This is a genomic window from Streptomyces sp. NPDC056883 (assembly GCF_042788835.1).
Classification (GTDB): domain Bacteria; phylum Actinomycetota; class Actinomycetes; order Streptomycetales; family Streptomycetaceae; genus Streptomyces; species Streptomyces stoeckheimensis.
Genome location: NZ_JBHUBS010000012.1, coordinates 188,083 through 244,702, shown reverse-complemented (window position 1 = coordinate 244,702; position 56,620 = coordinate 188,083). Strand labels below are relative to the sequence as shown.

Here is a 56,620-nt window from a genome sequence, read left to right as displayed (position 1 = left end):
CCCCGCCATGGGCAACAACTGCGCCACCACGTCCGGCTCCGACGGCGGACACGACTACGAGCGCTACCTCAGCCCGCAGCAAGCGGAGCAGGTCCGCCGGTACGTAGACCAGCACGACCGGGACGACCGGCGCGAGGACCGCGAGGACCGGCACGAGCAGGGCGGCTACGGCGACCGCGAGCCCGAGCAGCAGGGCGGCTACGGCGACCGCGGACCCGAGCACCAGGGCGGCCACGAGGACCACGGCCCCGGGCCGCAGGGCGGCTACGGGGACTCCGGCGGATCCGGCGGATCCGGCGAGGAGGAGTGTGACGACCACCCCGCCCCGGAGAAGCCCGAGCCTCGGCCGCAGCATCCGCCGAAGCAGCACGTCGAGCACCCCCCGGCCCCGCAGCACGCGCCCCCCGCGCCGAAGCCGCTGCCCGCGCCCGAGGCGGAGCACCCGGCTCCCGCGCCGGCTCCCGCGCCCGCTCCCGCTCCCGTAGAGCAGGCACCCGCGCCGCAGCCCGAGCCCGTACCGGCGCCCGTACCGGCACCGGCACCCGCACCGGTCGAGGAGGCCCCGCAGCCGCTTCCGGCGCCGGCCCCCGGGCCCGCTCCCGTAGTGGAGGAGGCTCCGCACACGCTCCCCGCCCCGGCGCCCGTCGTGGAGGAAGCTCCCGCGCCGATGCCCCCGCACGGCAGCCAGGTCGTGGAGCACCCGGCGCCGGTAGTGCCCCCGGCCGACCAGCCGCCCGCGGCCCCGGCCGGTGACCTGCCCGTCCCGCTCCCCCCGGCGCCGCTGCCCGCCCCGGCACCCGCCCCGGTTCCCGCGCCGACCCCGGCACCCGCACCCGCACCCGAGGCCGTTCCCGTCGCGGCGGTCCCCTCGGGCCCCGCGCGGCAGGAACTGGCCGCGACCGGCGCCGGCCAGCCCGGCGCCGCGGCGGCGCTGGCCTCGGCCCTGATCCTGGGCGGCGCGATTCTGTACCGCAGGTCCCGTAACGCCGCCTGACGGCAATAACGGTAATCGGAATAAATATCGGCCGGAGAGTCCCTTGTCGGATTCTCCGGCCGTTGCCATGTTCGGTTCCGCGTTTCCGCGGCGCCGGGGAATCGTTAACCAGGTCGAAAGTGGCGCGACGGTCGCCACTGGGCACCCCTAGAAAAGGATTCTGACAATGAAGCTCTCGAAGGTCGCCGCAGTCGTCGCGGGCTCCGTCGCCGCCCTCGGCGCCGCCTCCCCCGCCTTCGCCGCCACCGAGGCGCCGGCCGTCCCCATGAGCCTGACGAGCGGGCTGACGGCCGTCACCGACTCGGTGAACCCGGTATCGGCCGCGCTGCCCCAGACCGTGGGCAACGGACTGGCCGAGCAGGGCGAGAGCGTCCAGAAGGTCGTGACCACCGTCCAGAAGGTCAACGAGGTCAAGAACGATGCTCCGGCCGAGGTCATGCACCTCGCCAACGGGGCCACCCAGGCCTCCCCGCTGCTCGGCGGAGTGAAGCTCAACGGCGGCGGCCCCAAGCACTGACGGGCCCGGCCCGTTCTTCCGCCGACATGACTGTGGGCGCCCCCGGCCTCGCCGGTGGCGCCCACAGTCACGTGTTGCGTTGCGTCGAACGTCAGTCGTTGACGCAGACGTTGCCGAACGCCGGGTTCAGCGCGCCGATCACGTTCACGGAGTTGCCGCAGACGTTGACCGGGACGTGGACCGGGACCTGTCCCAGGTTGCCCGAGAGGACACCGGGGGAACCCACGGCCGCGCCCTCGGCCTTGGAGTCGGCCATTGCGGAGCCGGCGGCACCGGCCGCAGCGAGACCAGCGGTGGCCAGGACCAGGGCGGCCTTCTTGGCAGTGTTCATGGGAAGTGCACCTTCTCTTCGATGTTCTGCCCCGATTCCGGGGCTCACATCGAGCGAAACGGTCCACCATCCCAGACGACACGGTTCCGCACGCGATCAGACCTGTTCAGCCCAATAGTCGTAACCGCGTGCGGGTCCGTGTACGGGATCCGGGTCTCGTCCCGGCCCCGTCCCCGTTCCTAGGGAAGGAACTGGGCGAACGACGGGATCTGCGGGACGAGACCCGTCGGAGTCCCGGGCACCGACGGCACGGCGGGCACCGAACTCGCGGGCGGGGCCGCGGGATCGGAGACCGGGAGCGCCGGGACGTCGGGGATCGGGACGTCCGGGATCGGGATGTCGGGGATCTCCGGAATCGCAGGGAGCTGCAGGTCGGGGAGCCCCGGGATCGCAGGGATCGCCGGCAGGGCCGGGAGGGCGGGGATCTGCGGCAGCGCCGGGAGCGCGGGCAGTTTGATCTCGGGGATCTTGATCCCCGGGAGCAGGGTGCCCAGGCTCTTGGTCAGGTCCGCCAGGATCTTGGAGACCGCGGCGAGGGCGTCTTCGACGGGACCCGCCGCCGCCACCCTCTCGTTGATCTCCTCCTGGGCTGCCGCCACCCGGTTCGCGGCGGCACCGGCACCTTCTGCGGCGCCCGCGGGAGCTGCCGCGCCGGTGAGTATGACGACCGCCAGGGCCGACGGGACGAGGACGCGGATGCGGGAGGCCTTGGTGCGGTGCATGGGTGTTCCTTCTGGTGGTCGCTCAGAAGCGGACCCGAGCGATCCGCTTCCTTACCCACCGTGCGAAGGGGTTCCACGGAGCGCAACAGGAGCGCGAGGCACCGTACGCCGCTGCGGGGTGCGTACGGGCTTCGCGCACGCGTCCGGGGGCGGCTCACCCCGCCCGGGGAAAACCTGCACGCAGACAGGCCGTACGAGTGAAGCAGCAGAACCAACCCTCTCGCGGGGCAGTTGATCAGGGCGCTCCACTAGCGGGCACTCGTGCGACAAAAGGATCAAGATGCTCAAGAAGATCATGACTGCTGCCGCGGTCACCGCCGCCGCCGTCGGCGCGGGCGCTGCTGCTGCCGCCCCCGCCATGGCGATCGGCAACGACAACGGGATCAACACCGTCAACGGGAACGGCGCCGTGCAGGCGTACGGCAACCAGAAGACCCACGGTGACATGAGCCCGCAGCTCGGAGTCGTCCAGGGCACCCTGAACAAGCCCTGCATCGGTCTGCCCGCCAAGGTCAACGCCCAGTCGCTGATCGCCGCGCTCAACATCGGCGTCCAGGACATCAACGTCCTGTCCAACCCGCAGAACCAGCAGTGCACCGAGAACTCCACCCAGGCCAAGGGCGACGAGCCGCTCTCGCACATCCTGGACAACATCCCGGTCCTCTCGGGCAACCTCTCCGCCAACAGCTGATCTCCGCTCCCGACCTACGGTCCGGGACCCGTGGTCCACAGACACGGCGCCCGTGGAGCGACGCGTTCGAAGTTGCGGTGTGAAGTCGTGAAGTGACGAGGGCCCCGGCAGCGTCCAGCTGCCGGGGCCCTCGCATGTCGTCCGGCGGCCTCAGCCGGTCCAGAAGTCCCACCACCGGGTCAGGATCAGCATCCCGATCACGCCGGTGTGCAGGACGGGCGGGGCCCAGCCGAAATCGGCGAAGAAGGTCCGTACGGGCGCGGGCGCGGGGAGGATCCCCGTCCGGACGGTGTGCGCGGTGACCGCCCAGAACATCACCAGGGTGGCCGCCCAGGTCAGGCAGCACCACAGGCAGAGCGCGTTGATCTCGTAGAGCGACTGGACCATGAGCCAGGAGCAGAATCCGACGCCGAAGAGCATTCCGGCGTTGAGGCCGAGCCAGAACCAGCCGCGGTGGCGGGCCCCGGCCAGCAGGCCGGCGCCGACGCACACGACCGCCCCGTAGGTGACCAGTCCCAGCATCGGGTTCGGGAAGCCGAAGGCCGCCGCCTGCTCGCTCTTCATCACGCTGCCGCAGGAGACCACCGGATTGAGACTGCACGCGGGCTTGAAGTTCGGGTTCTCCAGCAGCAGGAACTTGTCCAGGGTGATGACCCAGGCGGCCAGCACTCCGGCGGCCCCGGTGATCAGCAGTACCCAGGCCAGCGCGCGGGGAGCTGCGATCGGTTCTGCGTCCTTGCGGTTCTGGGGGCGGCCCTGCTGGCGGGGGACGCCCACGGTATTTGTTGCCATACGGTCATGCTCCCGCCCTTGTGCCCGTTATCCGGCCCAACCATGCTCGTCGACATGGAGGTTGACCTGAAGGGGTGGCTGGAACCCCTGACGCTTCCCGGACGTTTTACCGAACCCCGGACGTGATGTCAGACCCAGGGGCTACGTTGAGCTTCCGCGAAGTGACAAGCTGCGACGGCCTGGAGACCCACCTTGAGCGATCCGCACGAGACAACCGAGGCGCACCTCGAGCGACTCCTGGGCCGCGCCCTCAACTCCTTCGACCTGCCTGACGAATTGGTCGAGCGGCTGGGCACCGCGCTCGCCCACAGGTCCTCGCTCCACACCACCCGGCGCAGCCCGGCGGAGGGACCGTGGCGGGAGATACACCGGCACGCCTACCTGCTGTCCGACGGCGACTCCGTGGTCCTGTGGGAGCTGGCGCACCGTCAGGACTCCGACCTCTCGATACGGTACGAGGTCTTCGCGAGCAAGGCGGAGACCTGCCTCGCGGCGGCCCGGCTCTTCGGCGAGGTCCCCTCGCAGGTGGCGCGGGAGCTCGTGGAGGTGACGGTCGAGCAGGAGCCGGAGAGCGACATCGCCGTGCTGAGCGCGCTGTTCACCAATCCGACCCCGGCCCAGCGGCACCGCGAGTACGCGGTGGAGGAGTCCGCGGACCACGCCCGCCGGGTGCTGCGCCGTGCGGAGAACCCGGACCGTCCGGGCGAGCGGGTGGCCCTGCTCCTGCGGTCGGCCTACGCGCACCAGATCACCCAGGTGTTCGGCACCCGGCAGTGCCTGGCGGACGGGCGGGACGCCGGCTTCAGCCTGTACCAGCACTCCTTCGTCCTGCTGGACGGCAGCGAGTTCAGCCTGTGGGAGGTCGAGCACACGGTGACGCCGGACGGGCGGCACATGTGCGAGGTCTACGAGACCGAAACGGCCGCGCGCGGAGCCATGGAGCTCCGCGCGCGGGTGAGGTGACCGGGGCGGGTCGGGTCAGGCGGCGACGGTGATCTTCGCCGTCTCCGGCAGGGGCGCCGCTTCGGCGGCCCCCGCCTGCTGCCCCGGGGTCTCGTCCTGCTTGCGCATCCCCTTGAGGAGGATGACCAGGCCGGCGCTGGTGGCCGTACCTGCGGCGATGGCGATCAGGTAGAGCAGCGGGTTGCCGATCAGCGGGATCACGAAGATGCCGCCGTGCGGGGCCCGCAGGGTGCACTCGAAGGCCATCGAGAGCGCTCCGGTGACCGCGCCGCCCACCATGGAGGCCGGGATCACGCGCAGCGGGTCGGCCGCGGCGAACGGGATGGCCCCCTCGCTGATGAAGGAAGCCCCGAGGAACCAGGCGGCCTTGCCGTTCTCGCGCTCGGTCTTGGAGAAGAGCCGGCCGCGGACCGTGGTGGCCAGCGCCATCGCCAGCGGCGGCACCATGCCGGCGGCCATCACGGCGGCCATGACCTTGAGGCTGCCCTCGTTGGGGGTGGCGAGGCCACCGATGGCGAAGGCGTAGGCCACCTTGTTGAGCGGGCCGCCGAGGTCGAAGCACATCATCAGGCCGAGGATGACGCCGAGGATGATCGCGTTGGCACCGGAGAGGCCCGACAGCCAGTCGGTGAGGGCCTGCTGGAGCGAGGCCACGGGCTTGCCGACGACCAGGAACATCAGGAACGCGGTGACGGCGGAGCCGATGAGCGGCAGGACCACCACCGGCATGATCCCGCGCAGGGCGGTGGGGATCTTCAGCCGCTGGACGGCGAGTACGGTGCCGCCCGCGATGAGGCCGGCGATCAGGCCGCCGAGGAAGCCTGCGTTGATGGTCAGGGCCACGGCGCCGCCGACGAAACCGGGGACGAGACCCGGGCGGTCGGCCATGCCGTAGGCGATGTAGCCGGCGAGGACCGGGACGAGGAAGCCGAAGGCGAGGCCGCCGGTCTGGAAGAGGAGCGCGGCCCAGCTGGCGGCCTCGGTCCAGACGAAGTGCTCGGCCACCGAGGGGGCGGTGTTGATCTCGTACCCGCCGATGGCGAAGGCGAGGGCGATGAGGAGGCCGCCCGCGGCGACGAAGGGGACCATGTAACTGACGCCGGACATCAGCCAGGTGCGGAGCTTCGCGCCGTAGCCGTCCTGCTCTTCGCCGGCCGCTTCGACCGGGGTCGGGGTGGTGGAGATCTCGCCTCGGGCGGCCTTGTCGCGGGCCTCCTGGAGGAGTTCCGCGGGGCGGTTGATGCCGGCCTTGACGCCCACGTCGACGGTGGGCTTGCCGGCGAAGCGGGCCCGTTCCCTGACCGGGACGTCGTGGGCGAAGACGGCCGCGTCGGCGGCGGCGATGGTTTCGGGGGTGAGCTTGGTGAAGCCGGCGGAGCCCTGGGTTTCGACCGTGAGCTCTATGCCGGCCTCGGCGGCGGCCTGTTGGAGGGACTCCGCCGCCATGTAGGTGTGGGCGATACCCGTGGGACAGGAGGTGACGGCCACCACGCGGAACGGCCGCCCTGCGGGGCTCTCCCCGCCCCGCCCCTTCTCGAAACCGGGGGCTCCGCCCCCGGACCCCCGCTCCTCAAACGCCGGAGGGGCTGGGGTGACCGGAGGGGCTGGGGTGGTAGGGGGTGGAGTGGTAGCCGGAGGGGCGGTGTTTTCAGCCTCGCCGGCGTTCCCCGGCGCAGGGGCGGTAACGGCAGCCGTCGGCTCTCCGGCGATCAGGGTCGCGGCTTCGGCCGGGGTCGTGGCCGCGCGGAGGGCTGCGACGAAGTCCGGGCGCATCAGGCGGCGGGCCAGGGTGGAGAGGATCGTCAGGTGGGCGTCGTCGGCGCCGGCGGGGGCGGCTATCAGGAAGATCAGGTCCGCCGGGCCGTCCGGCGCGCCGAAGTCGATGCCGGAGGGGGACCGGCCGAAGGCCAGGGTGGGGGTCGTGACGTGGGCGGACCGGCAGTGGGGGATGCCTATGCCGCCTTCCAGGCCGGTCGGCATCTGGGCCTCGCGCGCCGCCACGTCGGCCAGGAAGCCGTCCAGGTCGGTGACCCGGCCCAGCGCCACCATCCGTTCGGCGAGGGCACGTGCCGCCCCCTCCTTGGACTCGGCGGACAGGTCGAGGTCGACCAGGTCGGCCCCCAGGGGGGACAGCATCATCTCGCTCATCGCTCGTCGCTCTTTTCGGACAGAGGGAGGTCCAGGGGCAGGTCCTGGGTGAGGTGGACCGCGTCGGGGCGCAGGTCGGAAGGGGCCGGCATGGCGCTGCCCGGCAGCTGGACCGCGGCGGCGCCGTGGGCCAGGGCGGAGGCCAGGGCCGCAGGGCCCGTACCCCCCGCGATCAGGAAGCCGGCGAGGGACGCGTCGCCCGCGCCGACGTTGCTGCGGACCGAGGAGACGGCCGCCGTGCCGTAGAAGGTGCCCTCCTCGGAGACCAGGAGCTGGCCGTCCGCGCCGAGGGAGGCCAGGACCGCGCCCGCGCCCAGCGAGCGCAGCTCCTCCGCGGCCTTGAGCACGTCGCCGAGGGTGGCCAGGGGCCGCCCGACCGCCGCCGCGAGCTCCGAGGCGTTCGGCTTGATCACGTCCGGGCGGGCCGGCAGCGCCGCGAGCAGCGCCGGGCCGGAGGTGTCCAGCGCGATGCGGGCGCCCGCGGCGTGGGCCCGGGTCACGATGTCGGCGTACCACTCGGGGCTCAGGCCGCGCGGGAGGCTGCCGCAGCAGGCGATCCAGGCGGCGCCGCCCGAGCAGGTGCGGACCGTTTCCAGGAGGAGCGCCGATTCCTCGGCGGTCAGCGCCGGGCCGGCGGCGTTGATCTTGGTGAGCGTGCCGTCCGGTTCGGCGAGGGAGATGTTGGAGCGGGTCTGTCCGGCGATGGAGACGGCCGTGACGTCCACGCCCTGGGCGCCGAGGAGTTCGGCGATCATCGTGCCCGGTGCGCCGCCGAGCGGCAGGACCGCCGTCGTACGGACACCTGCGGCGGCCACCGCGCGGGAGACGTTCACGCCCTTGCCCCCGGGGTCGACCCGGTCGGTGGTGGCGCGCAGTACCTCACCGCGGTCCAGCGAGGGGACTTCGTAGGTCCGGTCGAGGGAGGGGTTCGGGGTGACGGTGAGGATCATACGAGCACAACTTCCGTACCGGCGGCCTCGATCGCCGCCTTGTGGGCGGGGCTGAGCCCCTGGTCCGTGATGAGGAGGTCTACGTCGGCGAAGGTGCCGAAGCGCGCGAAGTGCTCCTGGCCCGCCTTCGCGGAGTCGGCGAGGAGGACGACGCGGCGGGCCGCCGCCATCGCGGCCCGCTTGACGGCGGCCTCGGCGAGATCGGGGGTGGTCAGGCCGCCCTCGGCCGTGAAGCCGTTCGTCGCGAGGAAGAGGACGTCCGCGCGGATCTCGGCGTACGCCCTCAGGGCCCACGCGTCGACCGCGGCGCGGGTGCGGTGGCGGACCCGGCCTCCGACGAGGTGGAGGTCGATGCCGGTGTGGTCGGCAAGCCGGGCGGCGACGGGCAGCGCGTGGGTGACCACGGTGAGCGCGGTGTCGACCGGAATGGCCGCCGCGAGGCGGGCCACCGTGCTGCCCGCGTCGAGCACGATGCTGCCGCCGTCGGGGAGTTCGGCGAGCGCGGCGGCCGCGATGCGGTCCTTCTCGTCGGCCGCGGTGGCCTCGCGCTCGGTGAGGTCCGGCTCGAAGTCGAGGCGGCCGGCCGGTATGGCACCGCCGTGCACCCGGCGCACGAGCCCGGCCCGGTCCAGGGCCTTGAGGTCGCGGCGCACGGTCTCGGCCGTGACCTGGAACTGGTCGGCCAGGGACAGGACGTCGACCCGGCCCGCCTCGCGGGCGAGGCGGAGGATCTCCTGCTGGCGCTCCGGTGCGTACATGTGGTTTCAGATCCGTTCGATGCCCGACTCTGTGGTTTCTCTCGTAGAGTACGCCCGTTTGCGCCCGAAAACAAAAGAAACGGGCATGTCCGCCAACAGATGCGGACATGCCCGTGGGTGAGGCGAGGCCTCGGTACTAGCCGGCGAACTCCGTGCCGCCCTCGCGCTCGGCCATGGGGACGGCCTTGCGCGGCAGCATGAACATCACGGAGAAGATCACGACCAGGACGGCCACGACCCACCACATGGCGTTGTGGAACGCGTCGACGTAGGGCCGCCCGAAGGCCAGGTCGTCCTCGATGAACCCGAAGTAGACGACGGAGGTCAGGCCGAGGCCCAGCGCGTTGCCCATCTGGCCGGTGGTGTTGATCAGCCCGGACGCCGAGCCGGCGTGCTCGCGCGGCACTTCGGAGAGCACGGTGTCGGTCAGCGGCGCGATGATCAGGCCCATGCCGATGCCCATGACGATCAGCGGGGCGGCCATCTGCCAGGAGGCGATGGTCATGCCGTAGCGGTCCGACTCCCAGATGTAGAGGAGCACGCCCGCGGCCATGACCAGCGCGCCGGCCTGGAGCACCTTGCGGCCGAAGCGCGGGACGAGCTTCTGTACGGACATGCCCGCGGCGGCCGAGACGGCGAGCGAGAACGGGATGCCGGTGGAGCCGGCCTTCAGGGCGCTCCAGCCGAGGCCCATCTGCATGTAGAGCGTCCAGACCAGGAAGAAGATGCCGGTCGCGATGCCGAAGGTCAGCTGGACGGCGATGCCGCCCGCGAAGCTCTTGACCTTGAAGAGGGAGAGCTCGACGAGCGGGGAGCCGTCCTTCTGGATCTTGTACTTCTCGTAGGCGATGAAGACGCCGAACACCGCGGGCGAGGCGATCATGCAGACGAAGCCCCACACGGGCCAGTCGTTCTCACGGCCGTGGGTGAGCGGGAAGATCAGCATGACCAGGGCGAGGGTGGCGAGCACCACGCCCACCAGGTCCAGGCGCAGCGCCTTGGGGGCCTTGGACTCGGAGATGAACTTGCGGCCCAGGATCACGCCGGCGATGCCGACGGGCAGGTTGATCAGGAAGATCGGGCGCCATTCGAGACCGGCGATGTTCCACTCGGTGAGCAGCGCGCCGAGCATCGGGCCCGAGACGGCGCCGAGGCCGATGATCGCGCCGAACAGGCCGAAGACCTTGCCGCGCTCGTGCGGCGGGAAGGTGACGTGGATGATCGCGAGCACCTGCGGGACCATCATGGCCGCCATGCCGCCCTGGAGGATGCGGGAGGCGACGAGCACGTCGGGGTTCGGGGCGAGGCCGCAGAGCAGCGAAGCCGCGGTGAAGCCGGATATGCCGATGAGGAAGAGGCGCTTGCGGCCGTAGATGTCACCGAGACGGCCGCCGGTGATCAGGCCGGCGGCGAAGGCGAGTGCGTAACCGGCGGTGATCCACTGGATGGCGCTGGTGGAGGCGCCGAGGTCATCGCGCATCCGGGGTATCGCGATGTTGACGATCGTGACGTCGACCAGGTCCATGAAGGCGGCGGTCATCACGATGGCGAGCGCGATCCAGCGGCGGCGGTCGGCGGGGGCATCGGGCCCGCCGGGCTCGCTGTTGGCGGCGGCGTCGCCGGCCTTGCTGATCGAGGTGGTCTCGGCGGGAGGGTCGGTCCGCTCTTCTTGTACGGGCCCGTTCTTTCCTTCGGGCGATGACTGGGTCGTCTCGGTGCTCATGAGGAGAAACCTAGACGGCATGTAGGTCAGTTGGTGTCCTATTTGGCTGGCACCTTTGAACCATGACCGATACCCCGGCCCGCCTCCTCTCCCTGCTCTCCTTGCTCCAGACCCCGCGCGAGTGGCCCGGGAGCGAGCTGGCCGAGCGGCTGCGGGTGAGTGCCCGCACGATCCGGCGGGACATCGACCGCTTGCGGGAGCTGGGGTACCCGGTGGAGGCCACGCTGGGCGCGGAGGGCGGCTACCGGCTGGTGGCGGGGGCGGCGATGCCGCCGCTCGTCCTGGACGACGAGGAGGCCGTCGCGATCGCGGTGGGGCTGCGGGCGGGGGCCGGGCACGCGATCGAGGGCGTGGAGGAGGCCTCCGTACGGGCCCTCGCGAAGCTGGAGCAGGTCCTGCCGGGGCGGCTGCGGCGGCGCGTGGGCGCGCTGCAGTCGGCGACGGTCGCGGTGGCGCGGGGCGACGGGGCGCGCGTGGATCCGCGGACGCTGACGGCGATCGCCTCGGCGGTGGCGGGTCCGGAGCGGCTGCGGTTCGCGTACCTGGCCGGGGACGGGGTGGCCTCGCGGCGGCTGGTGGAGCCGTACCGGCTGGTCAGCACCGGGAGCCGGTGGTACCTCGTGGCCTACGACATGGAGCGCGGGGACTGGCGGACCTTCCGGGTGGACCGGGTGAGCGAGCCGTGCGCGACGGGGGTCCGGTTCGCGAAGCGGGAGCTGCCGATGGATGCGGTGGAGTTCGTGCGGCGGGGGTTGCGGGGCGGGGGGACCTACCTGGTGGACGTCACCTTCACGGGTGCGGGCCGTGGGGATGCCCTGCCGGGGTGGCTGCGGGAGCAGGTGGTGGTGGCGGAGCCGGGTTCCGGGGCGGTGGAGTCGGGTGGGGTGCGGGTGCGGTTCGAGTCTGCGGACTCGCCGGAGTGGCTGGTGGCGCGGTTGGGGCTGGTGGGGGTGCCGTTCACCGTGCACGGGCCGGAGGCTCTGGTGGAGGCGGCTCGGGCGCTGGGGGCGCGGCTGACCGGGGCGGCGGGGGCGCAGCCTTAGCCGGGCCGGGGCCGGGCCCTGCGGGGCTGTCCCCTACCCGCCCTTCCACCGTTCCCCGGGCTGCGCCCGGACCCCGAAAGACCCGGGGCTCCGCCCCGGACCCCGCTCCTCAAACGCCGGAGGGGCTGGGGTGTGCGCCGGAGGGGCTGAAAAAAGGGGGGAGCCCCCGGCGCCTGGGGGGGATAGGCACCGGGGGCTCGTTCTGGGGGGCTGCGTCGTGGGGCCGGTCAGGCCACCGCGTCGAAGCCGGTGTCGCGGGCCATCTTCTTCAGTTCGAGCAGCGCGTGCTTCTCGATCTGGCGGATCCGCTCGCGGGTCAGGCCGTGCTGCTTGCCCACTTCCGTCAGCGTACGCTCTCGACCGTCGTCGATGCCGTAACGCATCTTGATGATCGACGCGGTTCGCTGGTCCAGCTTGCCCAGCAGGTCCTCCAGCTCCTCACTGCGGAGGAGGGAGAGGACGGACTGCTCGGGGGAGATCGCCGAGGTGTCTTCGAGCAGGTCGCCGAACTGCGTGTCGCCGTCCTCGTCCACGCCCATGTTCAGGCTGACCGGGTCGCGCGCCCAGTCCAGGACGTCGCCGACGCGCTTCTCCGTCGTGTCCAGCTCGGCGGCGATCTCCGCGTGCTCCGGGTCGCGGCCGTTCTCGCGGTTGAACTCGCGCTGGACCCGACGGATCCGGCCGAGCTCCTCCACCAGGTGGACGGGCAGGCGGATGGTGCGGGACTGGTCGGCGATGGAACGGGTGATCGCCTGGCGGATCCACCACGTGGCGTACGTGGAGAACTTGAAGCCCTTGGCGTAGTCGAACTTCTCCACGGCGCGGACCAGGCCGGCGTTGCCCTCCTGGATGAGGTCGAGGAGCGGCAGCCCGCTGCGCGGGTAGCGGCGGGCCACGGCGACGACCAGGCGGAGGTTGGAGCGGATGAAGACTTCCTTGGCACGCTCGCCCTCGGCGGCCAGGAGCTCGAGCTCCTCCTGGGAGGGCGTCTTGCCCTTGCGCTCTATCGCGCCGTCGAGGATCTGCTGGGCGTACACGCCCGCCTCGATGATCTGCGAGAGCTCGACTTCCTTGGCCGCATCCAGCAGCGGGGTGCGTGCGATCTCGTCCAGGTACATGCCGACCAGGTCGCGGTCTGCGATCTCCCCGCCCACAGCGCGAGCGCTGCTCGTGGACTGACGACGGGCGACGGCGCGGGTTGCCATGCGTGCTCCCTTGCGATGAGTTCGGTCGCGGTGGTGCGGTGGTCCGGCTGCACTGGTGCGGCCGCCCGGACACTCTCCCGAGTGCCCGCTTCCGAAGGAAACAACGACTGGAATCGGGACAGAATTCCCACGTTGCTCCCTGTTTTTCGAGATCTTGCAGTATCCTGCCCCGCCGCCCCCCGATCCGATCGGATCGGCGATGCCGCCGGGCCTGAAGATCCGCAGGTCAGGGCGGGGATTGCGGTCGGCCCCAGCGGCCTGACGGGCCACCCGAGGGAGGTGACGATGAGACCACCGTCACACTTGACACGGCCGCCTTCGCCCCTGTCGCAGCACTGCCTCCGGCTGCACTCCCACCCCAGGAGACGAGCCCCGGCGGCTTCTGGTTGCCTCGTCCGGCGATGACCTCCCCGTCCGAGTGAACGATCGGCATATTCCTGCAGCATGGGCGGCCGCGGTCCGGGCATCAGAGAGTCGCTTGTGCCGTCCGGCTCGCGACGCCCACACTCAGAGGAGGTGCTGCACATGACCGCTCTCGCCCACGAGACGCTGGAGGCCGTAATGCCGAAGGTCGCGACTCCCCCGTCGGACCTTGACGACGTCCTGTGGCAGGCATGGAAAGCCATGGAACTCCCCGAGGGCTACCACGCCGAGATCGTCGAGGGGTTCATCGAGGTGTCACCCACGGGTCGCTACTCACGCGGCCGTACCGTCAATCGCCTGAGGGATCAGCTCGTCGTCTTCCTCGCCGGCGGCGAGTTCGCCGCTTGCCAGGACATGAACGTCGTCCACAAACGCAAGGTGTGGATCCCCGACCTGTTCGTCGTACTGGAGGACGCCGAGGAACACGTCACCGAGGACGGCCTCGGGGTCGACGCCACCGCTGTGGCACTGATCGTCGAAGTTGTCTCCCCTGGAAGCGACAACATCACGCGCGACCGCACGCGCAAGCGGCGCGATTACGCCCGGGCAGCCGTTCCCGTGTACGTCCTGATCGACGACTTCGACGACGGTGGCACCGTCACCGTACTGACCTCCCCCAACCCCGGCAAAGCCGTCTACGAGGACGAGTCGCGGACGGCATACGGGACCCCGGTCGCGATCGCGGCCGGCCCCGCCAAGGGGTTCACCATCGGGGAGGACGTCACAGGTCCTGCCCGGGGCGGCGGGTAGCGACCTGGGGGCAGGCGTGGCAGGCCGGTGGGCCCGACTGGGTCCACCACTTGCAGGCCGGGCGGAGATGGCAGGCGGGAAGCGCGGCCGGCTCCGGCGGGGGCGAGGTCAGGCGGGTGACCAGGGTGCAGGTGTCGGCCTCGCGGTTGAGGCAGTGCGGGACGCAGTGGGAGGCCAGGCGGAGCAGGCGGCGCGGTTCCACCCCGTCGGCGAGCTCGGCCAGGGTTCCGGCCGCCGGGCGGGGTGCGGGGAGGTAGACCGGCGGGCCGTCGAGGCCGTCGCGGACCGCGAGGACCAGCGACTCCGGCGCGTACGCCGAGCCGCTGGGGCACCAGAGCTGCTCGCGGTCAGCCAAATTGCAGGGAACGCTTCGACAGGCCCATCCAGAAGCCCGAGACCGGGGTGGAGGCGGTGGCGAGCTCCGCCTCGGCGGCGCCCAGGGTGACGAAGAGCGGGGCGAAGTGTTCCGTACGGGGGTGGGCCAGGCGGCCGGCCGGGGACTTGGCTTCGAAGTCGAGCAGGGCGTCGATGTCGGAGGCGGCCAGCGCCTCGTGGCCCCAGGCGTCGAACTCGGCGGACCACGACGGGACGCCGGGGCCGGTGTGGCGCAGGGCCGCCAGGTTGTGGGTGAAGAAGCCGCTGCCGACGATGAGGACGCCCTCGTCGCGCAGGGGGGCCAGCTTGCGGCCGATCTCCATCAGGCGGCGCGGGTCGAGGGTCGGCATGGATATCTGGAGCACCGGTATGTCGGCCTCCGGGAACATCTCCACCAGCGGGACGTACGCGCCGTGGTCCAGGCCGCGGTCGGGGATGTCCTGGACGGGGGTGCCGGGCGCCTTGAGGAGTTTGCGGACCGACGCGGCCAGTTCGGGGGCGCCCGGGGCGTCGTAGCGGACCTGGTAGTAGTGCTCGGGGAAGCCCCAGAAGTCGTAGACGAGCGGGACCGTCTCGGTGGCCCCGAGGGCGAGCGGGGCCTCTTCCCAGTGGGCGGAGACCATCAGGATCGCGCGGGGGCGGGGCAGGTCCGCGGACCAGGCGGCCAGTTCGCCGGGCCAGACCGGGTCGTCCGCGAGGGGCGGGGCTCCGTGGCTCAGGTAGAGCGCCGGCATCCGGGCCGGTTGGGGGGTCAGGGCTTCGGGCGTCGGCATCAGGGGCTCCAGGAATCGTCACGGCGGGCCGCCATACACAGACTAACCCCGCGTCGTTCAAATTTGAACAACGCGGGGTCATCAGTCATTCCCAGCACCAGTCATTCCAACACCTGCCCCGGAGAGCGGGGCCCGAGCGGGTCAGTGGGCGATCACCGGGATCTTCATGTCGGCCTCCTCGCCCTCGGCGACCGGGTCGCCCGCGCCCGGCTTGCCGGTGGTGATGAGGGTCAGGGCGATGAGCGAGCTGGCGACCAGGATGCCGACCGCCCACCAGATCGCGGAGGAGTAGCCCTCCACCATGGCCTGGGCCTGGATCAGCTTCGCCGCCGGGCCGCCCGCCGCGGCCTCGGCCGCGTGGTCGGTCAGGTACGCGGTCGTCGCGGAGGCGGCGATCGTGTTCAGCAGGGCGGTGCCGATCGCGCCGCCCACCTGCTGCGAGGTGTTGACCATCGCGGAGGCGACACCGGCGTCGGCCGGGTTCACCCCGTACGTGGCCAGGGACATGGCGGGCATGAACGCCGTACCCATGCCGAGACCCAGCAGCAGCTGCGCCGGCAGGATCAGCGCCGGGTAGGAGGAGCCCACCTCGAGCTGCGTCAGCAGCAGCATGCCGGTGGCGGCGACCATGAAGCCGGGGCCCATCAGCAGGCGCGGCGGGACCCGCGTCATGAGGCGGGCGCCGATCTGCGTGGAACCGGTGATCATGCCCACGATCATCGGGAGGAAGGCGAAGCCGGTCGTGACGGGCGAGAAGCCCTTGACGACCTGCAGGTAGTAGGTGAGGAAGAGGAACAGGCCGAACATCGAGATGACGGCGAGGCCCAGGGAGAGGTACACGCCGCCGCGGTTGCGCTCCAGCAGGACGCGCAGCGGGAGCAGCGGGTGGGCCGTACGGGACTCGACGTAGACGAACGCGGCGAGCAGCACGGCGGAGGCGATGAACATGCCCACGGTGAGGCCGTCCGACCAGCCGGCCGACTCGGCGCGGGTGAATCCGTAGACGAGGGCGACGAGGCCGGTCGTGGACAGCACGACGCCGGGGATGTCGAGCGGCGCGCGGTTACGGCCGCCGGCCGGCTCGCGGATGATCATCCAGGCGCCGACGGCGGCGACGATCGCGAACGGGATGTTGACGAAGAAGGTCCAGCGCCAGTTCAGGTACTCGGTGAGGACGCCGCCGAGGATCAGGCCCACGGCGCCACCGCCACCGGCGATCGCACCGTAGATGCCGAAGGCCTTGGCGCGCTCCTTGGCGTCGGTGAACATGACGGCCAGCAGCGAGAGCGCGGCGGGCGCGAGCAGTGCGCCGAAGGCACCCTGGAGGGCACGGGCGCCCAGCATCATGGCCTCACCCTGTGCGGCGCCGCCCAGCGCGGAGGCCAGGGCGAAGCCGATGAGGCCGACGATGAAGGCGTTCTTGCGGCCCCACTTGTCGGCGATGCGGCCTCCGAAGAGGAGCAGTCCGCCGAAGGCCAGCGCGTACGCGGTGATGACCCACTGGCGGTTGCCGTCCGAGATGCCGAGGTCGGTCTGGGCGGACGGGAGGGCGATGTTCACGATGGTGGCGTCGAGGACGACCATCAGCTGCGCCAGTGCGATGAAGACCAGGGCCTTCCAGCGACTGGGGTCGGCGCCGGTCAGCTGCGGGTTCGCGGCTGTTTTTGACATGGGGGTACCCACTTCATGGTGCGAGATGACTGAAAAGTGATGATTAGGGCGGTCCTGCGACGCTAAAGGGCGCGACCCGGGGGCGTCACATGGTTTTCCGCCTCAGGTCCGCCAGCGTGATCGCCGAGCCGGGCAGTTCGGAGCGCGCCGGCGCCCTCAACCCGTCGAGGAACAGCTGCAGATGACGGTGGACGAACACGTTCGCGTCGAAGCAGCCGGTGCCCGGGAGGGGGCGGCTGAGCTGGGACAGCGCGATCATCAGGTCGCCGACGCCGATGTCCGCGCGCACCAGCCCGGAGGTGCGGCCGGCGGCCAGCAGGGCCTCGATCGTCTCCTCCAAGGCCTCGCGGGAAGCGACCAGTTCGGGGTGGTCGTGGTCGAAGTCACTGGCGAGCACGGGGCACAGGGCGCCGATCCGCTCGTCCGCCGCAGCGTGCGTGAACCGGCACAGGGCGGCGAAGGCGTCCGGCTCCTCCGCGAGCGAGTCGACGGCCAGGGCGGTCACCCGGTCCAGACCGAAGAGCACGACGTGGTGGATCAGGGCCGGGCGGTCGGGGAAGTGCCGGTAGAGCGTGGCGTTGCCCACGCCGGCCCGGCGGGCGATCTCGTCGAGGGGGGCGGCGGGGCCGAACTCCACGAGCACGTCGCGGGCGGCGGCCAGGATGCGCTCCCGGTTGCGGACGGCGTCGGCGCGCGGGCGCGGGACCGCGTCCGTGCCGGTACGGGCGCGCTTGCCGGCGACCTTGCCGGCCGCCCTGACCGCCGCCTTGACCTTGCCCGCAGCCGCTCCCACGACCGCGCACGCGCCCGTGCCCGCGGCCGGAGCCGTGAGGTCGAGGTCGGCCTCCGGGTCCGGCACGGGCAGGGCCGCCGGATCGGTGGTGGCGGGGCTCTTCATGGACGGCTCCCTGACAGGGTCACGCGTACTTCCGGACGGGTTGCCCGCTCCTCGAAACGGGGAGCAGCTCCCCGGTTCGTGGGGACTCTGGTTCAAACGGGGAGAGGGTCCCCGCTTATTTCACTCTCCCGTGTGACCTGGGTCACACCACCCCGGGCCTTTTGATCTCGTTTGGCCTCTTCCGGCGCGCGAGCCCGCTCCAGCCGTCGGAGGGTGGGCCCACAGAGCGCAGTCCGGACCCGGCCGGCTGCCGCGGACCCGAAGGCCGATCTCCATGTCGCAGACGCGCCACCGGATACGCAAGCCAAGCCGCACCAGCGTCTTCATCGGCATCACCGCGCTGGCACTCGGCATCACGGCGACGGCGAGCGCGGGCATATCCGGCCGCAGCCATTCGGCGGCCGGGCCGGTGGGCGCCACCAGCGCCGAGGCGCTGCTCGCACCCTGCCGGATCTCCGGCGCGATGGGCGTGCAGATGTCCGAGGGACTGCCGACCGCGCCGGGGTACTCGCGCTCGACCGGCGAGGTCCGGGCGCTGAACCTGATGATCGACTTCCCCGACGCCAAGGGCGAGGGCACGGCGGCCGACCGGCTGGCGGAGTTCTTCCCGCAGACGTCCGACTGGTTCCGCACCAGCTCCTACGGGCGGCTGACCTATCGTGCCGAGGCGCCGATAAAGAACTGGCTGCGGATGCCGATGCCGTTCGCGGCGTACGGGATCGAGCGGGGTTCCGCGTACGAGCCCGGCTACCGCCAGCTCGTCGAGCACATCATCAAGACCTCCGACGCCGAGGTCGATTTCTCCCGGTATGACCTGATAAACATCCTCGTCACCCCGAACGCCGGCCCCTCCGCCCTCGACACCGTCCTCTCCGTCACCTTCTCCGGCAACGGCGAGGCCCCGATGGCGGACGGCGTCCCGCTCGCCAACACGTCCTTCGTCTACAGCCGCCAGGACGACGGCTCCGGCACCTACCGGGAGACCGGCTACCGGGTGCTCCCCCACGAGAACGGGCACGTCTTCGGCCTGCCCGACCTCTACACCGCCGACGGCGGCGGCACGGTGGGGCACTGGGACATCATGAGCGAGGACTGGGGCGCCAACAACGACCTGCTGGGCTGGCACAAGTGGAAGCTGGGCTGGCTCGACAGCAACCAGATCAGCTGCGCCGGGAAGTCCGGGGTCAGCGACCACGTGCTGAGCCCGCTGGCCGTGGAGGGCGGCACCAAGCTGGCCTTCATCCCCGTCTCGGAGAGCGCCGGGTACGCCGTGGAGGTGCGCACCCGCGCCGGGAACGACGAGGCCGTCTGCAAGCCGGGCGTGCTCATCTACAAGGTGGACTCCGAGGTGGACACCGGCCGCGGGCCCGTCACCGTCTCCGACAGCTCCGGCGCGAGCGGGGGCTGCACCCGGCGCTCCAACGTGCACGCGGAGCTCTCGGACGCACCGTTCCGCCCGGGCGAGACCTTCACCGACGAGAAGTCGGGCATCAGCGTCTCGGTCGTGGGCGAACTGCGCAACGGCAGCTACCAGGTCCGGGTCACCCGGCCTTGAGCTCCACAGGTGGAACGGGACGGGCCGGACGCCCGGGACGGGCCGAGCGGCAGAAGGAAGTGCCGACCGTCGGCCCGCCAGGTCCCGACCTACGGCCCCCCGCCGGGCCGGATCCGTACCCGCATGGTTGGAAACCTGACCGTGTGACGACGTAGTAAGGAGACGCGTGAAGGCCTTCGCGCTGCGCCGTGCCGGCGAGCCGCCCGCCGTACTGGAACGGCCCGTCCCCCACCCCGGGGCGGGCGAGGTCCTCGTACGCACCACGGCCGCGCTCATCTGCGCCTGGGACGGGCACACCGCCGCCGGGGCGCCCACCGGGCTCGGCCACGAGGCCGTCGGCGTCGTGGAGGACGTCGGCCCCGGGGTCTGTCCGTCCTACGTCGGCCGGCGCGTCGGCGTCGAGGGCCACGGGCGGCTCGCCGAGTTCTTCCGCGCCCCGGCGGCCGGGGCCGGGCTGATCGCGCTCCCCGACACCGTCTCCGACCACCAGGCCCTCTACGCGGCGGGCGCGCTCCCCACCGGCTTCGCCGCCGCCCAGGAGTCCGGGCCTCCGCCGGGCGGCAGCGTCGTCGTCTTCGGCCAGGGCGCGGTCGGGCTCAGCGCGACCATCGCGGCGGGCCGGCTGCGCGGGGCCCGCGTCATCGCCGTGGAGCCGGAGATGAAGCGCCAGCGCCTCGCCCTGCGGTTCGGGGCCGACGTGGTGATCGACCCGGCCTACGAGGACACCACCGAGCGGATCATGGAGCTGACCGGCGGCGCCGGCGCCGACCGCGCGATCATGGCGACGGCCGAGCCCGCCGCCGCGAGGGCTGCCCGCGGGGGGCTCTCGGAGAGCGGGAAGATCACGTACGCCCGCTGCCGGCCGCCGCAGAGCAGCGGGGCGCGGCTCGCGCACGCACTGCACCTGATCGCGGACGGGCTGGTGGACCCGACGGTGATCACCACCCACGAATTCCCGTTCGACCGGGTCGGGGAGGCCTTCGGGCGGCTCGCCGCGAAGGAGCCGGGCATGATCAAGCCGGTCATCCTCTTCCCGCGCCCGAGCCCCTCCCCCGCCGGCGACCACAAGGAGATCCGCGCATGACCAGCACCCCCGAAGAGCGCCTCGCCGCCGCCGGCCTGAAGCTCCCTCCGACGCCCTCGCCGGTCGCCGTCTACGTGCCCGCCGTGCAGAGCGGGCACTACGTGTACACCTCCGGCCAGCTCCCGATGGTCGACGGCGCGCTCCCCCTCACCGGGAAGGTCGGCGCCGAGGTCACCCCGGAACAGGCCAAGGAGCTGGCGCAGCAGTGCGCGCTGAACGCGCTGGCCGCCGTCGCCTCCGTCGCCGGGGACCTCTCGGCGGTGAAGCGCGTGGTCAAGGTGGTCGGCTTCGTCGCCAGCGACCCGCACTTCACGGGACAGCCCGGCGTGCTCAACGGAGCGAGCGAGCTGCTGGGCACCGCCTTCGGCGACGCGGGCATCCACGCCCGCAGCGCGGTCGGCGTGAGCGTGCTGCCGCTGGACGCACCCGTCGAGGTGGAACTCCTCGTCGAACTGCACGTCCCGATGGGCCTCTAGGGCCGGCGGGTTCCCCGCAGTCACCGATCCCACGAACCGGGGCGCGCGAACTCACCCCGATTTCCGTGGAATTACCCCAACGTAAAGGCCTGACCTGGGGTTCAGCGGAAAACCGTCGCGATCGGGAACCTGGCGCCGCATGGCAAAGTGGGGTCATGAGGCTGCGTGATCTGCTGTCGTCCGAAGAGGCCCAGGCGCCTGCGGACCCGTGTCTGCTGCGCCTGCTGCGGCTGCCCGGCGGCGAGCGGGACCTCGACCGGCCCGTCCTCGGAACGGTGACCATCGACCTGCCCGACCCCGGGCGCTTCGTGTCCCCGGGGGACCTGGTGCTGTCCGGACTGGCCTGGCACCGGCAGGACGCGGGGGCGGGGCGGGATGCGGGGCAGGATGCGGGGGCCGGGCCGGACGCAGGGGCCGGCCAGGATGAAGTGGCCGACCGGGATGCAGGGGCCGGCCGGTCCGACGCGTTCGTCCGCGTGCTCGTGGAGGCGGGCGCCGTCGCGCTGGGCGCGGGCGAGGCGCAGTTCGGCCACGTCCCCGACGATCTGGTGGAGGCCTGCGCCCGGTACGGGCTGCCGCTGCTCGCGGTCGGCGTGGAGGTGCCGTTCACCTCGGTCACCGAGTACGTGGCGCGCGGCCGCACCGAGGAGCGGATCGGCGGCCTAGCCGCGCTCGTCGACAGGCACCGGCGCTTCAGCACCCAACGGCAGGCCGGGGCGGGGGCCGAAGCCCTCCTCGAACTGCTGCTGGCCGAGCTGGACCTGCACGCACACATCCTGTCGCCGACCGGCCGGCAGATCGCGGGCGCGCAGCCCCCGCTGCCGGAGAAGACGGCCTCGGCGCTGGCCGGGCGGTTCCTGGCAGCGGAACGGGCGGGCGAGCGGGCCCCGCACCGCACGGTCGCGCGCGGAACGGCCTTCTCCCTGTTCCCGGTCCGCTCCGGGACCGGGGACGGGGACTCCGCTCCCGGCGCGGCGCTGACCGACTGGCTGATCGCCGTCGAGGCCGACAGCGCCGACTGGAACGACGAACGCCTCGACCTGCTGGACCGGCTCGCGCGGCTGGTCTCGGTGGAGCGCGGCGGCCGCGACACCGATCGCACGATGCGGCGGCGCGCAGCCGAACGGCTGCTGGCGCTGGTCGGCTCGGCCGCCGCCGTCGGGGAGGGCGGGCAGGCTCTCTTCGAGGAAGAGGAGGCGGCGGCCCGGCTCACGGCGGGGGACGCCGGGGCCACCGGGGAGGCCGGGGACGCCGGCTCGGAAGGCCGACTGCTCTGGCAGGCCGTATCGGCCCGGCTGGACTCGAAGGGGGCGCACGGGTTCCCCGTAGCGGCGTCCGTGCGCGACCTGTTGGAGGAGGTCCTGCTGCATCCGCGCTGCCTGGGGCCGGACGCCGGTCCGCGGATGGCCGTCACCGCGGCCGGCGACGGAGCCGAGGCCGTCGCCTTCGTGCTCGTCGGGGCGGACGCACGGCTGACCCCCGAGGCGGTCGTCCGGGTCGCCGGCGGTTCGCTGCCGCGCGGGCTGCGGGCCGGGGAGCGGCTGGCCTTCGGCGTCAGCGACCCGGTGGGCGGGGTCGCGGAACTGCGGCACGCGCTCGCGCAGGCCCGTAACGCCCGTCAGGTCTCGGCCCCTTCGGAACAGGTCGCCGCCCGTGGGGCGGACGATCTCGCCGCGCACGTCATGGCGCTGCTGCCGCTGATCCCGGCCGAGGTCCGGCGGGAGTTCAGCCGCCGGCTGCTGGCCCCGCTGACGGACTACGACCGGCGCTACCGCTCCGACCTGGTTCCCACGCTGCGGTCCTTCCTGGAACACGACGGCTCCTGGGCGCGGTGCGGGGAGGCGCTGCACCTGCACGTGAACTCGCTGCGCTACCGGATCAGCCGCATCGAGGCGCTGACGGGGCGCAACCTGAGCCGGCTCGAGGACAAGATGGACTTCGCCGCGGCCCTGCAGATGCGCTGAGCCGCACGGGTAGCCTCTCGGCCACAGGAAGATCATCGGCACGCACCGAGGGGGATCCGCGCATGACCACGACCCGCCACATCGAGTTCGAGCGACTGCACAACTTCCGTGACCTGGGCGGCTATCGCACGCAGGACGGCTCCACCGTCGTATGGGGCGCCCTCTATCGGGCGGACTCGCTCGGCAAGCTCGCGGGCGCCGACTGGGACCGGTTCCTGGACCTCGGCGTGCGCACGGTCATCGACCTGCGCTACCCCTGGGAGATCGAGGCGAAGGGCCGGATTCCGGAGCCCGAGCGGTTCACGTACGCCAACCACAGCATCGAGCACCGGCCGTACGACCAGGCCGAGATCGACCCGGACACCGACCCCTGGCGGTTCCTCGCGGACCGGTTCGCCGAGGTCGCCGAGGACGGGGTGGCGGAGATCCGCGCCGCGATCGAGCTGCTCGCCGAGGGCCCGGGCCCCGCGGTCTTCCACTGCACCTCGGGCAAGGACCGCACCGGCCTGATCGCCGCGCTCGTCCTGACCCTCCTCGGCGTGGACGAGGAGCAGATCCTCGCGGACTTCGCCCTGACCGAGCTGGCCACCGCCCGTCTGACGGCCGACTGGCACACCGCCCACCCGGGCCGCACCATGCGCTGGCCCTCGTACGGCCGCGCACCCGCCGAGATCCTCCGCCTGACCCTGTCCGACCTCACCACCCGCCACGGCTCGGTCCACGCCTACCTGACGGACGAGGTCGGCATCACCCCGACCACAACGGCACGCCTGCGGACCCGCTTCCTGACGCCCTGAGGCCGGGCACACACCGTCAGCCCTCCCGGCCGCTCCCCCGAGAACTGACCCGCGGAGCCCCGCTCTGATCCGCTACCCTGTCCCTGGGCTGCCCTTGTGGCAGCCCAGGACCTTGCCGAGGCGAGCCCGACTCTCACGCAGAGCAGTCAGCCACGTCGCACGCAAGGCCCGCCTTCGTAGCTCAGGGGATAGAGCACCGCTCTCCTAAAGCGGGTGTCGCAGGTTCGAATCCTGCCGAGGGCACAAGGGAAAACGGCCCGGAGCGATCACGCTCCGGGCCGTTTGACTGCACCGGCTGACGGCAATCGGGTCACGTACTCAGGCGCTGGCGCCTCAGCATCCGGGCCATGGGGCTGATCGCTTCCCGCTTCGTGTCGTCCACAACGTGCGCGTACTGGGCCCACGTTGCCCGCCGCACGTCAGCGACTACATCGCCTACCCGGGCCCCGGACACCGCCCTTCCGGCGAGCAGGTCGCCGAACGAGGCTTGGCTCGCTGCGCCGCGCTTGGACGATCGCCTCAATCCCAGGTTGCAGGACCAGTTGCACAGCCGTTGAATGGGAAGAGGTGGATCCTATTTACGCGCCTAAGTCAAGGCGTGTTCGGCATGATCTTCACGGGCGATCCCATTCTTGGTGTCAGCATGTCCGCCCGGCTGAGATATCAGCCTGCCGAAGACGGGTATCGGATATGGAATTCTTCCCGATAGTGACGCTCGTCATTGCAACGTTTCTCCTGCTCATCGGAATTGTTGGGCATGGAGCAAGCATGGGGTCGTCCCAATTCCACATCACCCTGGAAGGAAGCATTGGGCGCCTCCCAAGGGTTGCCATTCTGGCGGTCAGTATCGCGACTTACGCGCTGGCCATCTTCGGGTTCATTTATGTGGCAGAGTCCAAGTCGGATTCGGGATCATCGCCAACAACCGCGACTTCGACAGAGGCGCAATATTCCACCATCGAGGTGCATGTCAGCAGCACCCTGACGGACGGAGCCACCAGCGAGCACGACGAGATCACCCTCGCCGGGGCCGGGCCCCTGACTCTCGACATGGACACCAGCAACCGAAATGCGTCCGGCAGCTTTGAATTGAGTGGACGACTTTCCGGCCTGACGGTCAGCTATTCCATTACGCTTGTTGTCACAAATCCAAACGGAGAAGAAGAGACATTTTCCGGAGACGGAGAAGTGCTGGTAGGCAGCGATTTGGCATACGTTGTCACCTTTGATGAAAACGGCGCGCTCATCCTGTCGTGAGCCTCGAGAATCTCCAGCACCTCGCGCCCGGTCATCGGGACGGGCTACGGTGTCGGCTTTTCGGTTGAGGACGGGGTCTTGGCGATCAGTCGTGCCGAGGCGGCGTCGGGTCCGAAGTCGTGCTGGAATTCCGCCTTCTGGAGGCGCAGACCGCGTCCGCCATCCGGTGAGGAGGAGGGGCAGTGCGGCCCCGGTCCTCCTGCTCGTGCGCGAAGGCCCCCGGCCTGTTGTGGCTGGGGGCCTTCGGGGTGGCTGGGGGTTAGAGCTGGTTGATCAGGCGGTGGAGGTTGGTGCTGGGGGCGTGGGGGGTGTTCGGGAGGTAGACGACCTCCACGCCCAGGGTGCCGAAGTCGCTTTCCCAGCGCCGGGCCCGGGGGGTGTTCCGCCAGTCGTCGCCCTTGAAGAGGCGGTGGAAGCCGATCTGCTGCCAGGCGTCCAGGTTCTCCAGGGTGGGGTCGACGATGGCCTCGTCCACGCAGTTCATGGAGCGGACGACCTCGAGTCGGTCGTGGAGGGGGATCGCCGGGGGGAAGCCCTTGTGGCAGGAGGCCTCGTCGGTCAGCACGCCGGCCACCAGGTAATCGCACTGGGCCCGTGCCTGCTTGAGCAGGTTGAGGTGGCCGATGTGGAAGAGGTCGAAGACGCCTGACGCGTAACCGATGAGCTGAGACACGGGGGTCCTCCCGGAGGCGCGGTAGCGGCCGGATCGTGGTGAGGGACGGGCGGGTGGGGCGGGGTGGGAGCGATCTTGCACCATCGCCGGGGGTTGGTAAAGGCCCAGTTCAAGGGCCTGGGGTGGGGCCACCGCCGCCCGGGAGGGAGGGGGTGGCCCTTCCCTCCCGGGTGGCGATGCATGGCCCCGGGGGCCTGGTCAGGCGGTGGACCAGCCGAAGGCGGTGCCGCCGGCCGGGAGGCCGTTCTGGCCCGGCTGGTGGGTGGTGACGGTGCCGGCTGCTCCGGTGCGGCCGGCGGTCGTGTTGCCCCACGGGAGGGCGTGGACCGCGCCGGACGGCGTCGCGTTCGGGACGCCGATGCGCAGGGCCGAGGTGGTGGCTCCCAGGTGCGAGCCGATGGCGTGGCCGGCCGTCGGGGTGCCGCCCAGGCCGGAGGCGTCGCCCGCCTGGATCCACTGGTCGGTGTCGCCGGGGACGCCGAGCGGGTCGAAGGTCTGCACCGCGCCCGCGTCGGCGGCGCCGCCGACGTCCTTGCCCGGGATGCCGACCGCGAGGACGAGGGTCGCCGGGGTGGCGGGTGCGTCGGGGGCGAGGTTGACCAGGGACACGCTCTGGCCGAGCTGGTCACCGGCGACGGCCGTGCCGGTCACTCCGGCGACCTCGGCGGTGATGGAGGCGACCTTGGTGACGACGCCCGCACCGGTGATGCGGAAGGTGTAGGCCTGACCTGCGTGGTCGACGGGGGCCGAGGCGACCGTCAGGCCCTCGCCGGGCACGCCCACCGCGAGGACGGTGTCCGTGGAGGCGGTCCCGCCGGACGGGGTGTAGGCGACGGCGGAGAGCGAGCCGCCGAACAGGTCGCCGGCCTCGGCGAGGCTGCCGAGGATCGGGTCGTTCTGGTTGAGGCCGATGAGGGGGGTCGGCAGGCCGCTCGCGTTCAGCTCGTGGGTGAGCAGCTGGATGTTGCCCGCGTCGGCCGCGGTGCCGATGGCTTCGTTCGGGGTGCCGATGACGATGTGGTTCGCGGAGGCGGCGATGGTCGAGCCGAACCGGTCGCCGGTCTCGGTGTCGCCGTCCATGGCGGGCTTGTTCTGGTCGGTCGCCACGTTGGTGGTCCCGCGCAGGTAGTAGACGCTGCCGGCGTCCTTGACGGCGCCGATGTCCTTGCCGGGCGCGCCGATCAGCAGGTAGGGCTGGCCCTGGGCGGTGTGCCCGGCGGCGACGGCGTGGCCGAAGCGGTCCTCGGCGACGGAGGCCGCGGCCTTGACGGCGCCTTCGCCCGTGCCCTGGACCAGGTTGAGGGCGGCCTTGCCGGTGGTCAGGCCGCCTGCGGCACCGTAGAGGACGCTGACGGCGCCGGCGTCGGCTTCCGTACCGATGTCCTCGCTCGGGATGCCCACGACGAGGTCGGAGCAGCCGTCCTCGTCGTGGTCGAAGGTGGCCAGGTTCTCACCGAAGGAGTCGCCGGCTTCGGCGTCGTCCGGGACGGTGGCGAGGTCCTGGTGGAACTCGGCCGTGCCCTTGCCGCCGCCGTAGATCACGCGGACCAGACCGGCGCCGGCGTCTCCGCCGACGGCCGCCTTGGGGTCACCGACGACGGTGTCCTCGATGGCGTCGCAGTTGAAGTCGGTGAAGCGGGGGCGCTGCGGCTGCTGCGGGAGGTTGATCTTGAGTCGGGGCGTGACCGCACCCTCGTAGGTGATGGGCGTCCCGCCGTCCTTCAGCAGGGCCTCCAGCTCGGCGAGGGTCTTGCCGGGGTAGGTCTGCCGCAGGATCGCGAGGGCGCCGGCCACGTGGGGCGCGGCCATCGAGGTGCCGTTCTTGGAGGCGAAACCGCCGCCGGGGACGGAGGACACGATGCCGGTGCCGGGGGCGAGCAGGTCCACGAGCGGGCCGCGGTTGCTGAAGGTGGAGAGCTGGTCGTCGTCCGTGGTGGAGCCGACGGTGAGGGCCGAGGGCACGCAGCCGGGGGCGTTGACCGCGTTCGTGTAGCCGTTGTTGCCGGCCGCGACGACGGTGGCGACGCCCTGGCCGAAGAGGGTGTCGATGATCGGCTTACGGGCATCCGTGGCGCAGGCGGCCGTCCAGCGGCCGCCGCCCAGGGACAGGTTCGCGGCGATGATGTTGGTACCGGCGGTCTTGAGGCCCGCGACCTTCTCCAGGGCCTTGATCTGCGAACTGGTGAAGCTGAGGACGCAGGGGCTGGCGCCCGGTCCGCAGTAGGTGTCGGAGGTGAACTTGGAGAACACCTGCATGGCGATGATGTCCGCGCCGGGGGCGACTCCGCGGGCGGGCGCCCCGCTCACACCGGTTCCGTTGCCCGCGGCGATGCCGGCGACGTGGGTGCCGTGGGAGCAGCCGGCGCCGACGGTGGTGCAGGGGCCGCTGTCGGCGTCGGCGCTGCCGGTGCCGTGCTGCTCGGCCGTGCCGTCGGGGCACAGGCTGGTGGCGCCGTAGGCGGCGTCGTTGACGGAGAAGCACGACTCGGCCTTGACCCGGCCCGCGAGGAAGGGGTGGTTGGTGGCGACGCCGGTGTCGAGGATCGCGATCGTGCTGCCGGCGCCGGTCTTCCCCGCGGCGACGGCCACGTCGCTGCCGATCTTCGCGGTGGACTCGTTCAGCGTCGGTTCGACGGGGATGTCCTCGGTGACGCTGACGACGCCCGCCATGGTGCTCAGCGAGTCCAGGCCCGACCGGTTCACGCGGAGGGTGACCATCGGCAGGGTGTCGTAGGAGACGAGGACTTCGCCCGCTTCGGAGGCGGAGGAGAGCTCCGACCGCCCGTCGAGGACGACGTTGACGCGGACGGTGCCGCCGTCCTGGGTCTCGTCGAACAGCGGCGGGTCGATCGCGCCGTTGTCCGCGGCGAACGCCGTGCCGGCGCCCGTCAGGGGGTTGATGGCGACCGGTACGGCGGTGAGTACGGCGGCTACTGCCGAGGCGGCAAGCACGACCCGCGTGGATCTCTTCACTCGTGTCTCCGTGAAAGAGGAGGGGAAGGGGGAGGGGTGGTCATCGGGCGCGCGGGCGAGGGCGAGGCACGGGCGAGGACGACGGGAGCGCAGGCACAGCCGGATCGGAGGCCAGGGGCGCGGTGCGGAACCGGAGTTCAGCGGGGTGGTGCGAAGTTCAGTGGTGCAGAACCGAAGTCCTGCGGCGTGGTGCGAAGTTCAGGGCGGAGGCGCAAGCGCGGGGGAAGGCGCAGGGCTCCGGAGGCGACGTACGAGACGCAGGAGCCGGAGGAGGCGCAGGGCCGGGCGGCCGGGGGGAATCGGGCGCCCGGCTCCTGCGATGTCCGTCGAACGGGTGCGTCAGTCAGTCCGTCGGTCAGTCCGTCAGACCGTCAGTCGATTCGCGGAGCGAACCGGCGGGACGATCAGGTGTTGCGGGCGCCGTTGTACGGGTTGCCGCCGTAGAGGACGCCGAGGTAGTAGCTGTAGGCCAGCTTGTCGCAGGCTCCGCGCACCCACCAGGAGTAGGCCGGGCAGGTGTTGTTCTTCAGCAGGCTGTAGAACGCGCCGTCCGCGGCGTAGTCCTTGCTGCGGTCCAGGTAGTAGCTGTAGCCCTTCCAGGTGTTGCCGATGGTGCCGTAGGCGTAGTCGTGCGCGTCGCACGCCGAGCGGAAGTCGAAGCCGCCGGGCCGGTCGTACGAGTCGGTGCAGTGGTCGAAGAAGACTCCGCGGACCCAGTAGCCGGTGGGCGTCTGCTTCCAGGACGGCCAGCGCCAGCCGTAGTGGGCCACGGGGGTGCTGCAGTCGCCCCACCAGCGGATCCACGCCTCCGGGGAGGAGCAGGAGCGCGGGTTGGCCTGCGGGTCGGAGATGTCACCGCCGAGGAACTTCTCGGAGGGCGGGCTGACCCCGTCGGGGTTCTCCTGGCCCGGCGCCATGGAGCCGGCGTCGGGCAGGGTACCGCTGGTCTCGCGGGCCTGCGGGGCGGCTGCGGCGCCGCTGAACGTCAGCTCCCACGCGCCGCCGGTGCCGCTCGTCAGGGTCGAGAGGCGGTCGTTGCCGTCGTAGGTGTAGGCGTTGAGCTCGCTGCCCTCGGCCGGGTTCTTGACCTCTCGGAGCAGACCGGAGGCCTCGTAGGTGTAGCGGGCCAGGGTCTGGACGGTCTGGCCGGTGGTGACCGTGATGTCCTTGACCTGGCCGGCCACGTCACCGAGGGTCGAGCCCGTCGCGGTGGTCGCGGTGGCGTAGTTCAGGGCGAGGGACTGCGCGGGGTTGTCACCGCGGGCGGGCTCGCTGACGGTGGCGACGCGGCCCTGGCCGTCGTAGGCGACGGTGGTGGACTTGTACGCCTTGTTGCCGACGCTGGTGACGCGCCAGGTGTCACCGGTGCCCGACACCTGCTTCCAGGTGTACGTGGGGTTGAGGTCGGCCGCCGGGATGGGGTTGCCGTCCGCGCCCTTGGGGCCGTTGTCGCCCTCGGCCGCGGCGCCCATGGCGATGTTCAGCGTCTCGGTGATGTTCGACTTCATCTCACCGGCGAGGTCGTCCCAGGTCACGTTCTCGACCAGGGTCGAACCGTCGGACGCCTTGTAGGTGTTGATGCTGCCGCCGCCCGGAGCCTCCAGGGAGTCGGTCAGGTCGTAGCGGGTGTACGAGGCGCTGTCCAGGTCGGTGGTGGTGATCGACCCCGAGTCCTGCGTCAGCTTGCGGTTCAGCTGGCCACCGACGAACTCGGCTTCCCAGCTGGGACCGAAGACTCCGAGGTCGGAGCGGGTCTGGGGGGCGTCCTGGGCCTGCGAGACCCCGCCCTGCGCCTGGCCGGCGACGGTGTGCGTACGGCCCATGAGGCCGGCCGCGATGTCGGTCTCGCTGATCTCGTAACTGTTGGTCGCGGACTCGTACATGCCCGGGCCGATGTTCTGGATCTCACCCGCGGCGAGGGGCGCGCTGGGCACCTCTTCGGCGGCGGAGGCCGAGAAGTTCTGGGGGAGCAGCAGGGCCATGGACATGGCCGCCACGATGGGGAGCGCTGATCTGCGCACGGTAAACCTTTCGACGGGTGTTCGGGTGGGGTGCGGAAGTCTGTTCCGGTGCGATGCCGCTGCCGCTGCTCGTGGGCAGGACGGTCAGGGGCAGGGCTCTGCCCGGGGCATGGCTGTGCCACGGGAGCGGCGGAGAGGGGTTCAGGTGAGGGGGTCAGGCGAGGGGCGGGCCTGCGGACCCTGACCGGAGGGGGCCGGGGTGAGCGGCTCGGTCAGGCAACCCGGGCCCGGGACGGGGCGCCGGCCTGCGTACTGGCCTGCGTACGGATCTGCGTACGGGCCTGCGTGCGGGTCTGGGCCTGGATGTCCGTAGGGGTCGTACGGGCCGCGAGACCGGGTCGGTCCGTGAGCTCGGTGAGGTCCGTGAGCTCGGTGAGGTCCGTGAGCTCGGTGAGGTCCGTGACGTCCGGCCTGCGGGACCGGGCCGCCTCGGCGACGCGTTCGGCCCAGTCGCGTACCGGTGCGGAGATGTGGGGCGTGGCCCGGGCGGTGGCCGCCATCCGGTTCCACAGGTCCTCCTCGCACCACTGGCCGAAGCGCCGGTGGGCGTTCTGCCAGGAGACGGGGAAGGACTTCGGTAGTGCGCGCCAGGATTCGCCGCTCACCAGGATGTACAGGACCGCTGCGAACACGGCCTCCTCGTCCGCCCTGCGGGTGCCGCCTCCTTGGGGGCGGACCGTACCGGTGGCGAGCAGGTGTCGTGCCAGTGGCCAGAGGGCCGTCGGGGACAGCCAGGCGAATCGGCCGGTGGTGCGGGAAGGCGCTCCCCGCCGGGCCGCTGCGGTCACCATCGGTGCCTCGCGGACCCTGTTCCCCCCGGACCGGAGGCCGGTGCTCAGCTGTCCGCTCCGTTCGCGATGACCGGGGCGGGGGAGTCCCAGCGCCAGTCCGCCTGGTGCGTCGCACCGTCCGAACCGGTGATCTGTGCGGCCACTCCGGTGACGGCTCCGGTGAGGAGCGCGGTGGCGGTGACTGCGACGAGCGTGGCGGACTTGAGACGGCTAAGCATGACTGGATTCCCCCGAGTTGAGCGGCGTTCCCTGCTGACGTGATCAAGGTTGCCGCAGGTGAAGGGGGCGATCTAGGGGTCTTGGCTGTCCTGGACCCGACATGTCTTACACCGGACAGGGTGGCCTCGGAAGCGCCTGTCGGGGCGGTCGTCAGCCGGTCGCCAGGCCGGTCGTCAGCCGGTCGCCAGGCCGGTTCGTCAGACCGGTTCGTCGAGGACCAGCAGCGGTACCTCGGCCTTCAGCAGGGTCCACGCGTCGGCCCCGGCCGTCCGGCGCACGGCGAGGTGCCAGGCCACCGCCGCCCGCTGCTCGGCGGTGTGCAGGTCAGGGGCCTTGAGGTAGACGCCGAGCACCGGCTCCCCGGTCGCCCGCACGTGCCGGACGGCCATTTCGACCGTCGGCTCGACCTCGGAGAGGGCGGCCTCCACACCGGTCGGCAGGTCGCCCACCCCCGGAGGGGCACTCAGGTACAAGTGGACGAGATACATAAAACCTCCTGATTCAGCTCCATTAGGTGGAATTTCCTCATCAAACGTGCTTCGCCGGCGGGAAGTCGACCGCCCCGGGCGGAGCAGGGGGAGCACCGGACAACCGGCATGGCCGCATTCGTCAGATCGGCCGGATTTCTCCGCTGGATTCCGTGCCGAGCGCCCTTCGATCGGGCGGCCGATCAAGCTAGCCTGACGCACGTAAACAGGGCATGTGAGCTGCGCCGATATGCCATGCATGGTCTTCCAGGGGGTGGGCGACAATGTTCGGTCGACTAGAACTCGATGACGTGACCGCAACGGTCTATCGAAGCAAACTGGCCAATCCCCAGGACGGTGTTCTGGAGCTGGCAGGGCGCCTCGGGCTGGCCCCGGAGGACGTACGCCGCTCACTGGCCCTGCTCAGCGAAATGGCGCTGCTGCGCGGCGGCGGGGGCGATCCCGAACAGGGCCGCGCAATCGATCCGCAGCTCGCCCTCCAGCTCCTCCAGGCCCGCCAGCAGGCCGAACTCGCCGCCCAGCAGCAGCGCATGGAGGCCACGCGGGCCGCCGTCGTCGGCCTGATGGCCGAGATCGCCGACTCCTCGTCGCAGGAGTCCTCCAGATCCGGGATCCGGTACCTGGAGGGCATCGACGCGATCCGGGACCAGATCGAGCTGCTGTCCGCCGGGACCCGCTCCGAGGTGCTGTCGTTCGCCCCCGACTCGCAGATGTCCCAGGCGAGCATCGAGGCGGCCCGGCCGCTGAACCTGCGCAACGTCGAGCAGGGCATCGTGATGCGGACCATCTACCTCGACAGCATCCGCCACGACAACCAGGCCCGGGAGTACGCGACGTGGCTGGAGAGCGTCGGCGCCCACATCCGCACCAGCCCGGTCCTGCCCAACCGCCTGACCATCGTGGACCGCCGCAGCGCCCTGGTGGCCGTCGACGAGAAGAACACCGCGGCCGCGGCGGCGCTGGTCACCAGCCCGGGCCTCATCTCCCTGCTGGTCACGCTCTTCGAGCACATCTGGGAAGCCGCGACCCCCCTCGGGCCGACGGCGGCGCCCTGCTCCCCGGAGCTCCTCACGCGTCAACAGGCCGCGGTACTGCAGCTCATGGCCGAGGGCCGGACGGACGAGGCCATCGCCCACAGCCTGGGCGTCTCCACGCGCACCGTGGGCCGCGTGATCACCGGGCTGCTGACCCACCTGGGCGTCCGCAGCCGGTTCCAGGCCGGAATGCGCGCGGTCCAGTACGGATACCTGTCGCACTCCTCCCACTGACACCAAGGCACCCCCTCCTCGTCCTGGTCACTGCCGGCCGCCGACGATAGGCCCCCGCCCCGCCCGCGGGTCAAGGAACTGTCTCGGGTGGTCGCGCGAAACCGGCGGGGTCAGGCCACCAGGTCGGCGTAGAGGATCACGTTGTTGGTGCGGTGGCCGTCCTTGATCTCGCCGCCGCAGGTCAGCAGGCGCAGCTCGGGGCGGTTGGTTTCCCCGTAGACCTTGTCGGTCGGGAAGTCCTTCTTCGCGACGTCCTCGATCTCGCGGATCGCGAACCTGGCCGTCTTCCCGTCCTCGCGCGGCACCTCGATCAGGTCACCGAGCTTGATCTTCTTGACGTTCTTCATCACCGCGGGCCCGTACTTCGTGTCGAAGTGCGCCACCAGGACGGCCGCCCCCTTCTCGCCCGGAGTCACGCCCTGGGTCCACCAGCCCGGGTTGTCCGCGTCGGTGTCCGCGTTCGGCACACCGAGCTCGCCCGTCGCCGGGTCCACCGTGAGGTCGACCATCTTCCTCGCGTCCACGCCCGCCGCGTCGATCTTCATGCCGGTCGGCTTCGACCCCGGGAGGGCGGGCGCCGCCTCGCCCGTGCGCGCGGGGGCCGCCGTGCTGCCCACCTGGGGGTCCGGCGGCAGTTTGGTCCCCCCACCGGTGCCGCACGCCGTGAGGGCCCCGCACGCGGCGAGGGTGGCGAGCGCCGCGACGGCGGCGGTACGGGCAGTGGCGCGCATGTGTGTGTCCCTCGGGTCGGCGTCGCCTGCGGTGGCGACGAACACGACGTTACGAGGGTCGGGTCAGGGTCGTCCGTCGGGAACGTAACAGCCGGCCGGACGCCACCCCGCGAAGCCGTTAAGGCAGACGAAAGCCCTTCCGGCCGGAGCCGGAAGGGCCGCATCACGACATTCTCAATTCTCAGCTGAGGCCTCTGCTGCGCTCTCCGATGCGGTCGCCCTGCGGGGTCCCGGCCCGCTTGAGTTCCGCCTTCGTGTGCGCTCCGCCCTTGACCTTGCTCCGGATCGGGCCGGAGAAGCCGTGCGCGTGCTGCACGGTGCGGGGCAGGTTGGTCGCTTCCGCGGCCTTCGCGACAGCCGCCTGGAAGTCCTGCTTCTGCTCTTTGCTCATCCCGTCGTCACTCCCTAAAAAGACTCGGGGCACCCAATCGGACTACTGGGATCGTATGCACATATAGGCCCCAACGCACCCGGACCGGACGTAAAGAATGTTCGATCAAGGCCGGTCAAGGGCGCGGCGACGACGGCCGCTGCGGCGGCCCCAGCACCTCGTAGAGCAGCTCGTCCGGACAGGGCGTGCCCCGCGGAATCTGGTACTTCGCCGCGATCCGGTACTCCCCCGGCGCCGGGACCAGCAGCTCCGTCCACTCGTCCCCGGTCCCGTCCGAGGGCGCCTTGAACAGGCATCCGGCCGTGTTCGCGTAGACCTTGGGCGGGGTGACCTCGCCCTTCGGCACCGCCTTCCCGGCGGCCTTCGAGGCCTCCGTCTCCTGCGGCGACTCCACCGGCTTGCCGGCGCCGTCCACCAGGCCCAGCCACGGGGAATGCGGGATGCGCACCAGCACCCGTCCGGCCTGCTTCACGTCGATGACCAGCTGGTCGGCACTGGCCCGCACCACCGTCGCGGGGCCGGCGACCAGGTTCGTCGGGTCCGTGACCTTGAAGAGCTGCCAGTTCGCGTCGCCCCACACCTGCTGGAGGTACGGGAGCCCCTCGCGCACCAGCTTCGCCTCGTCCCGCCCGCCCTCATCGGGTTTGTCGGCGGGGAGCACCACGTAGTGCACGGCCCAGCGGTCCAGCCACTCGCGGTAGCTGTCGGCCGTCAGGGTGTCGTCGTAGAAGACCGGGTTGCGCTCCAGGTCGGCCTGCCGGTTCCAGCCGCGCGCGAGGTTCACGTACGCGGGGAAGGCGGAGGACTCGCGGTGGCTGCTGGCCGGGACCACCTCGACGCGGCCCCGGTCGGCGCCCGCCTTCTGGAGCTGGTCCACCAGCGGGGCGAGCTCCCGGCTCCAGGAGGCCAGCGGGGTGGTGCGGACGATGTCGGTGACGCTGTTGACGGTGATCCAGGCGGTCACTCCGGTCAGCGCGAGGAGCAGCCCGTACCAGCGGCGCGTGCGCGGGGCCTCGTACGGGAGGGCGGCGAGCAGCACCACCCCGCCGAAGAGCATCGCCAGCCGGGTCACGTTCGAGCCGACCTGGGATTCGATCGACCAGGTCAGCGCCACCCCGAGGGCGTAGATCGCGGACGCGGTCCTGACCGATTTCCAGCTCTTCGGCACGAGGAACAGCGCGGCCAGCGCGCACGCGAACGGCAGCGCCGCCGAGATCAGCTTCATCGGCTGGGTCCCCGAGAAGGGGAACAGCCAGGAGGACAGCCCGACCACCGCCGCCGGGGCCAGGCCGAGGGCGTACGCGCCGGGGCGGCGGCCGTTCAGGAACAGCGCGGCCGCGATCACCCCGAGGAACAGCCCGGCGACCGGGCTGGAGGCGGTGGCGATCGCCGCGAGCGGAGCCGCCACGGCGGCCTTCGCCCAGCGCCGCTCGGCCCATTTGCGGGGCCAGCAGAAGACGGCGGCGACGGCCCCGAGCGCGAACATCGCGCCGAGCCCGAAGGTGACGCGGCCCGACACGGCGTTGCACAGCAGCCCGTACACCCCGGCCAGGGCGGGCCACAGGGGCTCGCGGACGGCTCCCCGGCAGCGGGTCAGGATCATCGCGAGCAGCCCGGCCGAGACCGTGCCGGCGATCATCATCGTGGTGCGGACGCCGAGCACGTGCATCACGTACGGCGAGACCACGCTGTACGAGACCGGGTGCATGCCGCCGTACCAGGCGAGGTTGTACGCCGAGTCGGGATGGCGGCCCACGAACTCGGCCCAGGCGTCCTGCGCGGCGAGGTCGCCGCCGCTGTTGGCGACGGCGAAGAACCAGATCACGTGCAGCAGCCCGGCCAGCGCGGTGGCCACGGCGACGGGGTGCCGGCGGGCCCAGCCGAGCGCACGGCCGACCGGCCCGGGGGCGGCCTGAGGGCCGGCCTGCGGGCTCGGGGCAGCCGGGTCAGCCGGGGCCCGGGGCGGAACCCCGTCCCGGCCCCGGGCCTGCTCCCGGCCCTGTTCCTGCCGCTCAGCGGTGGTCACGCCGACGTACTCCCCACTCCGGTCCCTCGGGTGCGCCCCTCGGGTGCGTCCCTCGGTTCGTAGACGCGGTCCGGCACCCCGGGGTTGCCCCGGGGCGCCGGACCCGCGCCGCGCTCGTCAGCCGACGCGCGTCAGCTTCTTGCCGATGCCGGGTGCGGTGAGGTCGCTCTGCAGCGCCACCGGCACCTTCACCTGGCTGGCGCCCTCGCCGACGGTCAGCATGCCGATCTCCGAGCCCGCCTTGGCGGTCTGCGGGAGCTGGGTGGCCCCGTCGGCCAGCTTGATGGCAATGGTGAGGGTCGGCCAGCCGACCGCCTCCACGTCGGCGGTGGCCACGACCGGGACCCGGGTGCCGAGGCCGTCGTCCACGTAGCCGACGACGGAACCCTTCTTGACGACGGGCGCTGCCGTGAGCATCTTCTGCGTGGCCAGCATGATGTTCTTGCTCGCCGCGATCGCGGTGCCGAGGATCGGCACGCCGTGCTGGCCGAGGACCGCTCCGACGATCAGCTGGTTGGTCTTGCCGACCTTCTTCTGGGCGGCGAAGAGCAGGTTGCCGCCGGCCTTGCTCGTGGAGCCGGTCTTGATGCCGAGCGAGTCGTTGAACGGAACCAGGTCGTTGTAGTTCCGCCACTTCTTGCCCGTGGGGTCCACCCACTCCGGCTTCTTGGTGATCGCGATCAGCTCCGGCATCTCGACGATCTTGAGGCCGAGCTTGACCTGGTCCTCGGCGGTGCTGACCGTGGTCGCGTCCAGACCCGAGGGGTCCGTGTACGTGGTGTTGGTCATGCCGAGTTCCTTGGCGGTGTCGTTCATCTTCTTGACGAACGCCTCCTGCCCGCCGTCCCAGCGCGCGAGGAGTCGCGCGACGTTGTTGGCGGACGGGATCATGATCGCGTTGAGGGCGTCCTCCTGGGAGATCTTGTCGCCCTCCTTCAGGTTGTTGACCGTGGACTCGCCCTCGGTCTCCTTCTTGCCGTCCTCGACCGCCGTCTTGTCGACGGGGATCATCTGGCCCTTCTCCCCCTTCTTCATGGGGAAGTCCTTGAGGATGACGTAGGCGGTCATGGCCTTGGCGACACTGCCGATCGCCACGGGCTTCTGCTCCCCGAAGCTCCCGACGGGGCCGAGGCCGGCCGCGGCCATGTAGGCCTGGCCCTCCTTCGGCCACGGCAGGGACGGGGCCCCGCCCTCGAAGGTGTACGAGGTGTTCGCGGTCACCTTCAGCGTGGGCTTGGGCAGCGGCCGCACGAGCTGGACGACGGCGAGCACCACCGCGAGGAGCACCAGGATGGGCGCGTAGATCTTGAACCGCCGTACGGCGGTCCGGGCGGCGCTCGGCGGCGGGGGCGGGTTGTTGGTGAGGTCCGCCAGCATGTCGAGCGGCGGCTTGGGCGGCAGCGGCTGCTGCGTGGTCCGCTCCGGGGACTCCCGCGTCACGGGGGTCCGCACGCCGGGGTCGACGGGGGGCCGCACGCCCGGGGTGACGGGGGCCCGCACACCGGGGTCGACCGGAGTCCGCAGCGGAGCCTGCGCCGCGGCCGCAGCCGGGGTACCCGTGGGCCGCGGAGCCCCGGGCGCGGGGGGCGCGCCGGGCGCGCCCGTGGCGGGCCGGACGGGTGCGTCGTCGGTCCGCAGCGGTACGAAGGTGCTCGCCCGCTCCCCACCCTGCCTGGCGGAGCCGGGAGCGGCCGGGTCCGCGGTACCGGGCTTGGCGGTGCCCTGCCCGGGGGCGGCCGGGTTGGCGGTGCCGGGCTTGAAGGCCCGGAACACAGCCGTCCGCTCGCTGTCGACGGGCTCGTCGTCGGCCGGGGCGGCCGGAGCCGGGGGCTTCACCGCCCGGAACACCGCAGTCCGCTCGCTGTCCTCCGCCGCCCCGCCTTCGCCGGCCCCGGGCTTGACCGCCCGGAACACCGCGGTCCGCTCACTGTCGACGCCCCCACCGGAGGCGGGGGCACCGGGAGCACCGGGAGCACCGGGAGCACCGGGAGCACCGGGAGCACCGGGAGCACCGGGAGCACCGGGAGCACCGGGCGGAGTCTGGGCACCCGAAGGCGCCCGAGTGCCCGAGGAAGCCGGGCCACCGAAGGCCGCCGGAGCGCCCGAGGAAGCCGGGCCACCCGAGGCCGCCTGGCCGCCCGAAGCAGCCGGAGCGCCCGGGGTCCCCGGAATGCCCGAGGCTCCCGGGGCGGGCCGAGTACCGGCCGAAGCCGGGCCACCGGAAGCCGCCGGAGTGCCCGGCGCAGCCGAGGTGCCCGCGGACGGCCGAGCGCCCGGGGCAGCCGGAGCGCCGGAAGCCGCCTGGCCGCTCGGAGCTGCCGCGGCATCCCGGGCCGCCGAAGCACCCGAGGCAGCCGCGGACGGTCGGACGGCCGAAGAACCCGGGCCGCCGGAAGCCGCCTGGCCGCTCGGAGCTGCCGCGGCATCCCGGGCCGCCGGAGTGCCCGAGGAACCCCCGGACGGCCGAGTACCCGCCGAAGCCGGAGCGCCGGAAGCCGCCTCGTTGTTCGAAGCTGCCGCGGCATCCGGGCCCGCCGAAGCACCCGAGGCAGCCGCGGACGGTCGGACGGCCGAAGAAGCCGGGCCGCCGGAAGCCGCCTGGCTACCCGGCGCAGCCGGAGCATCCGGCGCTGCCGAGGTGCCCGCGGACGGCCGGGTACCCGGTGCAGCGGAAGCCGCCTGGGCGCCCGAGGCAGTCGAAGGGGCCGTCGTGCGGAACACGGCCGTGCGCTCGCTGTCGGCGGGCTCCGCCGGGGCCGAAGCGGAATCCGTGGGGCGACCGGTGGAGGCCGGCGGTGTGACCGTACGGAACACCGCGGTGCGCTCGCTGTCGACCGAGCCGGAGCCGGCCGCGGGCTCGTCCGAGGTAGAACCGGAACCCTTGGGCAGAGCCGTACGGAACGACGCCGTGCGGTCGCTCTCCACCGGCGCGGCGCCGGCCGCAGGCTCGCCCGAGGCGCCGGAACCGGAACCCGAAGGGAGACCCGTGCGGCCGCTCTCGACCTGCGCGGCAGCAGCAGCCGACTCACCGGGAGCGGAACCCGCAGAGCGGTCCGCATCGGCCGGCGGCGTCGCAGCGCGGAAGGTGGCCGCACGGTCGCCGCCCGCGGACGCGGAAGAAGAAGCGGAACCGGGTGCGGAATCAGAAGGCGTGGGGCCGTCGGCGGCCGCGGGAGGGGTCGCGGTACGGGACCCGACCGCGGGCCGGTCGGCGTCCGCGCCACCCGCACGCACGGAAGCGGAATCACGGGAAGCCGCGGAATCGGCGGAATCCGCAGCCGGGGGCGTCACCGTAGGCTCGCTCTCGGCACGCGTGGCAGCGGCATCGCCGCCCCCGGACCCCGAAGCCGAAGCCGCCTCCGGCGGCAGCACCTCGAAGACCTCGGTCCGCGCACCCGGCGCACTCGGCGCGGCCGGCGCGTCGGACGGCTCGTCCTCCGCCGTGGCCACCCACGCGGCCACCGCTTCGCGCAGCGGATCGCGCTCCGCGGACCCGTCCTCCGAGTCCCTCGGGCGGAACAGCGATGCCCTCGGGTCACGCCCCTCGGACGACTCCGCCGTCCCCGACGTTCCTTCATCAACCGACTTGTCGGGGGACTCGCCCGCCACCAGTTCCTCCTCGTTCGCCTTCACGTCCGGCTGTCCGAATGTCTAACAGTGTCCCGTCTAGGGGGCATCGCCCCCGTGCTAGACGAGAACGACATAGCTGACGGTTCCCCCACAAAGCGGCCAGGCACTCTCGACAGATGAATGTGAGAGGCGTCACCCTGTCACTCATCCACGCGGGGAGGCATGGATGGGCAAGAGCCGCAGAACGATTCCGGAGGAGCTTTTGCTGCTCGCCTTGGACCCGGCCACGGGTACCACGGCGCAGCCGCAGTCGCTCGACCTCGGCCTGGCCGGGGCACAGCTAGTGGAGCTGGCTCTGGCAGGACGGATAGCCCCTGATGGGGATCGTATCGCCGTGGTGATGCCACGGCCGACAGGAGATCCGACTCTGGACTCCGCACTGGAACTGCTGCGCAGGCGCGGCAGCCCGGTTCGGGCGGTCCACTGGATCGGCGGACCCCGATTGGGGCTCCGTCAGATTTACCTCGCTCACCTGGAGCGTTGCGGCATGGTGCATGCCGTCGCGGGCCAGATGTGCGGGGTGCTGCCGACGACTCGCTACCAAGCGACCGACACAGCGATCAGCCGGGAGATCCGTGGCCGGCTGGACAGTGCGATCCGCACCGGCGTACCGCCGGACCCGCGGACCGCGGCGCTTGCCGCACTGGCCCACGCGGTCGGGCTCGGCAAGCACCTGTACCCCGGCAACGAGGGGCGGTCGTCCAGGTCCCGGCTCCGGGACCTGATCCGGCACGACCCGATGGGCGGACTGGTGGCTCACGCCGTCATGGACGTCCAGAACGGCGTGGCCGCACAGCCGCGCCGCGACCGGGCACCGGCCCAGCCCGCCAGGGCAACGGCGGCAGCCGTTCCGCTGCAGCCGCGCCGGACCGGTGCGATGGCCCGCGCGGCCGCGCACTGATCCACCGGCAGGACACGTAGGGCAAGCAGGACAGGCAGGACACGCACGACAGGCACGACAGGCACGGCAAGCAGGACACGCAGGGCAGCAGTCATCGCAACCGCCTACGCGCGGGGCGACGGGGCCGGTACGCCGGTTCCGTCGGCCCGCGCGTTTGCTTTTCCCGCCCGTTCCCCAGCGGGGTCGCGTGCTTCGGTGGCAGTCTGCTCACCAGCAGACACGCAGAGAGACAGCAAAGAGACAGCAACAGAAGAAGGCGGAGGTGCCGTTCACGTGGCGTCCAATGTCAATCCCACCGTCCGACGCCGCCGACTGGGCATGGAGTTGCGCAAACTGCGCGAGGACAAAGGCATGACGGCCGAGCAGGTCGCGGAACGCCTGCTCGTCTCCCAGTCGAAGATCAGCCGGCTGGAGAACGGCCGCCGTTCCATCAGTCAGCGCGACGTCCGCGATCTGTGCGACGTCTACGAGGTCGAGGACCGCCGGCTCGTCGACTCCCTCATGCAGATGGCCAAGGATTCCCGCCAGCAGGGCTGGTGGCACGCCTTCGGCGACATCCCGTACAGCGTCTACATCGGGCTGGAGACGGACGCCGCCAGCCTGCGCACCTACGAACCCCTGGTGATCCCGGGGCTGCTCCAGACCCCGGAGTACGCCCAGTCGCTGGTCCGCGGCGCGTGGCCGGAGACGGCTCCGGTCGACGTGGAGAAGCGCGTCCAGGTCCGGATGCACCGCCAGAAGCGGCTCCACGAGACCGAGAACAGCAATCCCGAGATCGGACCCCTGCGCCTGTGGGCGGTCATCGACGAGGCCGCCCTGCGGCGGCACGTGGGCGATGCGCAGCTCATGATCCGGCAGCTGGAGTTCCTGATAGAGCAGTCGGAGAAGCCGCACGTCACGGTCCAGGTGATGCCCTTCTCGGTGGGCGCCCACCCGGGCGTCAACGGCCAGTACGCCATTCTGGAATTCCCGGACGCTTCGGACTCGACGGTCGTCTACATCGAGGGCGTGACGAGCGACCTGTACCTGGAGAAAGCCAATGACGTCCAGAAATACAGCGTGATGTACGAACATCTGCGCGCACAGGCCCACAATGTGGACCAGACGCGGCAGTTCATCGCGCAGATCATCGAGGACTTCGCGGGCAAGGGGAAATGAGGGCCGGCGAAAAGGCCGGTACGGTACACCGTCACTCCCCGGGCGCAGAAGACCTGAATGGAATATGCCACTCGGTCGGGTGAACGCCCTCTTCGCGCAACGGGAGCTGCGGGTAGCGTCGATCACGTCAGCCGGAGCAATGGCCGACATGACACCGGAACCACTCGCTGAACCGGAGAGAAACATGGCTATTCGTCAAGGCGCTACGGAAAACTGGACCAAGTCCTCGTACTCCGCCAACGGTGCCTGCGTCGAGGTCAAGTCCCCCGCCGTCGAGTCCATCGCGGTCCGCGACTCGAAGGTGCAGGACGGCCCGTCCCTCACCTTCGCGCCCGGCTCCTGGACCTCCTTCGTCGCCGAGGTGACCGAGGGCCGGCTGGGACGCCTCGTCTGAACGTTGAGGCGACCCTTACGGCCAGAAGCACCAGCGCGACCCGCATTACCTGCACCACTGACTGGAGCCCTCTCGACCGGCCCGCCGTCGCCTGCCGAGGGGGCTCGGCCATGTCCGAGCCCCGGACCCCCGGCCCGGGCCCCGAGCTCCGGACGCCGGGCTACCTCAGCTGGTCCACGTACCGGTCCGTCCCCGGCACCGTCGGGATGAACGGCGCCACCAGCTCCACCCGTCCCAGCCCCGATTCCGCGACCTCCGCGTCCAGCCCCTGGAACCGGTCCCAGCAGCTGCGCGGGTCGGCCTCCAGGAACCACAGCAGGGTCAGCCGGGTGTCGACCCCCTCCACCTGCTTGACGTAGGTCATCCGGTCCCCGGGCAGCGGCGTCGGCCGGAAGACGGTGACCATCGCGGCAGGCGATCCGGCCAGCCGCTTGGGCAGGGCGCGCGAGCGCAGCCACTCCAGCAGCTCGGCCCGCTGCTCCGGGCCCTCCGCGTCGATGACCTGGACCACGAGCCCGCCGTACGGATGGTCGAGGGCGTGGAAGTCGCGGGGGCCTGCGGCTCCGTCCCGGTAGACGGTGGCCTCGTGGTCCTGGAACGCGGTGAAGACGTGGGTGCGGTCCTGGTAGACCCGGCCGTCGCGGTTGAGGCGCTTGTTGATGCCGACGGTCCACTTCATGTGCTCGTCGTAGCGGCCCTCGGTGACCCAGTAGGTGGAGATGTAGCACCCGGCGGTCACGGGCTGGGCCACGGCCGACTTCTCCGGGTAGCGCAGCTCCTGGAGCTCGCGGGTGGCGACCCAGCGCCGGCCGGCGTACATCCAGGGCATGGCCATGGCGCCGGCGTAGTAGTGATCGTCCTCGTACCAGCGGTTGTACGCGAACTCGTGGCCCGGGTGCGGTTCGACCATGGTGATCAGCGCGTGGCCGGGGTGGACTCCGTAGGGGCCGACCGAGGCGAGCTCGGCGTAGTCGTCGGCCCGGGTGTTCCGCTCGTCTGCTGTCATGAAGACGGTCTAGCTGATGCGACGTCAGATGGGGAGCCCTCGGAGGCCGTTCAGCATCCGATACATAGATGCCGTCTACACCTTCCCGCGGCTACGATGCGCGCACCCGCCTCCCGAAGGAGCTCCCGTGCCCGCCTCAGCGCCCGTCTCCGCCCTCACTCCCCCGCCGGCCTTCGCCGCCTGGATCCGTACGACCGCCCCCTCCGCCGTACGCGAGATCCTCGCCGTCACCGCCCGGCCCGGCATGATCTCCTTCGCCGGCGGCCTGCCCGCACCCGAGCTCTTCGACGCCGAAGGCCTGCGCGCCGCCTACGACTCCGCCTTCGCGCGGTCCGCCCGCCGCGCCCTCCAGTACTCGACCACCGAGGGCTCCCCCGAACTGCGCGCGGCGGTGGCGGCCCGGCTCGACGCGCAGGGTCTGGCGACCACCGGGGACGACCTGCTGATCACCACCGGATCGCAGCAGGGACTCGGCCTGATCACCACCGCGCTGATCGAGCCGGGCGACACGGTGCTCGTCGAGAACCCCACCTACCTGGCGGCGCTCCAGGGGTTCCGGCTCGCGGGCGCCCGGGTGCTCCCCGTGCCGTGCGACGACCGGGGCATCCTCCCGGACGCGCTGGCCGAGCTCGTCGCCCGCGAACGCCCCAAGCTGCTCTACACGATCCCCACCTTCCAGAACCCGACCGGCCGCACCCTGCCCGCCGACCGCCGGGCCGAGATCGCGGCGGTGGCGGCCCGGCTCGGCCTGTGGCTGCTGGAGGACGACCCGTACGGGGACCTCCGCTACGAGGGCCGCGCACTGCCGCGGCTCGCCTCCCACCCGGGGGCCGAGGACCGCACCGCGCTCCTCGGCAGCTTCTCGAAGGTCATGGCCCCCGGGCTCCGGCTCGGCTGGCTGCGCGCGCCGGCGGCGCTGCTGCGCGGGGCGGTGCTCGCGAAGCAGGCGGCGGATCTGCACACCTCGACGGTGGACCAGCTGGCGGTGGCGGAGTACCTGCGGGCGGTGGACCTCGACGCGCACGTGGCGCGGGTGCGGGACGCGTACCGGATCCGGCGGGACGCTCTCCTGTCAGGGCTGGCCGATGCCCTTCCCCCGGGGTCCACGTGGAACCGCCCCGAGGGCGGCATGTTCGTCTGGGCCCGCCTTCCTGAAGGCCACGACGCGACGGCCCTGCTCCGCGCGGCCACCTCCCGGGGGGTCGCCTTCGTCCCCGGGGCCCCCTTCTTCGCCCGGGACCCGGACCCCCGGACCCTGCGGCTGTCCTTCACGACGCACACCCCGGAGGAGATCGCGGAGGGCCTCCGCCGCCTGGCCGCGTAGCGCGGGACCGACCCTGCGGGGCGAAGTCCCCGACCCACCCTTCCACCGTTCCCCGGGCGCCGCCCGGACCCGCGCCTCAATCGCCGGCGGGGCTGGTGTGTCCCCGGGCGCTGCCCGGACCCGCGCCTCAAACGCCGGCGGGGCTGGGTGCATCCCCGGGCGCCGCCCGGACCCGGTCCTCAAACGCCCGCGGGGCTGGCTGTGTCTCCGGGCGGTGCCCGGACCCCGGTCCTCAAGCGCCGGACGGGCTGGGAAGGGGGTCCCGGGCTGCGCCCGGACCCCCTGGGGCTCCGCCCCAGACCCCGGTCCTCAAACGCCGGACGGCTGGATGTGGCTGGGGTCGGCCTGCACCTGTACGCCGGAGGGGCTGGGAAATCCAGCCTCGCCGGCGTTTGAGGCGCCGCCGGAGGCACATCCAGCCCCTCCGGCGTTTGAGGAACGGATCCGGGCGGCGCCCGGGAAGCCCCGCGCAGCGGCAATCCCACCCCGAACCCGAACCCGCACCTGCGGGCCGGCGTCGGCCAAAATCCAGCCCCTCCGGCGTTTGAGGAGCGGGGGGCCGGGGGCCGGTTCCCGGGAACGGTGGGGCGTCGGGGACTTCCCTCCCCGCGTCCCGCGCCGTAGCCTGACGCCCCGTCAGATTCATCGGGCCGTCAGGAGACCTCACCATGTCGCTGCTGCTGCAAGGCAAGACCGTCATCGTCTCCGGCGTAGGGGCCGGGCTCGGCCACCAGGTGGCCGCCACCGTCGTCCGCGACGGCGGCAACGCCGTGCTCGGGGCGCGGACCGAGGCCAACCTCGCCAAGTCCGCCGCCGAGATCGACCCCGACGGCACGCACACCGCGTTCCTGCCGACCGACATCTCCGACGAGCGCCAGTGCGAGGCCCTCGCCGCCCTCGCCCAGGAGCGGTTCGGCGGGGTCGACGCCGTCGTCCACGTCGCCGCCTGGGACTCGTACTTCGGCGGCCTAGAGGACGCGGACTTCGGCACCTGGCAGCAGATCCTCGACGTGAACCTGCTCGGCACGCTGAGGATGACCCGCGCCGCCCTGCCCGCGCTGAAGCGGACCGGCGGCAGCGTCGTCATCATCGGCACCCAGTCCGCCATCGCCGCCCCCAACGAGGTGCAGCAGGCCGCCTACGCCGCCTCCAAGGGCGCGCTGACCTCCGCCATGTACTCCATGGCCCGCGAGCTCGGCCCGCACCGCATCCGTGTGAACACCGTGCTCCCCGGCTGGATGTGGGGTCCCCCGGTGCAGGCCTTCGTCACCTTCACCGCGCACACCGAAGGCGTGCCGGAGGCCGAGGTCCACGCCCGGCTCACCGACCGGATGGCGCTGCCCGACCTGGCCACCGACGGGGACGTCGCCGACGCCGCCGCCTTCCTCGCCTCGGACCGCGCACGGGCGATAACCGGCCAGTCCCTGCTGGTCAACGCCGGGGAGCTGATGCGATGAGCCCCTCCGTGCCCGCGCGAGCGGATCGTATGCTCGGGCCATGACCACTCCGAGTGACGCTCCGACCGAGAACTCGATGCGCCGCGCGCTCCGTCGCGCCCGCGACGGCGTCGCGCTCGACGCGACCGAGGCGGCCGTGCTCCTGCAGGCGCGCGGCGAGGCCCTGAAGGACCTCGCCGCCTCCGCCGCCCGGGTCCGGGACTCCGGCCTCGAAGCCGCGGGCCGGCCCGGTGTCATCACGTACTCGCGCAAGGTGTTCATCCCCCTCACCCGGCTGTGCCGGGACAAGTGCCACTACTGCACCTTCGTCACGGTCCCCGGGAAGCTCCGCCGCGAGGGCCACGGCATGTACTTGTCCCCCGACGAGGTCCTCGACATAGCCCGCAAGGGCGCGGCCATGGGCTGCAAGGAAGCCCTGTTCACGCTCGGCGACCGGCCCGAGGACCGCTGGCCCGAGGCCCGCGAGTGGCTCGACGCGCACGGCTACGACGACACCCTCGCCTACGTGCGCGCCATGGCCATCCGCGTCCTGGAGGAGACCGGCCTCCTCCCCCACCTCAACCCGGGTGTCCTGTCCTGGTCGGATCTCCAGCGGCTCAAGCCCGTCGCCCCCTCGATGGGCATGATGCTGGAGACCACCGCCACCCGGCTGTGGTCCGAGCCCGGCGGCCCCCACCACGGCTCCCCCGACAAGGACCCGGCCGTCCGGCTGCGCGTCCTGGAGGACGCGGGCCGCTCCAACGTCCCCTTCACCACCGGGGTGCTGATCGGCATCGGCGAGTCCTACGAGGAGCGCGCGGACGCCTTCTTCGAGCTGCGCCGCATCCAGCGCAGCTACCACGGCATCCAGGAAGTCATCGTCCAGAACTTCCGGGCCAAGCCCGACACGGCGATGCGCGGCATGCCCGACGCGGAGCTGGAGGAGCTCGCGGCGGCCATCGCCGTGGCCCGCCACATCCTCGGCCCGAGCGCCCGCATCCAGGCCCCGCCGAACCTGGTGGACTCCGAGTACGCGCTGCTCATCGGCGCCGGCATCGACGACTGGGGCGGCGTCTCCCCGCTCACCCCCGACCACGTGAACCCCGAGCGCCCCTGGCCGCACATCGAGGAGCTGGCGCGGCGCACCGCGGACGCCGGCTTCACGCTCCGCGAACGCCTCACCATCTACCCGGAGTTCCTCCAGCGCGGCGAACCCTGGCTGGACCCGCGCCTGCTGCCCCACGTCCGTGCGCTGGCCGACCCGGAGAGCGGGCTCGCGGACGAGTCCGCGACCGTCGAGGGCCGGCCGTGGCAGGAGCCGGACGAGGGCTTCGCCTCGTTCGGGCGCACCGACCTGCACACCACCATCGACACGCAGGGCCGTACCACCGACCGGCGCGACGACTTCGACGAGGTCTACGGCGACTGGGAGGCCCTGCGCGAGGCGGCGGCCCCCGGCATGGTCCCCGAGCGCATCGACACGGACGTACGGGCGGCGCTCGCGCAGGCCGCCGACGACCCGACGCGGCTCACCGACGAGCAGGCGCTCGCCCTGCTGCACGCGGACGGCCCCGCGCTGGACGCCCTCTGCCGGATAGCGGACGACCTGCGCAAGTCCGTGGTGGGCGAGGACGTCACGTACATCGTGACCCGCAACATCAACTTCACCAACGTCTGTTACACCGGCTGCCGCTTCTGCGCCTTCGCGCAGCGCCGCACGGACGCGGACGCGTACACCCTCTCGCTCGACCAGGTCGCCGACCGGGCCGCCCAGGCGTGGGACGTGGGCGCGGTCGAGGTGTGCATGCAGGGCGGCATCCACCCGGACCTGCCCGGGACGGCCTACTTCGACATCGCGCGGGCGGTGAAGGAGCGCGTCCCCGGCATGCACGTGCACGCCTTCTCCCCGATGGAGGTCGTCAACGGCGCGACGCGCACGGGCATGTCGGTACGGGACTGGCTGACGGCGGCCAAGGAGGCCGGCCTCGACTCCATCCCCGGTACGGCGGCGGAGATCCTGGACGACGAGGTCCGCTGGGTCCTGACCAAGGGCAAGCTGCCGGCGGCCGACTGGATCGACGTCGTCTCGACGGCGCACGAGCTCGGCATCCGCTCCTCCTCCACGATGATGTACGGCCACGTGGACCAGCCCCGCCACTGGCTGGGCCACTTCCGCACCCTGGCGCGCATGCAGCAGGAGGCGCGGGCCAAGGGGGTGGAGGGCTTCACGGAGTTCGTGACGCTGCCCTTCATCCACACCAACGCCCCCGTCTACCTGGCGGGCATCGCCCGCCCCGGCCCGACGGTGCGCGACAACCGCGCGGTGACGGCGATGGCCCGCATCCTGCTCCACCCGCACATCACCAACATCCAGACCAGCTGGGTGAAGCTGGGCTCGGACGGTGCGGCCGAGATGCTCCGGTCGGGCGCCAACGACCTGGGCGGAACCCTGATGGAGGAGACCATCTCCCGGATGGCCGGGTCGAGCTACGGCTCGTACAAGTCCGTCCAGGACCTGATCGCCGTCGCCGAGGCGGCCGGCCGGCCCGCGAAGGCCCGTACGACCCTCTACGGCGAGGTCCCGGAGGAACGCCAGGCCGCGGCCCGCGCCTCGGACGGGCACCTGCCGGAGCTGTTGCCGGTCCTGGACTGACACGGCACGGAAGGTGGGGGTACGTCCCCGTACAACCTTCGGAGACGTTCGACGGTCTCCTCAGAGATCGTCGAACGCATCTCCGGGGGTTTCATGAACAAGCGCATCAACGGCGTGCTCTGCACGGCGACCGTCCTGGGGCTGGGGGCCGCCGCGCTGGCCGTGCCCACCACGGCCGCCCAGGCCGCCGTCTTCAAACCGCTGCAGTTCAGCGCACGCGTGGTGCACGAGCAGGTCATCCTGGACTTCGGCACCGCGGTGGTGCCCAAGGACCTCAAGGTGCACCTGCGCAAGAAGGGCACGACCGCGCGGGTGGCCACCGTCAGGAGCTTCACCGCCGCCCCCGAGGGGGTCCAGACCGCCCCGCTGAAGCTCGCCGCGCTCGGCGAGTACGCCGTCGACGTGGAGTACGACGGCCCCCAGGGCGAACCCGTCTCCCACAAGGACAAGACGAGCCTGAACTACCAGGTGCGGCCGTCCTTCACGAACCTGAAGGCCTCGAAGCCGGTGTCCCTCGCGGACCCGCAGACGGTGGTCTCGGGTGACATCAAGCTCTACGACCCGCGCAACGGCGCGCTGAAGCCCTATCCGGGCACGTTCACGGCCCGGACCGGCACCGTCACCACACCGGTGACCCCCGACGCCCAGGGACACTTCGCGTCGAAGATCACGGTCAACGGCGCCGAGTCCGGTACGAAGGCGATCGACGCCGACGCCACGTACGTCCACCTCGCGGGCGAGGCGAACGGCATCAAGGACCAGGAGTCCCTGCCGGTGCGGGTGACGCCGGGCGCTGCCGCACGCATCACCCTGGACTCCTCGACCCTGACCGGCCCCTTCGGAACGGAGGGCAAGATCGGCGGCACCGTCACCTGGAAGGCCCCCGACGGCACGTGGAAGCCGGCGCCCGCGGGCATGAGGGTCGCGGTCAACACCACCCCCGCAGCGGCGAAGTACCTGACGACGGACGGCGCGGGCCGGTTCGAGGGGTCTTTCCCCCTGCCCTTCACGGATGACGACCCGTGGCAGGTCCGCACCGCCTCGCCCTGGGTGGCCGAGACCGCACAGAACGTGACGGTGGACACCACGGGCGGGACCGCCTTCCACGACTTCACGGCCCAGTTGTACTCGTCGAAGGCCGTGTGGGTGAACGCCAAGCTCGACGTCGTCGAGAGCCCGGCGGGCACCCCCTACACGTCGAGCGTGGCCGTCCAGCACTCGGTGGACGGCAAGACCGGCTGGACCACGGTCGGTTGGAAGTGGGTCAACACCGATCCGGGCCGCAGCCGCACGGAGAGCGTCGGCGGGGAGATTCCCGACCCCGGACCGGGCTTCGTGCGACTGAACTTCGAGGGCAACCCGAACTTCCGGGGTTCGGTGACGCCCGCCGTCCGGCTGAACGAGCGGAAGGCGACGGCCATCTCGGAGTTCAACGCCGCGCCCGAGCCGGTCAAGAAGGGACAGCCGATCACGGTCACGGGCAAGCTCACCGAGACCGACGCCGCCCGCACGCCGCTGGTCGGCGCGACCGTCCACTACTACTTCAAGCCCGCCGGAAGCACGAAGTGGCAGGGCATGGGCTCCACCAGGACCCTGGCGGACGGCACCTTCTCCCGGAAGTTCCCCGCCGACGTGACCGGCACGTGGAACGCCCGGTTCCTGTACGTCACCTCGCCGCACTTCTTCTCGCTCAGCCGCTACGACGACGTCGTCGTCACTCCGTGACCCGGTCCCGGACGGGCGCGGGTGCGGGCGCGGGTGCGGGCGCGGGTGCGGGCGCGGGTGCGCCCGCGCCCGTCCGGGAAGTCCTGCCTAGCCGACCAGGAGGTCCTTCTTGAGCTGCTTCAGCTCGCGGCCGTCGATGCCGAGGCCGCTCTCGAGGTAGTTGTCGAAGCTGCCGAACTTCGACCGGACTTCCTCGTACCCGGCGTTGAGGTACTCCGGGCGCACGTCGAGCATCGGCTTGTAGACGGCGGCCTGGGCGGCCGGCAGGTGCGAGAGGATCGCGTCGTTGGCGGCCTTGCGGTAGTCGTTGCTGGCCAGGTAGTCGGCCATCACGGTCTCGCTCGGCACGCCGAGGGCGGTCAGCAGGGAGGCGTTCGCCCAGCCCGTACGGTCCTTGCCCGCGGTGCAGTGGAACAGGACGCCGCGGTCGCGGTTGCGCTCGAAGCCCTCGAAGACCTGGGTGTAGGCCTTCTTGCCGCCCTCACCGCTGACCATCGCCTTTTCTGCGTCGACCATGGCCTTGACGGCCTCGTCGGGGGTCCTGGGCATGGCCTGGAACGAGCCGGAGCCCGCGAAGACGTCGGCGACGACGTAGTTCGCGCCGGCCGGGACCTTGTCGGCGTCCTTGGTCCGCTCGCTCTCCATGCGGAGGTCGAAGATCGTCTTGACGCGGAGGCGCTGGAGCTTGGCCAGGTCGTTGTCGGTGAGCTTGTTGAGGGCGTCGGAACGATAGATCTCGCCCATCTTGACCCACTGGCCGTTGGTGGTGCGGTAGCCGCCCGCGTCACGGAAGTTGACGGTGCCTTCGAGCTTGATCAGCCGGTCGGCCAGGCGCAGACCCTCACCACGCTCGGGCTCGAAGTCGAACCACTGCCGGTCGGCGGCGGGCAGCCCGCCGACCACGGCCTCGCCCTGGGCGCCGCCCTTCGCGACGACCTTGCCGTTCGCCTTGATCTCCACGCGCTTGGTGCCCTTGGCGTTCCACTTCAGCGTGTACGCCCCGTCGGCCCCGGCGGTGACGGTGGCCTCGGTGAAGGGGATGGAGGAGTGGCCGTGGTGCCGGCCGCCCCAGGGGAGGTCCCACCCGGAGGAGGACGCCGAGGCGGCGGGAGCCGCGACGAGGGCGAGGGTGAACGTGGAGGCGACGACGGTCGCAGCGAGCAGTGCCTTCTTCATGCCCCGAGGCTCCGGGCCCGCGGCCAACGCCGCGTGAACACGGAATGGCTGGACGCAGCCATCGGAAAGACACCTGGCAAAACGTGCCGCTGAGGCACCAATCGGCTTACTAGACGGAGGTAGTCAACCATGCGCACGAACAGGAATCTCGTGACCGCGGCACTCGTGCCGACGCTGGCCCTGGGGGGCATCGGCCTCGGAACCGCCGCCACGACCGTCCTCGCGACGGCCGGGGTGGCCGCGGCGGCTCCGACGGCCGAGGTGGCCGCGGCGTCGTCCTGGAGCACGCCCACTCCGATGCCGGGACTGCCCGACGGCATGCACATCAAGGATCTGGTGACGATGTGGGACGGGAGGTCGGTGGCCGTCTGGTACTACCAGGCCCCCAACCGGACGGACGCCGCACTCATGACGTCGATCCGGCCCGCCAACAGCACCGTCTGGGGCAAGCCGATCCAGCTGGACCTGGTCCGGGCCTCGCTCGACAGCGTGAAGCTGGTGGCGGATCCGGACGGATCGACGTCCCTGGCGTGGATCAGCGGTCTGTCGGAGTCCGCGGCCGAGATCAAGACGGCGCGGCTCCCGGAGGGCTTGAGCCAGTGGACCGACCACTCCAGCTTGCCTTTCAAGGCCGGCACCACGGTCAAGGACTTCAGCTACGCCTACGACCCGGACTCGGGCCGGCGGATGGCCGTGTGGCGCGCGACGGGATCGGACGACAAGCTCTACGCCTCCCAGAGCTCGCCCAGCCAGGGCTGGTCCACTCCCGTCTCCCTCGCCTCCACCACGGTCGCGCCCCGGGTGGCAGTGGGACGGGACGGGACCTTCACCGTCGCCGCCCAGAACGGCTCCGGCGTCTTCACGCTGACCAAGGCGGCCGGTTCCACCCGGTGGAGCGGCCCCGTGGTCGTGTCCGGCGCGAGGAAGGTGAGCACGCCGCCCCTGCTGAGCGTCGGCCGCGACGGCACGACGGCCGTGTCCTGGAGCTACGCGACGGGACAGAACGAGGAGACCGGGGACGAGGGGAACAACTACGTCCTCACCTCCGTGCGCAAGGCCGGCTCCAGCACCTGGGGCGCCCCGGAGGAGCTCATGGGGTGGGGCTCCTCGGCCGTCCTGCAGGCGTCGCTGATCGGGCCGAAGGGGGAGATCACCCTCCTCTGGACGAACCACTCCTCCGAGGGGTCGTGGCTGCGCACCGCCACCCGGGCGCCCTCCGGGAGCTGGAGCGCCATCAAGGAACTCGACCTGGACGTGAGCCACACCCAGGTGGACGCCTCCATCGGCGAAGACGGCACGGTCGTGGTCGGTTGGCCGAGCGAAAGCCGCAAGGTGACGCACTTCGTCACCTCCGTCCGCCGCGACGGCGTCTGGGCCACCACGCGCACGCGGCTCAGCACCGTCCCGACGGAGGTGAAGGGCGCCGTCGCCGTGAATGGGGCCGCCGGCGAGGCGACGGCGGTCTGGCCGCAGGGCAACCAGCTGTGGGCGTCCGGCACCGGGATCTCCGCCGTGGCACCCAAGTTCCGGGACCACGCGGGCTGGAGCGGCGCCCCCGACCTGTTCGCGCAGAACGCCAAGGGCGACCTGTGGGTCTACCACGGCGCGAACCAGACGCTGTCGGACCGGACCTACGGGGGCAGCTGGCCGACCACCTCGTTCGTGGTCCCCTTCGGCGACCTGAACCGGGACGGCTGCAACGACACCCTGGTGCGTACGGCCGCGGGCGAACTGATCCGCTACACCCCGGCCTGCGGGACGGCCGTCACCCCGCAGTCCCCCGCCACCAAGATCGGCAGCGGCGGCTGGGGGCAGTTCGACGAGCTGACGTACTCCGGCGACTTCAACCGGGACGGCCTCCCGGACCTGGTCGCCCGTCAGGCCTCTACCGGCGACCTGTACCTGTACAAGGGCACGGCCGCGGGCACCCTGGCCAACGCCGGCAAGATCGCCACCGGCCGGAAGTCGATGCTCATCGTCGGTGCGGGTGACCTCAACGGCGACGGCAACGCCGACCTCCTCACCCGTACGAGCACCGGCTCCCTGTACCGCTACGACGGCACGGGCAAGGGCACCCTCGGCTCGCCCGTGAAGATCGCCTCCGGCTGGGGCGGCATGGTGAACGTCGTCGGCATCGGCGACCTGACCGGGGACGGCAAGAACGACCTCGTCGCCCGCAACGCCGCCGGCGAGCTCTTCCGCTACGCGGGTACGGGCCAGGGCACGTTCGGCGCCGCGGCGATCACCGACGAGAACTGGAAGGCCTTCGCGAACATCCGTTAGGACGGGAGGCGTTCCAGGGATTCCCGGGGGTTCCCGGGAACCTCTGCGGGGAACGGCGGAATCCAGCCGTTCCCCGTCTCCATACCGCCCCCGTGACCGACTGGTTCCGGACTCGATCGGTACTGTCCACTACAGTGCCCGCCAAAGCACGCGCGGGCAGTCCGGGGGGATCGACATGGACACGGCGACGGAAACGTCCGGGGAGCAGCAGAGCAGGCTCGGGGCGGCCCAGCCCCTCCAGCCGGCGCCGCCACCGCCGCCCGCCCCCGAGGCCACCGGCCGGGCCACCAGCCTCGGCCCCGCCACGGGCCCCGCCGCCGGCGCCACCCTCGGCGGCCGGGCCGCCGTCACCACCGGCCTGTGGGGCCGCACCGAGCAGCAGGACTTCCGTAGCCGCGTCAGGGGAACCCTCCTCGGCTCCGCCATCGGCGACGCCCTCGGCGCGCCCGTCTCCGCCCTCACCCTCCCCGAGCTCCTCGAGGCCCACGGCCCGGCGGGCCTGACCGAGCCCGCCCCCCGCACCACGGTCACCGCCGCCACGCAGCTCGGCCTCTTCACCGTGGACGGCCTGATACGGGCCCACGTACGCCGGGACACCGGCGCCTGGCACCCGCCGACCGACGTGCACCGCGCGTACCTCCGCTGGGCCCTCACCCAGAGCGACTGGGGCCCCGACGAGCGCCGCGAGGACAACGGCTGGCTCGCGCAGCAGGAGTGGCTCTACGCCCGGCGCTCCCCCGACCGCTCCTGCCTGACCGGTTTCGCCGACGGAGTCCTCGGCACGCTCGCCCAGCCGAAGAACCCGACCGCCCTGGACCCGGCCGCCGCCACCCGTTCCGCCCCCTTCGGGCTGCTGGTCGGCTGGGAGCCGGCCCTCGTCCTCCAGCTCGCCATCGAGTGCGCCGCGCAGAGCCACGGGCACCCCACCGCGTACCTGTCGGCGGGCGCCCACGCCGTCATCGTCCACGGCCTGACCCGCGGCGAGTCCCTCGACTCCGCCGTCCAGCGCGCCCTGGGCCTGCTCGGCGTCCGCCCCGGCCACCAGCCCGTCACGGACGCCCTGCAGCGCGCGCTCGGCGCCGTCACCACGGGCGTCCCGTCGCCGCAGACGGTCGAGGGCCTGTCCCCCGGCCACGGCCGCCACGCCGAGGAGGCCCTCGCCATCGCCGTGTACTGCGCCCTCGTCGCCGAGAACGTGGCCCACGGCCTGCGCCTCGCCGTGAACCACGGCGGCGACTCCGCGGCCACCGGCGTCCTGTGCGGCTCGCTGCTCGGCGCCCAGCACGGTGAAACGGCCCTCCCGGCGGCCTGGCTCGCCGACCTCGAAGGCCGCGCAACGGTCCTGGAACTCGCCGACGACTTCGCCCTGGAGATGACCCAGGGCCCCGCCCTCCACGGCCCGACCGCCACCTCCACCAGCTGGCTGAGCCGGTACCCGCGGGGCTGACACCGGGGGGACCGCCCGTGACCACCGCCACGGCCGTGGCCGACGCACGCCCCTGCCCTCCGCACGCGCGAAGCCGTACTTTGGCCCTCCCCAGACCACGGAGGTGTCAGCGCACATGCGGATCGCCACGACCGTCTTCCTGACCGACCGCACCATCGCTCCCGTCCCGCTCGCCCGAGCCTTGGAGGAACGCGGCTTCTCCGGTCTCTACCTCCCCGAGCACACCCACATCCCGGTCAGCCGCGTCACCCCCGCCCCCATGGGCGGCGAGCTCCCCGACCGCTACGGCCGCACCCTGGACCCCTTCGTGGCCCTGGGCCAGGCCTCCGCCGTCACCGAGCGGCTCCACCTCGGCACCGGCATCACCCTGGTCGCCCAGCACGACCCGATCGACCTCGCGAAGCAGGTGGCCACGCTGGACCACCTGTCCGGCGGCCGCGTCACCCTCGGCATCGGCTACGGCTGGAACGTGGAGGAGGCCGCCGACCACGGAGTCGAGTGGCGCACCCGCCGCGAACTGGTCCGCGACCGCATGGCCCTGATGCGGACCCTGTGGTCCCCGCAGCCCACGGCGTACGTGGGCCAGTTCTCCTCCGTCCAGGCCAGCTCGGCCCACCCCAAGCCGGTCCAGCCCCCGCGCGAACTCGCCCCGGGCGTCCCCCTGTACGGCCCCCGCACCCTGATCGGCGGCCAGGCCGGCCCGAAGCTCTTCGCAGCCATCGCCGACCACAGCGACGGCTGGCTCCCGATCGGCGGCGGCGGCCTGACGGAGTCCCTGCCCGCGCTGCGCCAGGTCTGGGAGGCCTCGGGCCGGGATCCCAAGTCCCTCCAGGTGGTCCCGTACGCCGTCCAGCCCACCCCCGGCAAGATGTCGCACTACGCCGACCTGGGCATCGAGGAGGTCGTCCTCCAGCTCCCCTCGGAGGACGAGCCCGCGATCCTGCGCATCCTGGACGAGTTCGCCCAGTACCTGTGAGAGCCACACGGGCACATTCATGCACATTCGGTACATTCACTGCATGAGTGAGCCTGTGATCGAGTCCATG

49 protein-coding genes and 1 tRNA gene (2 of these 50 running past the window's edge) are annotated in these 56,620 nt (G+C 71.8%); 26 read left to right on the top strand and 24 right to left on the bottom strand.

Translation table 11 applies throughout. From position 1 onward, the window contains the following. Positions 1-994, top strand: the 3' portion of a protein-coding gene (locus ACFRU2_RS27480) for a chaplin (RefSeq protein WP_382976738.1). Its footprint begins 224 nt before the window's first position; the window shows 994 of its 1,218 coding nt (coding positions 225-1,218); the start codon falls outside the window, past its left edge; its stop codon occupies positions 992-994. Between the two features lie 166 nt (positions 995-1,160). After that, complete coding sequence (locus ACFRU2_RS27475) at positions 1,161-1,511, top strand: hypothetical protein (protein ID WP_250737632.1); 351 nt, start codon at positions 1,161-1,163, stop codon at positions 1,509-1,511. A 91-nt stretch (positions 1,512-1,602) separates the two neighbouring features. On the opposite strand, the gene ACFRU2_RS27470 is transcribed toward ACFRU2_RS27475, so the two are convergent. Beyond that, positions 1,603-1,842, bottom strand: a complete 240-nt coding sequence (locus tag ACFRU2_RS27470) for a chaplin (RefSeq protein WP_250737633.1) — start codon at positions 1,840-1,842, stop codon at positions 1,603-1,605. 179 nt (positions 1,843-2,021) lie between these two features. Further along, a complete protein-coding gene (locus ACFRU2_RS27465) occupies positions 2,022-2,564 on the bottom strand; it encodes a hypothetical protein (RefSeq protein WP_382976735.1) in 543 nt (180 codons plus the stop codon). A gap of 280 nt (positions 2,565-2,844) precedes the next feature. Between ACFRU2_RS27465 and ACFRU2_RS27460 the strand changes: the two genes are divergently transcribed. Further along, entirely contained in the window at positions 2,845-3,255 is a 411-nt protein-coding gene (locus ACFRU2_RS27460) for a rodlin (protein WP_382976733.1), read from the top strand. A 150-nt stretch (positions 3,256-3,405) separates the two neighbouring features. Here ACFRU2_RS27460 and ACFRU2_RS27455 read toward each other — a convergent pair whose 3' ends face one another. Next, positions 3,406-4,047: a vitamin K epoxide reductase family protein gene (locus ACFRU2_RS27455; protein WP_382976731.1), complete on the bottom strand. Its 642-nt coding sequence runs from the start codon at positions 4,045-4,047 to the stop codon at positions 3,406-3,408. A gap of 192 nt (positions 4,048-4,239) precedes the next feature. Here ACFRU2_RS27455 and ACFRU2_RS27450 point away from each other — a divergent pair, with 192 nt between their 5' ends. Continuing rightward, positions 4,240-5,010 (top strand): DUF6227 family protein, encoded by a 771-nt coding sequence (locus tag ACFRU2_RS27450; RefSeq protein WP_382976728.1) that lies wholly within the window; start codon positions 4,240-4,242, stop codon positions 5,008-5,010. A gap of 15 nt (positions 5,011-5,025) precedes the next feature. Here the strand turns inward: ACFRU2_RS27450 and ACFRU2_RS27445 are convergent, their stop codons facing one another. The 4 genes from ACFRU2_RS27445 to ACFRU2_RS27430 form a co-directional block, all read right to left on the bottom strand. Further along, a complete protein-coding gene (locus ACFRU2_RS27445; protein WP_382976840.1) occupies positions 5,026-7,146 on the bottom strand; it encodes a fructose-specific PTS transporter subunit EIIC in 2,121 nt (706 codons plus the stop codon). 8 nt (positions 7,147-7,154) lie between these two features. After that, positions 7,155-8,108 (bottom strand): 1-phosphofructokinase, encoded by a 954-nt coding sequence (pfkB, locus tag ACFRU2_RS27440; protein ID WP_382976726.1) that lies wholly within the window; start codon positions 8,106-8,108, stop codon positions 7,155-7,157. Then, positions 8,105-8,866, bottom strand: a complete 762-nt coding sequence (locus ACFRU2_RS27435) for a DeoR/GlpR family DNA-binding transcription regulator (protein ID WP_382976724.1) — start codon at positions 8,864-8,866, stop codon at positions 8,105-8,107. The genes pfkB and ACFRU2_RS27435 overlap by 4 nt, the downstream gene beginning before the upstream one ends. A 136-nt stretch (positions 8,867-9,002) precedes the next feature. Beyond that, complete coding sequence (locus tag ACFRU2_RS27430) at positions 9,003-10,406, bottom strand: MFS transporter (protein WP_382976837.1); 1,404 nt, start codon at positions 10,404-10,406, stop codon at positions 9,003-9,005. Positions 10,407-10,651: 245 nt separating this feature from the next. Between ACFRU2_RS27430 and ACFRU2_RS27425 the strand changes: the two genes are divergently transcribed. Next, complete coding sequence (locus ACFRU2_RS27425) at positions 10,652-11,632, top strand: helix-turn-helix transcriptional regulator (RefSeq protein WP_382976723.1); 981 nt, start codon at positions 10,652-10,654, stop codon at positions 11,630-11,632. 227 nt (positions 11,633-11,859) lie between these two features. On the opposite strand, the gene ACFRU2_RS27420 is transcribed toward ACFRU2_RS27425, so the two are convergent. Then, positions 11,860-12,837: an RNA polymerase sigma factor RpoD/SigA gene (locus ACFRU2_RS27420; RefSeq protein WP_382976721.1), complete on the bottom strand. Its 978-nt coding sequence runs from the start codon at positions 12,835-12,837 to the stop codon at positions 11,860-11,862. A 525-nt stretch (positions 12,838-13,362) separates the two neighbouring features. On the opposite strand from ACFRU2_RS27420, the gene ACFRU2_RS27415 reads away from it, so the two are divergent. Next, on the top strand, positions 13,363-14,010 hold the full coding sequence (locus ACFRU2_RS27415; RefSeq protein ID WP_382976719.1) for a Uma2 family endonuclease: 648 nt from the start codon (positions 13,363-13,365) through the stop codon (positions 14,008-14,010). Here the strand turns inward: ACFRU2_RS27415 and ACFRU2_RS27410 are convergent. From ACFRU2_RS27410 to ACFRU2_RS27395, 4 genes are all read right to left on the bottom strand, one after another. Beyond that, positions 13,982-14,365 carry a hypothetical protein gene (locus tag ACFRU2_RS27410; RefSeq protein ID WP_382976717.1) on the bottom strand — a complete coding sequence of 128 codons (384 nt, stop codon included), beginning with the start codon at positions 14,363-14,365 and terminating at the stop codon, positions 13,982-13,984. The genes ACFRU2_RS27415 and ACFRU2_RS27410 overlap by 29 nt on opposite strands. Further along, the gene (locus ACFRU2_RS27405) at positions 14,358-15,158 is read right to left on the bottom strand and encodes a dioxygenase (protein WP_382976716.1); all 801 of its coding nucleotides are present in this window, start codon (positions 15,156-15,158) and stop codon (positions 14,358-14,360) included. Before ACFRU2_RS27405 ends, ACFRU2_RS27410 begins: the two co-directional genes overlap by 8 nt. Before the next feature lie 141 nt (positions 15,159-15,299). Beyond that, complete coding sequence (locus ACFRU2_RS27400) at positions 15,300-16,829, bottom strand: MFS transporter (RefSeq protein ID WP_382976714.1); 1,530 nt, start codon at positions 16,827-16,829, stop codon at positions 15,300-15,302. 85 nt (positions 16,830-16,914) lie between these two features. Continuing rightward, entirely contained in the window at positions 16,915-17,727 is an 813-nt protein-coding gene (locus ACFRU2_RS27395; RefSeq protein ID WP_382976712.1) for a TetR/AcrR family transcriptional regulator, read from the bottom strand. A gap of 274 nt (positions 17,728-18,001) precedes the next feature. On the opposite strand from ACFRU2_RS27395, the gene ACFRU2_RS27390 reads away from it, so the two are divergent. The 7 genes from ACFRU2_RS27390 to ACFRU2_RS27360 all read left to right on the top strand — a co-directional run bounded on the left by ACFRU2_RS27390 (position 18,002) and on the right by ACFRU2_RS27360 (position 24,860). Continuing rightward, a complete protein-coding gene (locus ACFRU2_RS27390) occupies positions 18,002-19,282 on the top strand; it encodes a M6 family metalloprotease domain-containing protein (RefSeq protein WP_274547984.1) in 1,281 nt (426 codons plus the stop codon). 166 nt (positions 19,283-19,448) lie between these two features. After that, positions 19,449-20,366 (top strand): zinc-binding dehydrogenase, encoded by a 918-nt coding sequence (locus tag ACFRU2_RS27385; RefSeq protein WP_382976710.1) that lies wholly within the window; start codon positions 19,449-19,451, stop codon positions 20,364-20,366. After that, positions 20,363-20,842 carry a RidA family protein gene (locus ACFRU2_RS27380; RefSeq protein ID WP_382976708.1) on the top strand — a complete coding sequence of 160 codons (480 nt, stop codon included), beginning with the start codon at positions 20,363-20,365 and terminating at the stop codon, positions 20,840-20,842. The genes ACFRU2_RS27385 and ACFRU2_RS27380 overlap by 4 nt, the downstream gene beginning before the upstream one ends. Positions 20,843-20,997: 155 nt before the next feature. Further along, positions 20,998-22,806, top strand: coding sequence for a PucR family transcriptional regulator (locus ACFRU2_RS27375; protein ID WP_382976706.1), 1,809 nt, complete (start codon positions 20,998-21,000; stop codon positions 22,804-22,806). Positions 22,807-22,868: 62 nt separating this feature from the next. Beyond that, on the top strand, positions 22,869-23,603 hold the full coding sequence (locus ACFRU2_RS27370; protein ID WP_382976705.1) for a tyrosine-protein phosphatase: 735 nt from the start codon (positions 22,869-22,871) through the stop codon (positions 23,601-23,603). Between the two features lie 170 nt (positions 23,604-23,773). After that, a tRNA-Arg gene (locus ACFRU2_RS27365) sits at positions 23,774-23,846 on the top strand. A gap of 447 nt (positions 23,847-24,293) precedes the next feature. After that, complete coding sequence (locus ACFRU2_RS27360) at positions 24,294-24,860, top strand: hypothetical protein (protein ID WP_382976703.1); 567 nt, start codon at positions 24,294-24,296, stop codon at positions 24,858-24,860. 259 nt (positions 24,861-25,119) lie between these two features. Here ACFRU2_RS27360 and ACFRU2_RS27355 read toward each other — a convergent pair whose 3' ends face one another. The 6 genes from ACFRU2_RS27355 to ACFRU2_RS27330 all read right to left on the bottom strand — a co-directional run bounded on the left by ACFRU2_RS27355 (position 25,120) and on the right by ACFRU2_RS27330 (position 32,025). After that, positions 25,120-25,533 (bottom strand): adenylyltransferase/cytidyltransferase family protein, encoded by a 414-nt coding sequence (locus ACFRU2_RS27355; protein WP_382976701.1) that lies wholly within the window; start codon positions 25,531-25,533, stop codon positions 25,120-25,122. A gap of 198 nt (positions 25,534-25,731) precedes the next feature. Continuing rightward, positions 25,732-28,506, bottom strand: coding sequence for a S8 family serine peptidase (locus ACFRU2_RS27350; protein WP_382976699.1), 2,775 nt, complete (start codon positions 28,504-28,506; stop codon positions 25,732-25,734). 404 nt (positions 28,507-28,910) lie between these two features. Then, a complete protein-coding gene (locus tag ACFRU2_RS27345) occupies positions 28,911-30,527 on the bottom strand; it encodes a phospholipase A2 (protein WP_382976697.1) in 1,617 nt (538 codons plus the stop codon). A 212-nt stretch (positions 30,528-30,739) separates the two neighbouring features. Then, positions 30,740-31,318: a transposase gene (locus tag ACFRU2_RS27340; RefSeq protein ID WP_382976696.1), complete on the bottom strand. Its 579-nt coding sequence runs from the start codon at positions 31,316-31,318 to the stop codon at positions 30,740-30,742. 44 nt (positions 31,319-31,362) lie between these two features. After that, positions 31,363-31,536 carry a hypothetical protein gene (locus ACFRU2_RS27335; protein WP_382976694.1) on the bottom strand — a complete coding sequence of 58 codons (174 nt, stop codon included), beginning with the start codon at positions 31,534-31,536 and terminating at the stop codon, positions 31,363-31,365. A gap of 198 nt (positions 31,537-31,734) precedes the next feature. Beyond that, entirely contained in the window at positions 31,735-32,025 is a 291-nt protein-coding gene (locus ACFRU2_RS27330; protein ID WP_382976692.1) for a hypothetical protein, read from the bottom strand. A gap of 290 nt (positions 32,026-32,315) precedes the next feature. Between ACFRU2_RS27330 and ACFRU2_RS27325 the strand changes: the two genes are divergently transcribed. Next, positions 32,316-33,293: a LuxR C-terminal-related transcriptional regulator gene (locus tag ACFRU2_RS27325; RefSeq protein WP_382976689.1), complete on the top strand. Its 978-nt coding sequence runs from the start codon at positions 32,316-32,318 to the stop codon at positions 33,291-33,293. A gap of 110 nt (positions 33,294-33,403) precedes the next feature. On the opposite strand, the gene ACFRU2_RS27320 is transcribed toward ACFRU2_RS27325, so the two are convergent. The 4 genes from ACFRU2_RS27320 to ACFRU2_RS27305 form a co-directional block, all read right to left on the bottom strand. Continuing rightward, positions 33,404-34,024, bottom strand: a complete 621-nt coding sequence (locus ACFRU2_RS27320) for a sortase domain-bontaining protein (RefSeq protein WP_382976687.1) — start codon at positions 34,022-34,024, stop codon at positions 33,404-33,406. 181 nt (positions 34,025-34,205) lie between these two features. After that, on the bottom strand, positions 34,206-34,415 hold the full coding sequence (locus tag ACFRU2_RS27315) for a hypothetical protein (protein WP_250742591.1): 210 nt from the start codon (positions 34,413-34,415) through the stop codon (positions 34,206-34,208). A 115-nt stretch (positions 34,416-34,530) separates the two neighbouring features. Then, a complete protein-coding gene (locus tag ACFRU2_RS27310; protein WP_382976685.1) occupies positions 34,531-36,441 on the bottom strand; it encodes an MFS transporter in 1,911 nt (636 codons plus the stop codon). Between the two features lie 117 nt (positions 36,442-36,558). Continuing rightward, positions 36,559-38,355, bottom strand: coding sequence for a D-alanyl-D-alanine carboxypeptidase family protein (locus ACFRU2_RS27305; RefSeq protein ID WP_382976684.1), 1,797 nt, complete (start codon positions 38,353-38,355; stop codon positions 36,559-36,561). Between the two features lie 1,399 nt (positions 38,356-39,754). Between ACFRU2_RS27305 and ACFRU2_RS27300 the strand changes: the two genes are divergently transcribed. The 4 genes from ACFRU2_RS27300 to ACFRU2_RS27285 all read left to right on the top strand — a co-directional run bounded on the left by ACFRU2_RS27300 (position 39,755) and on the right by ACFRU2_RS27285 (position 42,524). Continuing rightward, complete coding sequence (locus ACFRU2_RS27300) at positions 39,755-40,096, top strand: hypothetical protein (protein WP_382976682.1); 342 nt, start codon at positions 39,755-39,757, stop codon at positions 40,094-40,096. A 141-nt stretch (positions 40,097-40,237) separates the two neighbouring features. Then, positions 40,238-40,972 carry a GPP34 family phosphoprotein gene (locus ACFRU2_RS27295; protein WP_250742596.1) on the top strand — a complete coding sequence of 245 codons (735 nt, stop codon included), beginning with the start codon at positions 40,238-40,240 and terminating at the stop codon, positions 40,970-40,972. A 273-nt stretch (positions 40,973-41,245) separates the two neighbouring features. After that, positions 41,246-42,130: a helix-turn-helix transcriptional regulator gene (locus ACFRU2_RS27290; protein ID WP_243341875.1), complete on the top strand. Its 885-nt coding sequence runs from the start codon at positions 41,246-41,248 to the stop codon at positions 42,128-42,130. A gap of 184 nt (positions 42,131-42,314) precedes the next feature. Next, positions 42,315-42,524 (top strand): DUF397 domain-containing protein, encoded by a 210-nt coding sequence (locus ACFRU2_RS27285; RefSeq protein ID WP_382976680.1) that lies wholly within the window; start codon positions 42,315-42,317, stop codon positions 42,522-42,524. A gap of 160 nt (positions 42,525-42,684) precedes the next feature. Here ACFRU2_RS27285 and ACFRU2_RS27280 read toward each other — a convergent pair whose 3' ends face one another. Then, positions 42,685-43,530, bottom strand: a complete 846-nt coding sequence (locus tag ACFRU2_RS27280) for a hypothetical protein (protein WP_254386779.1) — start codon at positions 43,528-43,530, stop codon at positions 42,685-42,687. 127 nt (positions 43,531-43,657) lie between these two features. Between ACFRU2_RS27280 and ACFRU2_RS27275 the strand changes: the two genes are divergently transcribed. From ACFRU2_RS27275 to ACFRU2_RS27260, 4 genes are all read left to right on the top strand, one after another. Continuing rightward, positions 43,658-44,854 carry a PLP-dependent aminotransferase family protein gene (locus ACFRU2_RS27275; protein WP_382976679.1) on the top strand — a complete coding sequence of 399 codons (1,197 nt, stop codon included), beginning with the start codon at positions 43,658-43,660 and terminating at the stop codon, positions 44,852-44,854. Positions 44,855-45,522: 668 nt separating this feature from the next. Further along, positions 45,523-46,311: an SDR family oxidoreductase gene (locus tag ACFRU2_RS27270; RefSeq protein ID WP_382976677.1), complete on the top strand. Its 789-nt coding sequence runs from the start codon at positions 45,523-45,525 to the stop codon at positions 46,309-46,311. Between the two features lie 40 nt (positions 46,312-46,351). Further along, positions 46,352-48,943, top strand: a complete 2,592-nt coding sequence (locus ACFRU2_RS27265) for a bifunctional FO biosynthesis protein CofGH (protein WP_382976675.1) — start codon at positions 46,352-46,354, stop codon at positions 48,941-48,943. 93 nt (positions 48,944-49,036) lie between these two features. Next, a complete protein-coding gene (locus ACFRU2_RS27260) occupies positions 49,037-50,668 on the top strand; it encodes a hypothetical protein (RefSeq protein WP_382976673.1) in 1,632 nt (543 codons plus the stop codon). 87 nt (positions 50,669-50,755) lie between these two features. Here the strand turns inward: ACFRU2_RS27260 and ACFRU2_RS27255 are convergent, their stop codons facing one another. Further along, positions 50,756-51,844: a tyrosine-protein phosphatase gene (locus ACFRU2_RS27255; protein ID WP_382976672.1), complete on the bottom strand. Its 1,089-nt coding sequence runs from the start codon at positions 51,842-51,844 to the stop codon at positions 50,756-50,758. A 129-nt stretch (positions 51,845-51,973) separates the two neighbouring features. Here ACFRU2_RS27255 and ACFRU2_RS27250 point away from each other — a divergent pair, with 129 nt between their 5' ends. The 4 genes from ACFRU2_RS27250 to ACFRU2_RS27235 form a co-directional block, all read left to right on the top strand. Further along, positions 51,974-54,127, top strand: a complete 2,154-nt coding sequence (locus ACFRU2_RS27250) for an FG-GAP repeat domain-containing protein (RefSeq protein WP_382976670.1) — start codon at positions 51,974-51,976, stop codon at positions 54,125-54,127. Between the two features lie 358 nt (positions 54,128-54,485). Further along, positions 54,486-55,574: an ADP-ribosylglycohydrolase family protein gene (locus ACFRU2_RS27245; protein ID WP_382976835.1), complete on the top strand. Its 1,089-nt coding sequence runs from the start codon at positions 54,486-54,488 to the stop codon at positions 55,572-55,574. A 115-nt stretch (positions 55,575-55,689) separates the two neighbouring features. Then, a complete protein-coding gene (locus tag ACFRU2_RS27240; RefSeq protein ID WP_382976668.1) occupies positions 55,690-56,550 on the top strand; it encodes a TIGR03619 family F420-dependent LLM class oxidoreductase in 861 nt (286 codons plus the stop codon). Between the two features lie 43 nt (positions 56,551-56,593). Next, positions 56,594-56,620, top strand: the 5' portion of a protein-coding gene (locus tag ACFRU2_RS27235) for a type II toxin-antitoxin system prevent-host-death family antitoxin (RefSeq protein WP_382976666.1). Its footprint extends 255 nt past the window's final position; only the first 27 of its 282 coding nucleotides appear in the window; the start codon lies at positions 56,594-56,596; the stop codon falls past the right edge of the window.

What these genes read in the sequence shown, in the direction of transcription:
- ACFRU2_RS27475 (WP_250737632.1), top strand. Translation starts at nt 1,161, where the DNA reads ATGAAGCTCTCGAAGGTCGCCGCAGTCGTCGCGGGCTCCGTCGCCGCC.
- ACFRU2_RS27470 (WP_250737633.1), bottom strand. Translation starts at nt 1,842, where the DNA reads ATGAACACTGCCAAGAAGGCCGCCCTGGTCCTGGCCACCGCTGGTCTC.
- ACFRU2_RS27465 (WP_382976735.1), bottom strand. Translation starts at nt 2,564, where the DNA reads ATGCACCGCACCAAGGCCTCCCGCATCCGCGTCCTCGTCCCGTCGGCC.
- ACFRU2_RS27460 (WP_382976733.1), top strand. Translation starts at nt 2,845, where the DNA reads ATGCTCAAGAAGATCATGACTGCTGCCGCGGTCACCGCCGCCGCCGTC.
- ACFRU2_RS27455 (WP_382976731.1), bottom strand. Translation starts at nt 4,047, where the DNA reads ATGGCAACAAATACCGTGGGCGTCCCCCGCCAGCAGGGCCGCCCCCAG.
- ACFRU2_RS27445 (WP_382976840.1), bottom strand. Translation starts at nt 7,146, where the DNA reads ATGCTGTCCCCCCTGGGGGCCGACCTGGTCGACCTCGACCTGTCCGCC.
- pfkB (WP_382976726.1), bottom strand. Translation starts at nt 8,108, where the DNA reads ATGATCCTCACCGTCACCCCGAACCCCTCCCTCGACCGGACCTACGAA.
- ACFRU2_RS27435 (WP_382976724.1), bottom strand. Translation starts at nt 8,866, where the DNA reads ATGTACGCACCGGAGCGCCAGCAGGAGATCCTCCGCCTCGCCCGCGAG.
- ACFRU2_RS27430 (WP_382976837.1), bottom strand. Translation starts at nt 10,406, where the DNA reads ATGACCGCCGCCTTCATGGACCTGGTCGACGTCACGATCGTCAACATC.
- ACFRU2_RS27425 (WP_382976723.1), top strand. Translation starts at nt 10,652, where the DNA reads ATGACCGATACCCCGGCCCGCCTCCTCTCCCTGCTCTCCTTGCTCCAG.
- ACFRU2_RS27420 (WP_382976721.1), bottom strand. Translation starts at nt 12,837, where the DNA reads ATGGCAACCCGCGCCGTCGCCCGTCGTCAGTCCACGAGCAGCGCTCGC.
- ACFRU2_RS27415 (WP_382976719.1), top strand. Translation starts at nt 13,363, where the DNA reads ATGACCGCTCTCGCCCACGAGACGCTGGAGGCCGTAATGCCGAAGGTC.
- ACFRU2_RS27405 (WP_382976716.1), bottom strand. Translation starts at nt 15,158, where the DNA reads ATGCCGACGCCCGAAGCCCTGACCCCCCAACCGGCCCGGATGCCGGCG.
- ACFRU2_RS27400 (WP_382976714.1), bottom strand. Translation starts at nt 16,829, where the DNA reads ATGTCAAAAACAGCCGCGAACCCGCAGCTGACCGGCGCCGACCCCAGT.
- ACFRU2_RS27395 (WP_382976712.1), bottom strand. Translation starts at nt 17,727, where the DNA reads ATGAAGAGCCCCGCCACCACCGATCCGGCGGCCCTGCCCGTGCCGGAC.
- ACFRU2_RS27390 (WP_274547984.1), top strand. Translation starts at nt 18,002, where the DNA reads ATGTCGCAGACGCGCCACCGGATACGCAAGCCAAGCCGCACCAGCGTC.
- ACFRU2_RS27380 (WP_382976708.1), top strand. Translation starts at nt 20,363, where the DNA reads ATGACCAGCACCCCCGAAGAGCGCCTCGCCGCCGCCGGCCTGAAGCTC.
- ACFRU2_RS27375 (WP_382976706.1), top strand. Translation starts at nt 20,998, where the DNA reads ATGAGGCTGCGTGATCTGCTGTCGTCCGAAGAGGCCCAGGCGCCTGCG.
- ACFRU2_RS27370 (WP_382976705.1), top strand. Translation starts at nt 22,869, where the DNA reads ATGACCACGACCCGCCACATCGAGTTCGAGCGACTGCACAACTTCCGT.
- ACFRU2_RS27360 (WP_382976703.1), top strand. Translation starts at nt 24,294, where the DNA reads ATGGAATTCTTCCCGATAGTGACGCTCGTCATTGCAACGTTTCTCCTG.
- ACFRU2_RS27340 (WP_382976696.1), bottom strand. Translation starts at nt 31,318, where the DNA reads ATGGTGACCGCAGCGGCCCGGCGGGGAGCGCCTTCCCGCACCACCGGC.
- ACFRU2_RS27335 (WP_382976694.1), bottom strand. Translation starts at nt 31,536, where the DNA reads ATGCTTAGCCGTCTCAAGTCCGCCACGCTCGTCGCAGTCACCGCCACC.
- ACFRU2_RS27330 (WP_382976692.1), bottom strand. Translation starts at nt 32,025, where the DNA reads ATGTATCTCGTCCACTTGTACCTGAGTGCCCCTCCGGGGGTGGGCGAC.
- ACFRU2_RS27320 (WP_382976687.1), bottom strand. Translation starts at nt 34,024, where the DNA reads ATGCGCGCCACTGCCCGTACCGCCGCCGTCGCGGCGCTCGCCACCCTC.
- ACFRU2_RS27315 (WP_250742591.1), bottom strand. Translation starts at nt 34,415, where the DNA reads ATGAGCAAAGAGCAGAAGCAGGACTTCCAGGCGGCTGTCGCGAAGGCC.
- ACFRU2_RS27295 (WP_250742596.1), top strand. Translation starts at nt 40,238, where the DNA reads ATGGGCAAGAGCCGCAGAACGATTCCGGAGGAGCTTTTGCTGCTCGCC.
- ACFRU2_RS27285 (WP_382976680.1), top strand. Translation starts at nt 42,315, where the DNA reads ATGGCTATTCGTCAAGGCGCTACGGAAAACTGGACCAAGTCCTCGTAC.
- ACFRU2_RS27280 (WP_254386779.1), bottom strand. Translation starts at nt 43,530, where the DNA reads ATGACAGCAGACGAGCGGAACACCCGGGCCGACGACTACGCCGAGCTC.
- ACFRU2_RS27270 (WP_382976677.1), top strand. Translation starts at nt 45,523, where the DNA reads ATGTCGCTGCTGCTGCAAGGCAAGACCGTCATCGTCTCCGGCGTAGGG.
- ACFRU2_RS27265 (WP_382976675.1), top strand. Translation starts at nt 46,352, where the DNA reads ATGACCACTCCGAGTGACGCTCCGACCGAGAACTCGATGCGCCGCGCG.
- ACFRU2_RS27260 (WP_382976673.1), top strand. Translation starts at nt 49,037, where the DNA reads ATGAACAAGCGCATCAACGGCGTGCTCTGCACGGCGACCGTCCTGGGG.
- ACFRU2_RS27255 (WP_382976672.1), bottom strand. Translation starts at nt 51,844, where the DNA reads ATGAAGAAGGCACTGCTCGCTGCGACCGTCGTCGCCTCCACGTTCACC.
- ACFRU2_RS27250 (WP_382976670.1), top strand. Translation starts at nt 51,974, where the DNA reads ATGCGCACGAACAGGAATCTCGTGACCGCGGCACTCGTGCCGACGCTG.
- ACFRU2_RS27240 (WP_382976668.1), top strand. Translation starts at nt 55,690, where the DNA reads ATGCGGATCGCCACGACCGTCTTCCTGACCGACCGCACCATCGCTCCC.